Below are 55,437 nucleotides of genomic sequence, written 5' to 3'. Positions count from 1 at the left end.
ATGACAGTGGCCGACGTCTATATGTATGCAGACGAAACCGGAAACCTGGACTACGAACAGCATCCTGGTGCTTCTCGGTTCTTCGGTATCGCTACCGCAGTCATTCGGGAACACGGGAAGGTCCTCAACGAGTCACTCGAACTGCGTACTGAGCTTCAGGCGAGGGGAGTACCCCTGAAGCGGGGAGCTTTCCATGCTTGTGACGACAGTCACCCTACACGCAAAGAAGTGTTCTCGCTCATCGCCGGTCAGGGATGGCGTTTCGACGCCACCATGCTGGACAAAACCAACGCTTACGAATATGTGCGCCGAGATGGTGATGTCCGTCTTTACAAACTCGCCTGGTTCCAACATTTCAAGTTCGTGGCTCCACGGGTAGCTGATAAAGGGGACCGACTGTTTGTTATCGCGGCTACCCTGGGAACCAACGCACGGAAGAAAGCTTTTGAGGCAGCGCTGCACGATGTGTGTAAAGCGCAGGGACCTCACGGACGTGACGTGCATCTGTGCCACTGGCCTGCCCAGAGTTCATGGGGATTGCAGGTCGCTGACTATGCTGCCTGGGCCGTACAGCGTCGTTTGGAAAAGAACGAGACCCGGTACTGGGAGATGATCGCGGACTCGTTCAGCACATGTTTTACCCCTTGGAACAGGTAAAAAGCCGGCTACCCCTCACGGGGAGAGCCCCCCTGGGGCTCTTGTCACCGGCTCACCACCAGTGAACAGCATCGTCGTCTTCCAGTCAAGACAACTGGGTAAGGCCGCCGTTTGTCACTCGGATCGGGAACGGTGCCTCCGCCGTCCGGCCGGACTGGGCACGCCGGTTTTCGGCAGAATCGGCACCGCCTCAGTGGTGGACGCAGGTGTCGTAGACGAGTTCCTCGGGAGCGGGTGAGCTCTCCGACTCGGGGGCGGCGCAGCCGGTGCGCACGAACTCGCCCTCGAACTCCAGGTAGGTCTCCCAGTACTGGGGCGCCTCGGCGTAGTTCGGATCGTAGGTGCTCTGGCGCAGCGCCAGGTCGGCCCGCCCGTTGCCGTCGTAGTGGCGCAGCTCCACGCCCGGGGTCGCCGCGCGCACCTCGTCGGTCCGGACGATCCCCCGGTCGGCGAGCAGTGTCACGGACAGCGCGCCCGCACTGTGCACCCCGGTGTCGTAGGTGACCGCGCAGCGCTGGGCGTCGCCCTCCCAGCCGCAGTCCGCGTCCAGCACGCGCCTGCCGGGCAGGTCGAGGGTGTCGTGCTCCTTCCCGCCGAGACGGTAGGTGAGCACGCTGTCCCCGCCGGGGACCGTGCCGTCCCGCCAGCCGACGAGACGCGCGTCGTAGGGCAGCTCCAGGTCGAAGACCCGCTCGCAGTCGGCGGAGCACTCCGGCGGTGGGGACGTGGCCCGCTCGGTCGCCCCGGCGGCGGGAGTGGCCGTTCCGGAGAGCGTGGCCGCCAGGGCCGTGGCGCCCAGCCCCGCGAGCGCGGAGCGCAGCCGTGGAAAGCGCATCCTCATACCCTTCGTTTCCGTGTTCGGGATTCCCTTCACGGACGCACTCGTGGATCCACGGGGTTGGCCGACACCGACGGATTTCATTCGTTCGTGTTGGAGATCACCTCGGACGGGTACCGGCGCGTGAGGCGGTGTCCGGGGAGTGGCACGGAGAAAACCGTGCCCCGGGGCCGCAACGGAAGGCACCGGGGCACGGTCGTCACCGCCTCGCGGGAGGGCGGCTTCGGGTCAGCCGAAGTTCACGTCCGAGCAGGTGTAGAAGGCGTTGCTCGTGTCCGCGATCTCCCAGACGCCGAAGATCAGGTGCTTGCCGCTCTTGTCGCTGGGCAGCTGCCCGGTGTGCGTGACGGTGAAGCCCGGCTGCTCACCGTGGTAGTTCACGGTGTGGAACGGTTGCAGGTCGAGCTGGTCCCTGGTCAGCGGCTGGCTCGGGTCGTAGCTGTCCTTGGTGATGAAGTAGCGGAACGACTCGGTGGAGTGCGCCGCGGTGAGCTTCCAGCGGAACTGCAGGTCCTGACCCGGGGAGACGTCCTTGGCGGGCCAGTTGCCGCCGCGCGGGTCGTCGAGTTCGGAGAAGCGTCCGTTCCCGCCGCTGCAGAGCGTCCCGTCGGCCGGTCCTCCGGAGGGGAAGTTGCCGGGACCTTCGACGCTCTGCGGTTCCCACTTGATGGAGCCGCAGTCGCTGACCGTGCCGTCGGCGCACAGGGCCTGCCTGCTCGGTGGGTTCTGGGTGTAGCCGTGTCCGGAGGCGGCGCCCGCGGTGAGCATGGGCAGTGCCAGCGGGACGACGCCGAACGCGGCTATTCCCAGGGCCCGTTTGATGCGTTGGGTAAGCATCGGTTCTCCTTCCGGTCGTTTCGTGGTAACCGGAGAAGCTACGGACGTTCTCCCGGGCGCGGACAGCTCCGTTTCGCGTAACTCTGTGCCGTTGATCACCATCACTTTGGTCCAGACCTTATGGGAAGTTCTGGTCTAGACCTATGCTCCTTCTGGAGCAGTGCGGCGCCGCTGACGGGGGTTGTCCGGCTCCGTCTCTTGCCGGTCACCACGGCTACGCCGATCATGCGGGAACGGGTGGTCCCGCGTAGCGGGTCAGGGAACCGGCCGGTAGCGCCACGCGCGGTGCGGGAAGAACCGTTCCCCTGGAGGAGTGCGCCGCCGTCGACACGAGAAGAGCCCCGCCGGTGCCGGGCACCGACGGGGCTCTGAACAGAGCGGATGACGGGATTCGAACCCGCGACCCTCAGCTTGGCAAGCTGATGCGCTACCGCTGCGCTACATCCGCACTCGCGAAGTCGGCCTGACCGCCGCTTCGGCTCACACTCTACCGCAGGCGGAAGAATCCCCTCACAGGGGGGTGGCGACCGGACCGCGGTCGGGCTCAGGACGGCCCGGCGCGGGTGAGTTCGACACGCAACAGCACCCTGTTCTCGGCGCGCATGGCGGCGCGGTACTGCTCCCAGTCCTGGTGTTCGCCCGCCACGGAGCGGTAGTACTCCTCCAGCAGCGGCATGGCCTCGGGCAGCGGGACGATCTCGGTGGTGCCCTCCACCTGGATCCACCGCCCGAAGAACTCGTCGGGCAGCACGCACAGCCAGGCTCGGGGATCACGCCGGAGATTGGCGACCTTGGCCGTGTTCGCCGTGGTGCTCACCACGGCCCGCCCTGCTGTGTCCACTGCGGTCAGCACGGGGCTCAGCTGGGGTGTGCCGTCGCCCCGAAGGGTGGCGAGTACCGCGTGGTGCTGTTCCCGCAGGATCGAACGGGCCCGCTCCAGTTCCATATCCGCTCCCCTCGCGCGGACGTGTGGCGACCGGGGCCGCCTGCCTCCTCCGGAAGAGTAATCCGTGCGGGAAAGGGGCGCATTCGCGTCCGGTGCGCGGTACGGTGTGCGCGAGGATTGATCGACCGAGGTGGGACCCGTGACGTGTCCCGGTGCGTGGAGGCGGCTATGAACCGCGCGGTGCGTGGATCCGACGGTCGGCGATGGACCCTGCGGACCAGCATCGAATGGAGCAACCCACTGGAGATCGACGACTGGGAGCACGACGTCAGCGGCGGTCGCTCGCAGGGGATCGTCATGGGGGCGATCGTGTTGGTCATGGTCGTGACGTTTCTGGTGTGGACTCCCGCCACGGTGGTGGTCCCCGGCTGGCTGATCCTGGCGCTGCTGTTGCTGGTGTTGTTCTTCCCGGTGCGTTGGCTGGTGCGCAGGCCCTGGTCGATCATCGCCGAGACCCCGGGAGACACCGACGAGCATCCCCCGGAACGCTGGGTCGGTGTGGTGCGGGGCGCGCTGACCGCCCACCAGGAGGGGGCGCGGGTGGCCCGCAACATCGAGCTCTACGCCGAGCCGGACATGAACGGCCCGCTGCAACCGGTGGAGTGAGCACGCGACGCCGCCGCGGCCTCTTCGGGCCCCGTGACACGGAAGGAGGGATGCGGCTTCGTCCGATCCGGACCGAGTGTCCCGGCACGAGCGGCCACTGTTCGTCGCTGAGGCGTGCCTGTTCCCTCGATCGTGGTTGCGAATTCCGCACGGCGGAAGTTCCCGGAACCGCTCACCGACTCCCAGCGTGCACTGGTCGTGGTCTCCTTGATTCCACGGGTGATGTCCGGCGAACATGTGAAGCGTGCTCGAACTGTTGTCGGAGCGGACAGTGCTGACACTGGTCGCGGCGCTGGCCGTGCTCGCCATGTTCGTGATGTTGTGCCGTTCGCGCCGGGTCAGTACCTCCCGCGAGGACGCGACACTGGAGGCGTTGCACCGGGTCACGAGCGCCGCCCCGTATCTGCGTCGTGGTCTCGACCAGGAGGCCGCCGACCGGACGGCCCCGCACCTGCGGGCGCTGCTGGCCTGTGTGGCCGTCGGTATCGTCGACGCGGAGGGGACGCTGCTGAGCTGGGACGGTGGTGTCAACGAGCACTACCGCGACCTCACGGACACGATCGACCGCGCCCTGCGGACCGGTAAGAGCGAGTACGTCGACCACGCCGATCTCCCCTGCGACGAACGCCCCTGTCTGATGCGGCACGCCGTGGTCGTCCCCCTGGAGGTGGACAACAGCAACCGTGGTGCGCTGGTGCTGATCACCGCCGGGGACCGCAGACGGCTGATCCGGGCCGCCAAGGAGGTCGCCGACCACGTCTCGGCCCAGCTGGAGTTGGCCGAGTTGCAGGTGTCCCGGGAGAAACTGGCCGAGGCCGAGGTGCGCGCGCTGCGTGCCCAGATCTCGCCGCACTTCGTCTACAACGCGTTGAACACGATCTCGACGTTGATCCGCACGGACCCGGACCAGGCCACGGAGCTGATCACCGAGTTCGCGGACTTCACCAGGTACTCGTTCCGGTCCAACGAGATGTACACGACCCTGGCCGAGGAGATCCGCAACATCGACCGTTACCTGATGCTGGAAAGCGCCCGTTTCGGTCCCGAGCGACTGAAGGTGCAGCTCAAGATAGCTCCCGAGGTGCTGCCGGTGGTGCTGCCGTTCCTGGCGCTGCAACCCCTGGTGGAGAACGCGGTGCGCCACGGCCTGGCGAAGAAACCCGGAGGCGGCACGGTCTCGGTGGTCGCCGAGGACAACGGCAGCGAGGCCCTGATCAGTGTGGACGACGACGGTGTCGGCATGGACCCGCGCCAGCTGGAGGAGGAACTGGAGGGCACCCACACCGAGGGTTCGCACGTGGGACTGGGCAACGTCAACGACAGGATGCGCGCGACCTTCGGCAACGACTACGGCCTCGTGGTGGAGACCGAACAGGGGGCGGGCATGAAGGTGAGCATGCGGGTGCCCAAGTTCGCCCCGGGAGTGCGGCCGGTGACGGGGGAGTACTCCGAGTGGGGCGGGGATCCGGAGCCGCCCGCGTCGGAACCGCGGGAGGCGGAGACCGCCGAGCGGGTTCCGGAGACGTCGGAGTCCGCCGAAGTCCCGGAGTCCGCCGAAGTCCCGGAGGACGTCGAAGCCTCGGAGGACGTCGAGGAGAGCGCCCAGGACGTGCCGGTCCGCGCCTCAGGTCGGTGACGCCGGCAGGGGCGGGTGGGTTCCGCCCGGGCGGCCCAATCGTGTCACCGACAGTCCCCCCGTTGCCAGTAACGTGGGGGCATGAGTGACAAACCAGCCCAGAAACTGGCCGGGACGCTGTCGGACAAGGTCTCCAGGAAGCTGCCGGGCAAACTCGCCGAACGTGCCGAGCGCGGTCCGGTGGTTCCCGTGATCAAGCTGCACGGCCCGATCACGCCGATGCCGTCCCCGGTCAACCGCCCCTCGATCTCGTTGCAGACGGTCGAGTCGGCGCTGAACCGTGCGTTCTCCTTCGACAGGCTTTCCGCCGTGGCCCTGTCCGTCAACTCGCCGGGGGGCGCGGCCACCCAGTCGGCGCTGGTGGCCGAACGCGTCCGTGAGCTCGCCGAGGACAGGGACGTTCCGGTGCTGGCCTTCTGCGAGGACGTGGCCGCCTCCGGCGGGTACTGGCTCGCCTGCGCCGGGGACGAGATCTACGCGCACGCCAGCTCCATGGTGGGTTCCGTGGGGGTGCTCAGCGCCGGTTTCGGGCTGGACGAGCTGCTGCGGCGCGCCGGGATCGAACGGCGGGTGCACACCGCCGGGGAGCACAAGTCCAGACTGGACCCGTTCCGCCCGGAGGATCCCGAGGACGTGCAGTGGTTGCAGGGTATGCAGCGGGAGCTGCACACGCAGTTCGCCGACTGGGTGCGCAGGCGGCGCGGTGAGGCCGTCTCCGGCGCGGACGAGGACCTCTTCTCCGGCGAGGTCTGGACCGGGCGTCGGGCCGCGGAACTGGGCCTGGTGGACGGTCTGGGAACGCTGCGCGGGGTGGTCTCCCGTCGTTTCCCCGAGGCGCACGTGGTCTCGGTGGAACCGCGTAAGCCGCTGTTGGCCCGGCTGGGGGTGGCCGGTCCCACCGGTGGGGCGAGCGGACTGTTCGCCGGAGCGGTGGACGCCGTGCTCGACCGTGTGGAACACCGCGCCATGTGGTCCCGTTTCGGGCTGTGAGCCGGGTCCGTGCGGGAGGCCGCCCGCCGACACCGTGCTTGTCCCGTGTGGACTCGGTGTCACTCTCCGCGTGGTGCGGCCCGATTGCGCCGATCGTGCGAATGCATGTGCACCCACCGCGCGAAACATGAATGCGGGGGCTTAGGTTGAATGTGGTGAGTCACACGACTCGCTCGTGGCCGGGTTCGTCCGGCGGCGCCGCACGGTGCCGTGGCGGTCGGCTCGCCCGGCCGTGGACGTGAGTTCGGTGAGCGCGGGAGGATTGGGCGTTGCCGTGAATACACCACAGCGCACCGGCGGCCCGTACGGGGGACGTGACGGTAACGGCGGCTCCGGTCGGGACGGTCTCGTCGTCCTGATCGTCGACGACGAGAAGCCCGGGGTCGAGTCGACGCAGGAGATGCTGGACAGGAACCCTCGGGTCGGGAAGGTGCTTACGGCGTTCGACGCCGCCGAGGCACTGCGGATGCTGCGCAGGGACAACCCCGAGCTGCGTGGTCGCCCCGAGAACGCGCCGCTGGTGGACGCGGTGTTCATCGACGTGGCCATGCCGGGACTGACCGGTATGGACCTGGCCCGGGTGCTGTACTCCTTCGAGAACGCCCCCGCCCTGGTGTTCATCACCGCCCACGGGGAGAACGCGTTGGAGGCCTTCGACCTGGGGGCGCTCGACTACGTGATGAAACCGTTCGGTCCGGAACGGATGGAACGCGCGCTGCGCAAGGTGCAGCGCATCTCCGCGCCACAGCTGGAACGGGGCGGTGACGGCGCGCGTGCGTTGGCCTCGGGACAGGGCGAGGCCGACCGCGACGACCACTCGGTGATCCCGGTGGAGCTGGGCGGCACCACTCGCCTGGTGCAGCGTTCGCAGGTGCGCTGGGTGGAGGCCCAGGGTGACTACGCGCGGCTGCACACCGACGAGGGCTCGCACCTGGTGCGCATCCCGCTGGCCCAGTTGGAGGAGAAGTGGGCGGACGCCGGGTTCGTGCGCATCCACCGGTCCTATCTGGTCGCGTTGAACCTCATCAACGAACTGCGCATGTCCTCCTCGGGGTATTCGGTGCTCATCGCGGGTGGCTCACAGCGGGAGACGCGGGAGCTTCCGGTCAGCCGCAGACACACCCGCGAGCTCAAGGACCGACTGGTGCGTTCTCCCCCTCCACCCCGGTGAGTACCGCCGGGCGGGCGAACGTCGAGACCACTGTGGAACTCCGGAGAGGGGGTGGCGGTCGTGACCACGAACAACACACCGGAGCGGCCTCATCCACGCGCCCCGCGCCGTAAACGGGTGGTGCTGGCCAACAGGAGCGGCGCCCGCGAGGTGCAGCGCACGGTCATCGACCTCGAGGACCAGAACAGCATGAGCGAGGCCGTGGTGCACTCCCTGGTCCGCGCCCAGTTACGCGCCGCGCTGCTGCTGGCCGCGGTGGCGGCGCTGGTGCTGGGGGCGCTGCCGGTGCTGTTGCGCTTCGTGCCCGCGCTGTCCGAGGTGCGCCCGTTCGGGGTGCCGTTGCCCTGGCTGGTGCTGGGGGTGTTTCCGTTTCCGTTCATCCTGCTGATCGGATATCTCGGAACCCGGTGGGCCGAGCGCAACGAGCGCGAGTTCACGGAGCTGGTGCGGCGGTGAACCCGTGGGCGCTCGGCGGTGTGGCGCTGACGGCGGTGATGACCTTCACCCTCGCCGTGTGGGGCTCACGCGGCGCGCACACCACATCGGACTTCCTGCTCGCCCGCCGCATGGTCGGGGTGGAGCGCAACGCGGCGGCCATCGCGGGGGAGTACCTGTCGGCGGCCTCCTTCCTCGGGGTGGCGGGGCTGATGCTCAAGGACGGCATCGAGGCCCTGTGGTATCCCGTCGGCTACACGGCGGGCTATCTGGCGCTGATCCTGTTCGTGGCGGCGCCGCTGCGCCGTTCCGGGGCGTACACGCTGCCCGACTTCGCCCAGGTGCGGTTGGACTCGGCCCGGCTGCGGGCGGTGTCGACCGTGCTGGTGGTGCTGATCGGGTGGCTGTACCTGGTGCCCCAGTTGCAGGCGGCCGGGGTGACGCTGTCCACCATCACCGGTATCCCCTATTCGACGGGGATCCTGCTGGTGGCGCTGGTGGTGCTCACCGGCGTGCTCAGCGGGGGGATGCGCGCGGTCACCCTGGTGCAGGCCGTGCAGTACGGGGTGAAGCTGTTCGCCATCAGCGTTCCGGTGTTCGTGCTCTTCTTCGTCTTCCTGGGCGATGACGACCGGCACCGCCGGAGTCTGGACGAACCGCTGCCGCCGGTTTTCGAACGCGCCACCACGGTGCGGATCGAGACCGACGTGCGGTTGCGGGTCACCGAGCCCGTCTGGGTGGACGTGCTGGCGGGCCCCGGGCCGGAGGAGCTGCACGACACCGTGGGCCGGGGGGAGGAATCCCGGGAGAGCGTGTACCTGACCACCGGCATCCACCGGGTCGCCTCCGGCTCCGAACTGCGTTTTCCCGAGGGCAGCGCCGTTCCCGTGGTCGCCGACGCCGAGCCCAGCAACCGTTCCTGGCTGCTGCCGCAGGACGGGGACTCCTACGAGCTGTTCGAGACCTACTCCCTGATGCTGTCCACCTTCCTGGGCACCATGGGGCTGCCGCACGTGCTGATGCGGTTCTACACCAATCCCACGGGACAGGGGGCGCGGCGCACCACGCTCGTGGTGCTGGGACTGCTCGGCGTGTTCTACCTGTTCCCCACCATCCTCGGGGTGCTGTCCCGGTTCTACGTGCCGCAGCTGCTGGTCACGGGCAACACCGACGCCGCGGTGCTGTTGCTTCCCACGGCCGTGCTCCAGGGGTGGCCGGGGGAGCTGATCGGCGCGATCACCGCGGCCGGGGCGTTCGCGGCGTTCCTGTCCACCTCCTCCGGGCTGGTGATGAGCGTGTCCAGTGTGCTGTTCACCGACCTGCTTCCCGGCAAGCTCGGTAACTTCCGGTGGATCGCTCTCGGCTCGTGCATCCTCCCGGTGGCGTTGGCGCTGATCGCCATCGGACGGGACATCTCGCAGAGCGTCGGTCTGGCCTTCGCGATGGCCGCCTCCACGTTCTTCCCGCTGTTGGTGCTCGGGATCTGGTGGCGCCGGTTGACCGCGGCCGGGGCCATGGGCGGGCTGATCGTGGGCGGAGGACTGGTGCTGCTCGCCGTGCTCACCGGGGCCTTCCTCGGGGACGGCTACGGCTGGTGGTCGGCGGTGCTGTTGCAGCCGGCCGCGTTCACCGTCCCGGCGGCGTTCGTGGTGACGGTGGTGGTCAGCAAGATCACCAGCGGTCGTGTCCCCGCTGACACGGCTCGGGTGATGATGCGGATGCACACCCCCGACCGGCTGGGTTTCCTGCGCGACCGCTCCCTGGATGAGTCCACCGGGCAGGACGGGGACTCCGCCGAGCGTGGCCGTCGCGGCAGGCACCGGCTGGTGCGCAGCAGACGCGCCCGCTGAACGGACCCGGCCCGCGCGGTGGACCGTGGGGAGGCGGCCGGGACGGCGGCGACTGCGGTGGGCGGTCGCGCCGCCCGGCATGGCAGCATCGGGGTGTGACTACACCGATGCATGGTCGAGTTCCGGCGGTCTCTCCCGAGGAGCTGCCGGAGCAGCTTCCCGAGGGCAGTCTGCTCGACGTCCGCGAGCAGGAGGAGTGGGACGCGGGACACGCTCCCGGTGCGGTCCACATCCCGATGAGCGAGATCCCGCAGCGACTGGACGAGATCCCCGAGGTGGACCAGCTCTACGTGATCTGCCGTTCCGGCGGACGTTCCTCCAAGGTCACCGCGTATCTCAACGCCAGCGGCTGGGACGCGGTCAACGTGGAGCGCGGGATGAACGGCTGGTCGTCCATCGGTCGTCCCGTTGTGGCGGACGATCCCGAGGCGGAGCCCTACGTGCTGTGAACACTGCCCATCCGAGGTCCGGCCCCCGGACGGAGTGGACGGCCACCCCGCCGAGCGGGCCGGAACGTCCCCGGCCCCCTGCCGCGCCGCGAGCCCCCTACCAGGGTCCTCCGGCCTATGTCGCCCCGCCGCGTTGGGGTTTTCCCCCGTTGGGCTGGCGGTGGCCGCTGGCGTTGCCGACCACGAGGCGTTCCGATCCCGCTGAGCGGTTGGCGGCGCTGTCCGGGACGGTCGTTTCCACGTTGTGGATCACCGCCGGGCTCGGGGTGCTGGCGGCCGGGGCCGAGGCGTGGCGCTACGTGCTGCTGTTGTGGAGCCGTTCGGGCGCCCTCGGTGGTGTCACGGTGGCGGTCTCGGACGCGCTGGTGTCCACTCTCGGCATCGTGACCTGGTTGTTCGGCCTGCTGGCCGTGGTGCTGGGGGTGCTGTGGGTGCTGCGGGCGCGGACCTGCGCCCACGAACGTGCCGGGCTGCTGCCCGCGCGGGAGGACTGGCAGGTGGTGCTGGGCACGGCTGTTCCGGGGGTGAACCTGTTCGTGCCGGGCTCGGTGCTGGCCGAGCTGGAGGACGTCACCCTGCGCGGTGTGGGGGAGCGTTCCGGCGCGGGCAGGCCCGTCCCCTCACGGCTGGTGCGGCTGTGGTGGCTGTGCTGGGTTGGGTGTCTGCTGCTGGGCTGGACGACGATGCTGTGGGGGCTGCGGGACGGCGTTCAGGCGATGGCCGACGGCGTGGTGCTGCACGCCTGCTCCGATCTGGCGTTGAGCGTGACCGCGCTGGTCTCGGTGCGGGTGGTCGGTTGGACCGTCCGGATGCTCGTCCCGCCCGACCCGACCTCCCGGGGGAGGGGACGGGTACTGCGGGTGCGGGGCGCTCCGCCTCCGCCCCGCGCGGGCCGTCCGCCGCACGCGGTCCGCTGAGCCCCCGGTGGGGCGTCGGTCCGGCGGGGACCGGCACGATCGGGATCCCCCGCACACGTGTGTTCGGCGGGTGGTTTTCTCGGGGGACGGAGTCGAGCGGCACGGGGCTCCCCCGAGGTGCCGAGGTCTTTCGACGCAGCAGAGACACCAAGGAGAACGAACGTGAGCAAGGGAACAGCGCAGCAGAACCAGTCCGGCGGGGAGATCCCCGTGGTGGGGCGTAGACAGCCGTGCCCCTGCGGTTCGGGCAAGCGGTACAAGGCCTGCCACGGGGCCGAGGGCGGTGCGGCCAAGGTGCGGGTGAATCGCCCGTTCGAGGGGCTGGCGGCCGAGTGTGAGCTGGTGGCCATGCGGGAGTTCGTCCCCTCGGCCACGGCGCGCCTGCCGTTGGTCTCCGGGGACGAGGAGATCGAACTGGCCACGGTGCTGCCGATGGCGGCGGCCGGGTTGGTGCGTACCGACGGCACGTCCTTCGTGGGGTTGCAGGTGCAGACCAAGTCCGGGGACGTGAGTCGGGACCTGGCCCGCGCCGTGGAGTGGGTACGCCAGGCCGAGCCGGGGCAGTCCCTGCCGGTGGTCGGCCCGGAGGACGCCCCGGCGGGCACGGTTCCCACGCGGTTGCAGGACCTGGTGGACCCGGAGGCCGCCCTGGACGTGCGGGTGCACGAGGACTTCTCCTGGTGGATGCCGGAGGGCGTCGAGCCCACCGGCGAGGTGGCCATGTCGCTGGAGCGGGCGAACGCGGCGATCATGCCCACGCAGCGGTTGGAGGCCGAGGGACTGCACGCGGCCTACTGGGTGGACGCCACCGACCGCGCGCATCTGCGGTGGGTGCGTCCCGAGCCGGAGGAGCGGCTGGTTTCCGCCCTGGCGCGGCTGTCGGCGCGCGGGGAGCTGGCGTTGGACTCCGACAGCCGCTACGCGGGTTCCTTCCGGGCGCACGGGCTGCTGGTTCCGGTGTGGGACCTGGACCGGGAGAAGCACCCGACCGAGTGGGTCGAGCCGGCCGTGGCCCTGGGCCGGAGGTTGGACGAGGCGTTGGCCTCGCTGGACGAGCGGCCGCTCGACGCCGCCGAGCGTCGGGCCCGGGACGGGCTGCGGGGCAGGCAGGTCACCGTCCGGTGAGACCCGGCTAGGCAGTCTCCCGGAGCTCCGGGAGCGGTTCGTCGCCCGGGCGCCTCGGGGTGCCCGGGCTCGTTCGGGATGCGGTCCCCCGGTTGTCACCCGAACGGTGGAACGGGGAAGCGACTGTTCGGACGCTTGGGTTTGGGAGCGCTCACAGTCATGCTGCTGACGTGTCGTCAGTCATACTCCGCAAGCTGTGAGGAGCTCACATGTCTGCTGGATCGAAACAGCGCCGATTACGCGGGACCGTGCCCGCCTTGGTGGGACTCGCGGTGGTCTCCCTGCTGGCCGGCGGGCTGACCCCCGCCTCGGCCGAGAACTCGCGGACCCTCTACCGGGACGCCTCGGTGCCCGTCCCGCAGCGGGTGGACGACCTGATGTCGCGCATGTCGGTGGAGGACAAGCTCGGCCAGATGGTCCAGATCGAACGGGATGCCGCCGGGCCGGTCGAGGTGGCCGAGCACCGCATCGGCTCGGTGCTCAGCGGCGGCGGTTCCACACCCACGCCGAACACCCCGAAGGCGTGGGCCGACATGTACGACCGCTACCAGCGGGCCGCGCTGGACACCCCGCTGGGAATCCCCATCCTGTACGGCGTGGACGCGGTGCACGGGCACAACAACGTGCGGACGGCCACGATCTTTCCGCACAACATCGGACTCGGCGCCACGCGCGACCCCTGGCTGGTGCGGCGCGTCGGTGCCGCCACGGCCGAGGAGGTGGCGGCCACCGGCATCGACTGGACGTTCTCCCCGTGCCTGTGTGTGGCCCGCAACGACCGGTGGGGCCGGACCTACGAGTCCTTCGGTGAGGCCCCGTGGCTGGCCTCCACGATGAGCGAGGAGATCACCGGCTACCAGGGACGGCGACTCGGAGACGACCCGACCTCGATCATGGCCACGGCCAAGCACTACGTCGGTGACGGCGGCACCACCGGCGGGGTGGACCAGGGGGACACGCGACTCAGCGAGCGCGAGCTGCGCAGGATCCACCTCCAGCCCTTCCGCGCGGCGATCGAGCGCGACGTCGCCTCGGTGATGGTCTCCTACAGCAGCTGGAACGGCACCCCGTTGCACGCCCACCGGTACCTGATCCGGGACGTGCTCAAGCGGGAGCTGGGCTTCGACGGCGTGGTGCTGTCCGACTACGACGCGATCCACCAGCTGGACGGGGACGACTCGACGCTGACCGCCTCCGAGGTGCGCAGGTCGATCAACTCGGGGCTGGACATGATCATGCTCTCCACCGACCACGAGAGGTTCCTGCACCTGCTGCGTCAGGAGGTCTCGGCCGGCAACATCCCGATGAGCCGCATCGACGACGCCGTGCGTCGCGTGCTGACCAAGAAGTTCGAGATGGGTCTGTTCGAACGCCCCTTCGCCCAGCGCGACCTGTTGTCCACCGTGGGCAGTGACGAGCACCGCGCGTTGGCGCGGCAGGCGGTGCGGAAGTCGCAGACGCTGCTGGAGAACGACGGGGTGCTCCCGCTGTCCCCGGAGGAGGACAAGGTGTTCGTGGCCGGCTCGAACGCCGACGACATCGGGAACCAGAGCGGCGGCTGGACGATCTCCTGGCAGGGCTCCAGCGGCGACATCACCGAGGGAACGACGATCCTGGAAGGGATCCGTCAGGTCTCGGAGGGGCCGGTGACCTACGACCGCGAGGGTGACGGCATCGACAGCAGCTACGACGCGGCGATCGCGGTCGTCGGGGAGAAGCCCTACGCCGAGTACCGGGGTGACAGCCCCGACGGGGTGCGGCTGAGCCAGCGGGACCTGGACACGATCGCCAAGCTGCGGGAGTCCGGGGTGCCGGTGGCCGTGGTGCTGGTCTCCGGACGTCCGGTGGAGGTCACCGAGCACGTGGACGACTGGAACGCGCTGCTGGCCTCCTGGCTGCCCGGCACCCAGGGCGGCGGGGTGGCCGACGTGCTGTTCGGCGAGTACGACCCCACGGGCAAGCTGCCGGTGACCTGGATGCGCTCCTACGAGCAGCAGCCGATCAACGTGGGTGACCGCAAGGATCCGCTCTACCCGTTCGGTTACGGGTTGAGCTACCGGAACTGATCACCACCGTCGGGCTCCGGTCGCGCCGGAGCCCGCGGGGAGGGGTGGAACCGGTCCGCCTCTCCCCGCCCTTCCGGGGCGGGTGGTCGGTGCGCGGTTCGCGGCGGGTGGTCAGAGCGCACCACCGGCCGCCGGGGGAGCGGAGGGATCGTTGCCCTCGTCGCCGACCTGTTCGCGGGCCAGGAAGTTCTCCACCTCGAACAGGTTGCCTCCGGCGCGGTCCACCACGTTCAGCAGGGTGGACATCTGGGCGACCTCCTCGACCTGCTCCTTGAGGAACCACTGCATGAACTGCTCGCCGATGTAGTCGTCCTCGGCGCGGGCGGTCTTGGCGAGGTTCTCGATCTCGGCGGTGACCTCGCGTTCCTGGGCCAACGCCAGCGCCACGAGTTCACGGGCCTCGTCGAACTCGTTGCGCACCTCGTCGGTCGACGGAATGCTCACGGGAATGTCGTTGTCCATCAGGAACTGGACGATCATCATTCCGTGGTTGCGTTCCTCGATCGCCTGCCGGTAGAAATGCGCGGCCAGTCGGGGAAGGTCGTGGCTGTCGAACCAGACGGCCAGCGCGATGTACTGCTGTGACGCGTTGAACTCGCTGCGCACCTGCTGTTGCAGCAGCAGGTGGAACTTGGATTCCTGTTTCTCCGTAGTGGTCATGCCACGAATATACCCTCCTTTTCGGAGGGGTTTTCAAACCAGGTTCGCCTCAAAAAGTTTTGGCTGACCTCAAAAAGGTGAGGCTCGTTTAACGAAGGTAAGCTTTACTTTTCCCGGTTCGGGAGCGGGAATTGTGTTCCGCGACCACGATTGTGACACGGGTTACTTTTCTCGGTCGGACGCTGGGGAAATTCCTTCCCGGACGAGGAGGATGCAGTTTCCCAGTCCCACGGGAAGATGACGGCGCAGGTGACGGACGGCGGCGTAGTGCCCGCGCTGGTTGTGGATCCGCTCGGTCTCGGCGACGAGCTCCGGGCGTAGGGTGCGGAGCAGCCCCCAGGACTCGGCGTAGTTGGCGGGTGGAACGACACCGTTGGCCATGTTCTTGAGCATGGCGCGTGCCCAGGACAGGGAGAGAGCGGTGGCCCTCCTGAGCTCGGAGAACGCCCGATCGTGTTTGCCCTGGCGGAGCTGTTCGGTGATCCTCTGGCTGGTGTCGGGATCCAGGGGGAGCAGACGTATCGCCAGCTCGTGCTCGGTGGAGTTCCGCTTACGCGAGATCGCCTCCCTCGCCACACTCGTCGCCCACAGAACCACACAGAGCGACACTATCCCGGTCGCCACGGACAAGAAGGCTTCCATTCCGCATCTCCCGAACTCTCGACGTCGGTTTCCGGGGTTCCCTCCGTCGGTGGTGGACGGAATCTCCCGCACGACAGCCTCTCATCGCTTCGGCCGGTCGCGGGACTGTTCGGTGACGTTCGGTCGTCGCCCGTCGAGTGGCCCGCCGTGTTCACGGGCTTCTGTCCCCGGAGTCCTTCCGCGGTACGGCGGAAGGTCCCCGCGACGCGGACGGCACTCCGGTCGCGGGTGGGACCGACACGCCACACGTGTCTCACCAGGCGGTGAAACCCCCGTCGATGACCACGTTGCTGCCGGTCATGAAGCTGCTGGCGTTCGAGGCGAGATACACCGCCAGCGGTCCCAGCTCGGAGGGATCGGCGACCCTGCCCATGGGTGTCTGTTCCAGCCACGCCGAGTACCACTCCGGTCGGGTCTCGCGCACTCCCCGCAGCAGATCCGTTCCGACGTAGCCGGGTGAGATCGCGTTGACCCGCACTCCCCGGTCGGCCCACTCCCCGGCCAGCGACCTGGTCATGGTGATGACCCCGGCCTTGGAGGTGTTGTAGGCGACCTGGGCCTGCGGGTGGTTGGAGACCATTCCGGACACGGAGGCGATGTTGATGATCGAGCCCCTGCCCCGTTCGAGCATGGCCCGCCCGACCTCGCGGCAGCAGTAGAACACCCCGTCGAGGTTGAGCCGCAGCACCTGTCGCCAGGACTCGTCGCTGGTGTCCTCGGCGTTCTCGTTGCGCACCATGCCCGCGTTGTGCACCGAGACGTCCAGCGAGCCGTGGGCGGCGACGATCTCGCCCACCACCTCGGCCACCCGCGCGGAGTCGGTCACGTCGAGCGGGACGAACTCGCCGCCGACCCGTTCGGCGGCGGACTCGCCGGTGTTCCGGTCGATCTCGCCGATCACCACGTGGGCGCCGTGCTCGGCCAGGGCGTGTGCCAGGCTCAGCCCGATGCCCCGGCCACCGCCGGTGACCAGGGCGGTGTTGCCGTGCAGTGCGAAGTCCTCGTTGCTCATCGCGTTCTCCCGTGGAAATCCCGCCGTGTGGTGGACGTCGTCCGTGGATTCTCCTCGGTCGACGGATGGGCTATCAGCCGTTTCCGACGGTGTGCCGTCAACCGAGGTGGTCACCGAGTACGCCGGGACCCCCGGGGCTCGCCGCGATGGTCGCGGCTCGGGAGAGGCCGCTCGACTCCGGGGCGTCCGGGGCGGAGCCGCGGGTTCATCGGCACCGCCCGGAACCGACCGCGGCGGGGGCTGTCAGGTATCGGCGTTCGTCGACTCGGAGCGGGAGCCGCTCAGCAGTCGGTCGAGCGAGTAGGTGCCGCCGTTGAAACCGAGGGCCAGGGCCGCCGCGGCGAGCACCAGCACGTACTCGTAGCCGCCTTCTCCGGCGAGGAAGAAGCCCTGCTCCAGGTGGACGATGAACAGCGCGCCGAGCATGTCCAGCGTCAGCAGCACTCCGGCCACCGGCAGGGCGAGGCCGAGCAGCAGCGCGGCTCCGCCGAGGGTTTCCACGAGCGCGGCGAACCAGGCCGACAGGCCGGGAACCGGTACACCCATCTGGTCGAAGGACTCGACGGTACTGCCGATACCCCACTGGAGGAACTTCTGTAGGCCGTGGGCCAGGAACACGATTCCGACGACCACTCTGGCCAGCAGCAGGACCAGGTCGCGTACCTGTGCGGGCGGTTGAGGCACGGTGTTCTCCTTTCGGGTTGTGCGGGGAGCTCGGGACTCGCTCCGTGGCTGGCTGTGCGCTCCGACCCCGCCGGGACGGGGAGGGAGCGTCGACGAGTCCGGTTGGTCCGAATTCTGACGGGTTCCAGGCTACCTTACTTGTTCAAATTCGAACAAATTACTAGAATGATTGCATGGAACAACCACGATGGCTCGACTCCGGGGAGATGGCAGCGTGGAACGCGTTCCTGGAGGCCAGCCATCGGGTTTCCCGGCGGGTGGAACGCCAGCTCCGGGACCAACAGGGGCTGTCCCACCCCCAGTACGAGATCCTGGTGCGGCTGGCCGAGGCGCCGGAACGTGAGATCCGGATGACCGAGCTGGCCGAGCTGTTGGTGACCTCCAAGAGTGGGATCACCTACCAGGTCGGGAAACTGGAGAGCGCCGGTCTGGTGCGGCGCAGGAGCTGTTCCGGCGACGAGCGCGGAGTCTTCGCCGTGCTCACCGACGAGGGGATGGACAAGCTGCGCGGCGCCGCGCCGGGGCACGTGGAGATCGTGCGCTCCTCGTTGATCGACCTGCTCAGCCCCGAACAGCTCGACGCGCTCGGCGACGCCCTCGGCACGGTCGCCCGACGGCTGGATCCGCGGGACTGAGCCCGTCCGGTTCGCTTCCGCGAACCGTTGACCCTCCCCCGCGCCGGTGGTAGACACCACGTGATCGCTTTGCGCAATCTTCGTTGCAGAATGCGCAATACCACGGAACAGGTGGAGAGGTGCCCGGAATGGACATCGCCCTGCGCGCCGCCCGGGTCGTGGACGGCACCGGAGCCGCCGAGTACCGTGCCGACGTCGGTGTCGCCGAGGGGCGCGTCGTGGCCGTGACCGATCCGGCGACGCTGTCCGCTCGCCGCACCGTCGACGCCGCCGACCTGGTGCTGGCCCCCGGCTTCGTCGACATGCACGCCCACTCCGACCTGCGGCTGCTCACCGAACCCGACCACCTGGCCAAGGTCTCCCAGGGCGTGACCCTGGAGGTGCTGGGCCAGGACGGGCTGTCCTACGCCCCGGTGGACGAGCGCACCCTGGCCGAGCTGCGCACCAGGATCGCGGGTTGGAACGACGACCCGCCCGACTTCGACTGGACCTGGCGCGACGTGGCCGGTTACCTGGACCGGCTCGACGAGGGCGTCGCGGTCAACGCGGCCTACCTGGTTCCGCACGGCACCCTGCGCATGTTGTGCATGGGCGACGAGAACCGGGCGCCGAGCCGGGACGAGCTGGAGGAGATGCGTCGGATCCTGGACCGCTGCCTGCGCCAGGGCGCCTTCGGCATGTCCTCGGGGCTGACCTACACCCCCGGCATGTTCGCCGACCGGGACGAGCTCGCCGCGCTGTGCGCGGTGGTCGCCGCCCACGGCGGTTTCCACAGCCCGCACCACCGCAGCTACGGGGCGGGGGCGCTGGAGGCCTACGCCGAGATGGTCGAGATCTCCCGCCGGACGGGCTGCCCGCTGCACCTGGCGCACGCGACGATGAACTTCGGGGTCAACGCGGGACGGGCGGGCGAGCTGCTGTCCCTGTTGGACGAAGCCCTGGAGACCGGGGTCGACCTCACCCTGGACTCCTACCCCTACCTGCCCGGCTGCACCGCGCTGCACGCGCTGCTGCCGAGCTGGGCCGCAGAGGGCGGTGTGGAGGCCACACTGGAGCGGCTGCGCGACCCGGAGCAGCGGGCCCGGATCCGCCGGGTCATGGAGGTGGAGGGGTCCGACGGGTGCCACGGGGTTCCGGTGGACTGGGACCTCATCGAGATCAACGGGGTGCGCGACGGTGAGCGCAACGGTCACCTGCTGGGCCGTACCGTGGCCGAGGCGGCCCGGCAGGCCGGGCGCCGACCCACCGAGCTGTACTTCGACGTGCTGCTGTCCGAACGGCTCGGCAGTTCCTGCCTGATGCACGTGGGCCACGAGGACAACGTCCGGGCGATCATGCGCCACCGCGCGCACACGGCGGGCAGCGACGGGCTGCTGGTCGGCGACCGGCCACATCCTCGGGCGTGGGGGACGTTCCCGCGTTACCTGGCGCGCTACGTCCGGGAGCTCGGCGTGCTCGGACTGGAGGAGTGCGTGCACCACATGACCGCCCGCGCCGCCGACCGGCTCGGGCTGGGGGACCGGGGCAGGATCCGCGAGGGCGCCGTGGCCGATCTGGTGCTGTTCGACCCGGAGGAGGTCGCGGACACGGCCACCTTCGACGAGCCGCGACGGCAGGCGGCGGGGATCCCGTACGTGCTGGTCAACGGGGTTCCCGTGATCGACGAGGGGGAACGCACCGACGCGCTTCCCGGCCACGCGCTGCGCCACCGAGCGCGTTGAGGAGCCGGTTCACGGTCGCAGCCCCGACGCGGCGTGGTCGGAGCCGACCACGGCCGTTCGGCTCCGGTCGTAGGGGCCGGTGGAGTTCGTGCGCGCCCACGCCTGGCTCGGTCAGCCTGCCGCGTCGGTGGGGTCCGGGCAGTTACTCGAACCGCCGAACGGTTTTCCGTAGCTGGTTGGTGATCCGTTCCGCGATGTCCGCGCGGTTGTCGGGTTGGTCCTCGTAGTCGACGCGCGGGGTGCGCATCATGTCGAGCAGCTCCCGCTCCTCGGCCGGTTCGTAGTGGCCCAGACTGGTAATGAGCGGACAGGCGCGGTAGTGGGAGAGGACACCGTCCAGACAGGAACCGGCGGCGTTGAAGCAGGCCATGGGAAAGTAGGCGTCGGGGGTGTCTCGGCCCATCAGCGTTCTCGGCGGAATCCGCAGCAGGATCGGTTCGGCGATTTCGTCGTCACGCCCTGCTTTGCGCTGTGGATCGGCGGCGACTTCGGCGAAGGCGTCGCAGTACCCCAACGCGGCGCACCCGTGGATGAACCGGGTCAAGCCACGGCGCGACGCCAGCTGTGGATGGGCTCGGTCCTGTTGCTCGGCGTGTTCACGCAGCCGCTGAATCCGCTGCCGTACTCCCCTCGGTCTCACTCGGGGCAGGACAGGTCATTCTCCGCGATGGGGGATGTTCTTCTTCGCCGAGGCGCGGCGGGATTCGACGATGCGTGTGCCGCCGTCGGTGGTTCTTCCTCGCTTCGGTGTCTTCCGCCCGACCTGCCGGCTTTCCGAGGTGTCACTGTTCGGAGAGGTTTTCCCACACCATCGGCGCGGCCTTCTTCGCCAGAGCGCAGGACGAGGGGATGTCGTCGACCGTGCCTCCTATGTTCACGGAGGAGCTTTCGCTGAAGGGTATGGTCACAGTGCAGTTGTCGCCGACGTTGCCGCGGACGATCTTACCTTCCTGGCCACTTACTACGTACGGCTCCTGCTCGCCGTCCGAGAAGTTCAACTCCTCGATTCCTTTGTCCGGGTGAAAAGCCAGCAGGAGTGATCCGTTCGAGGTCTGCCAACTACATGTTGGAGCTCCCGCGATCTCGTCCTTCTCGCCTTGTTCCTCGATGTCGAGCTTTTTCTTGTTCTCGGTGGTGAGTTGGTCGCAGGGGTTGATTTGTGCGAGTGCTGGTTTGGTGTCGGTGTGTGTCGTGGTGGTGCTGGGGGTTGTTTCGGTGTCGTTGTTGCCGCCGCAGGCGGACAGGAGTAGGAGGCTGCCTGTGGCGAGTGTCGCCAGCAGGGTGGTGCGGGGCGTGTTGGGGTGTCGGGGCACGGGGTTCAGGCCTGCTTTCCGAGGTTGGTGGCGTTGCCGTCGTCGGTTTCCTGGTACAGCCGGATGCCGTCGCGGAGGGCTTGGACGACCTTGGGGGCGTTGTCCCGGATACGGAGGATCATTTCCTCGAAGGACTCTTCGTCTCCGGCGGCGACCTGCTGGTTGAAGTCCGCGATGGCCTCACCGGCGGGACTGTTGCCCAAAGGAGTGCGCTGTTTGATGACTCCCATTTCGTTCTGGACTTGCTGAGTCCAGTCCTCGATTTCCTGGAAGATCCGGATGAGTTCCTCGCCCGCCTCGGGGGTGATGGTGAACTCACCCTTGTTGGCGGCGGTGATGATGCCGCGCATCGCGTCGTTGGTGTCGGACAGGCTCTTGGTGACCTGCTGTGGATCGTTCATCGGCGCGGGCTCCCCAGTGGCACGCTGTCGTGTGATCTCGGGTGAGGCTACTGATCACGCGGTGACGGGGTCAACGACGCTGCGTGGATGCCCGCGTGCGATCTGGTGCATCGTTCCGGGCCGGGGCGTCCGTGGAGGTCGTGTGGGATCGGTGCCCCGGTCCCGGCATAGCGGTGTTCGGTCGAGGTCAGCCCTGGTCGTAGTCGCCGGTTTTGAGGCGTTCCACGAACCCGGCCCAGGCGGTGGGGGTGATGGTGAGGATGCCGCCCTGCCGGTCCTTGGTGTCGCGGACGCCGACTGCTTCGCTGGTTAAGGCGACCTCGACGCAGTGGGCGTTGTTGGCACTGCGACTGGACTTGCGCCATGTGGGCGGTGCGAGGTTTCCGGCCATGTGTGGGACTGTAGTTAACCTCGCAAGTTTCGGGAAGCAGAAGCGATCTTGTCCAACGAGTCCTTGCGGTCCAGGGCGGCCTTGCTGGCTTCGGTGTGCGCGAGACTGTGCTCGCGGATGGTCAGCGAATCGGTGATCAACTGTGTGGATGTCACTGTTTCGTGCCACAGCAGTGTCGGTAGTTTCCCGGTGGGAAACGTCATGAGCAGGAACGGAGATCCTCCGATCGCGTCGTGTCCGGTTGATTCGAAGGGGACGACGCGAATGTCGAGGGTGTCCGGATGAGCGTTGATGAGTTCGACGAGATGTTCGAGCTGTTCGGCCAGCACGCCAGCGCCCCCGATCCGTTGGTGCAGAACGGCCTCGCTCATCACCGAGCTGAGATGGAGTGGTTCGGATCCGGTGACGCGGTGTTGCCTCCGTAGACGACATTCGAGCCTGCGTTCCACCTCGGCCAGTCGAATATTGGGCGCACCCGCCTCGATGACGGCCCGTGCGTAGTTCTCGGTTTGTAGCAGTCCGTTGACGATGGCGCTGTCGTAGGAGCGCACGCTCTCAGCGCCGTGTTCGTAACCGAAGAAGCGCAGCAGCTCGTCGCTGAACAGCGCCGAGTACTCGCTCCACCAGCCACGGTTACCCGCTTCGTTCCGAAGGCCGAACAGCTCGGCGGCTTCCTGCTCGTCGAGTTCGTACGCCTCGATCAACCTCGCGAGGCGTTCCTCCCCGATGTTCTTCTTGCCGTTCTCGAACTCCGAGAGGTAGGCAGCGGTGATCCCGAACTTCCTGGCAGCCGCTGTGGCACTCAGCCCTGCTTCGTCGCGCTTCTCACGAAGACGACGCCCCAGCTCCCATGCGGCAACGGTCGGTGAACTCGGTGCCATCGCACCCTCCTCTGAGCCGTCACACTTTTAGGTGAGTTAGCTATCTAATTAGATAGACGAGATCTACTCTCGATAGTGCAAGTGATCATACACACACGATCAGTGTTTGGAGTGTTCGTCATGCTTGAGGTTCCGTTGCTGGGGTGGGGTTGGTCTGGCCCGGTGGTGTGGTGGAATCCGGTGGCGGGGTTTCGGCACGCGTTCTCGCGGGAGCTGCGCCCTCGGCCGGGGCAGCAGCGCGAGACCCTGTGTGGGCAGCATGTCACCCTGATCGACCCGTCCGAGTTGGACTGGCTGTTGCCGACCTGCGATATCTGCATGAGTGTGGCCGTCGAGCACGGTCGGGAGCACGAACGGCGGGAACGCGAGATCCGTCGCCAACTGCGGGAACGTTTCGGCGAGGGGTACTGATGTCTTCGCTCGCCCTGCTGCACGGGCCTTTCGGTCTACTGGGAACCCTCGGCACCGTGCTGGCTCTGGCCCTGGTCGGCGCCCTGGCCCCGTTGCGTGGTGGACACGGTCAACACGCCGACGCCGGCCCGGGCGCGCTCACGGTCGCCGGTCTGCTCGCCCGTGCCGAGAACTCCGCGCGTGAGGAGGGAGCCCCCGGCGGGGAACATCTTCCGGGCGACCGTCCCGGAAACTCGGAGGCGTCGCTGGGTGCGGCCACGGTCGTTCTCCACGGCCCCGACCGTTCACCGGACTCGGACTGGTGGGACGCCCTGGGCTACTGGCCCAGCCCCAACCCCACTCCGGCGCAACAGCGTGCCATGCTCGACCATCCCGAGTACCAGCCCCCGAGCACCGCCCGGCAGCGTCCCCGGTACCCCGTCAGCCTCGCCGAAGAGGACCTCGCCGCGTTGCTGGGCCTGCCCGAACGACCGCACGGCCACCCACCCGAACCCGGCTACGTCGGCAGACACCGGCTCGTGACGAACCGTCCTCGTCCGACAGCCGAGGCTCCGGAGTGGACCGTCTTCCCGAAGGACGGAACCGGTCGGCTGGCCCACACCGGCCCGAGACCGCACCGACAACCGGCCGCAGCCGCCTGACCTCGGTCCTTCCGAACGCGGCGGAACACCGCGTTCGGAGTCACCGACACGGGGACGGGACGAAAAGGGATCGGATCGGTCTCTTGCCCTGACATCCACCTCAGAGCAGACCGATGAGAAACACGCTGCGCGGTTCGCTCTTCCCAAGTCGGTAGGGCACACTCGATCATGGAGGAGGACGACTCGACGGGAGGCCGTGATGACCCGTATATCCTCCGGACTGCTGGCATTCGAACTCGTGTTACTGGCACTCGTGAGTCTGTCGCTGGTCTCGGCAGCCCTCTCGGCGGGCGACTCCCTGCTGCCCGCGCCGGTCGCCTGGGGATGCGCGGTACTCGCTCTCAGCCTGTTCGCGGCCGGTGCGTTCGAACTGGCACGGCGTGGTTTCCGTCGCCGTGTCCGCGGCGACGCTCGGTGAGCCCGCCTGCCGTCCACGGGAGAACCTTGCGACGACGCCCCGGCCGAACCGAACGGTTCACTGAGGACACACGTCTTCGCCCGGCACTCACGGAGAGGGAAATCCCGGAAAGAATCCCACTCTTTCGGGGGTTTCGAGGGCGGAGCTCCGTGTCCCGTGCGTGATTCGGAACGGTTCTCGGAGTTCCCCCGAAAGATATGTTGATTTTGTCCTACGGGGTACTGATGATCCTTTCGGAAATGTCCAGATGACGGAAGGACCGTATTCCGGTGACAGTGCGCAAGCGGATCGCCCTGGTACTCGCGGCCACGCTCTCCCTGGCCGCCGCCCTCGGAACCGGGGTCGGCGCCGCCGAACAGCACACCCCACACCAGCGGGAGAGTCGGGCACAGAGCTCGATCGTCCTGCGCGAGCCCTACCACCTCTACAACAACAGCGCCAACCTGTTCATGCTCACCAAGGGGTGGAACTCCGTGGAGAACGGCTTCGTGGACCTGTGGTACCAGCACAACACCGGTGAGCTGGCACTGCGGGAACAGTGGAAGTTCCTGCCCACCGGGGTGAGCGGTGTGGCCCGCATCAAGAACGTCGGATCGGGGCTGTGCCTGCAACCCAACCCCAACAGCCTCGATCCCTTCCGGCACGTGGTGCAGAAGCGCTGCGACAAGGGCGAACGCGAGCAGTGGTGGAACCTGCGGCAGGACAACGGCCTGCGCATCTCCAGCTTCACCAACGACAACCGGGTGCTGGCCCCCTACAACGGAGCCCAGGCCTCGCACGACATCGTGCTGAACCAGGACGCCGGTAGCTCCGACCAGCGGTGGCGTCCCGTGCTCGTGGACTGATCCCGCACACAGGCGGCCCGGTCTCTCCGGAACGAGCGGGCAGGGCCGTCGGAGATCCTGCTCGCCGCCGACCACGAACCCACCGCCGTGCCGAGAGGTCTCACCCCGCTCAGTGCCGACGAACAGATCACTGTGCCCAGGGATTGGAAACCTCTCGGGTCGGGCGGGTGGAGTGCTGGCACGAGGTCCGAGGTCGTCTCCTGACGCTGGTGTCCGGAACGCGTCGTGGTTCGGGGGTCCGGAGGGAGTCAGCGCTCCGGATCCGCGTCGGCGGCGGCACCCACGCCTGACCGGGGCAGGGCGCTACCGGTTCCCGACGGAACCGGCACCCCGCCCCGGCCGCGTTCGGCTCAGTCCAGCTCGTCCCGCCGGATCGGGGAGGACATGCAGCGCGGCCCGCCCCGGCCGGAACCGAGCTCGGAACCGCTGATGCGCAGCACCTCGATACCGGCCTCCTCCAGCCGGGCGTTGGTCTCCACGTTGCGTTCGTAGGCCACCACCGTGCCCGGGGCCACCGCGAGGGTGTTGTTGCCGTCCTCCCACTGCTCCCGCTCGGCGGTCACCGGATCCAGTCCCGTGTCGATGACCCGGAGTCGTTCCAGCTCCATGGCCTCGGCGGCGGCCCGCAGGAACGGCTCCGGGCCCGTGACCTTGAGCCCGTCCCCGGAGGGCCGCAGCACATAGGCGGTGAGCGTGTCCTGGATCGCCGGATACATCACCACCGCGTCCCGGTCGACCATCGTGCACACCGTGTCCAGGTGCATCGAGGCCCGCGTCTGGGTGATCGGCACGGCCAGCACCGTGTGCGCCAGCCCGTCGGCGAACATCGAGCGGGCCAGGGACTCCGCACCGGCGGGGGTGGTGCGCTCCCCGACCCCCACGGCCACCACACCCGGGGCCAGCAGCAGCACGTCGCCCCCCTCCACCGGGGCCGAGTGCGCCCCGTAGGCGCGGGCGGACTGCGCGAACCTCGGGTGGTAGGCGTAGACCAGATCGGTCAGCGCCGACTCGCGGTCGCGCGCGGGCAGGGCCAGCGAGGTGACCGCCACGCGGTCGCCGATCCACACCGAGGAGTCCCGGGTGAACAGCAGGTTCGGCAGCGGGTCGATCGCGAAGTCGTGCGGGTGGTGCATCCGCCGCACCAGCGACTGCCCCTCGGCGGCGGGAAGTTCCTCGAAGGTCATCCCGGCCACCAGGGTCCGGGTCAGCGTGCGGTTGTCGACACTGGACAGATGGGAGCGCAGGGTGTCGGCCACCTCGGCGCCCAGACGCCGTTCGTCCACTCCGCTGTGCAGCGCCGCCGTCCGGGCACGGGGGTCGCCGAGCGCCTCGGTGATCAGCTCGTCCAGCAGCAGCACCTCGACCCCCCGGCCGCGCAGCACCTCGGCGAAGGCGTCGTGCTCCTGCTCGGCACGGTCCACCCAGGGGATGGCGTCGAACAGCAGCTGGTCGTTGTTGCGTGGCGTGAGCCGCTTGAGTTCCCCACCGGGGCGGTGCAGCAGCACGGTACGCAGCGGCCCGACTTCGCTCGTCACGTGTGGAGTGGTCACGGTCCCGCAGCCTAGCTGCGTTGAGCGAAAATAACCGCATCCGGCGCGAAATTCGAAGCATCGTTAAACAGAAAAGCGGATACGACCGTGATTCGTTGCGTGATGGCCCGCGCTCAGGGCAGCCAGCCCACCCGATCGCGCAACAGGGCGTAGCCGAGGAAGGCGACCACGTCGATCAGCGCGTGTCCGACGACCAGCGCCCACAGCCGGTTGGTGCGTTGCCACACCCGCCCGTAGACCAGCCCCATGACCACATTGCCCACGAAACCACCGAAGCCCTGGTACAGGTGGTAGGAACCACGCAGCACCGCCGAGATCCACAGGGCCCGGTTCTCCCCCAGCCCGAGCGCGCGCAGCCGGGTGAGCAGATACCCCACCACCAGCGTCTCCTCGGCGAAGGAGTTGCCCAGCGCGGACAGCACCAACACCGGGGCACGCCACCACGCCTCGTCCAGCGTGCTCGGCTGCACCGCCAGGTTGAGTCCCGCCGCGTGCGCGGCCAGGTACAGCCCCAGCCCGGGAACGCCGATCAGCGCGGCCAGCCCGGCACCCCTGGCGAGGTCGCCGGTGAACCCCTTCCGACGCAGGCCGATGCGGGCCGGGGAGATCCCGCTCAGCCACAGCAGGTACACCCCCAGGGCTCCCCAGGCGAACAGTCGCAGGATCCCGGTCAGCTGCCGCGCCAGGTCGACCAGACCGACCGTGGCCGCCGGGGCGTTGATCGACACGGCCTGTTGGTCCAGCGAGCTGGTGCGCAGCAGGGCGTCCACCAGGGTGAGCAGGCTCTGCAACCCGGCCACACCGAGGGTGACCGCGAACACGATCGACAGCTCGACGCCGATCGCGCCGCGCGACTGCCCGGCGGTGCCCGGCTCCGGTTCGGGGCGGCGGGGTGACAGCCAGGACCGCAGGGTCCTCCGCAGCCGCGAGGTCGACCCGGGCTGGTCGCGGTCCGAGGTCGGGATGCTCACCCGGGGCACCCTATCCGGCGCGGTGGGCGGGGCGCGGGCGGCCGAGTCGCGGTGACCCGCGCCGACGACGCCGCCGGGTCACCGACCGGGTCGCTGTGCGAGGAAGGGGCAGCCCATCAGGCGCCGCAGCTCGGTGCTCAGTTCCTCCGAGTCGTTGACCGGGCGGGAGAAGCCCAGGCGGACGTCGTGGTCGCCGTCGGAGGCCTCCACCCGCAGCCGCACCCCGTAGCGGTCCAGCCCCAGCGGGCGCAGGTGTCCTCCCCGCAGGTGTTCCGGCAGGTAGCGGTTGAGTGGGCCCACCACGTCGCGGTGGGACAGTTCCAGGTGGCGCAGCCAGCCGTCCTCGTACAGGCAGAACGGGTCGGGTTCGGCGGCGGCGAAGCTCGTGGGGTCCAGCGAGTCGGTGTGCTCGGCGTCCGCCAGCGCCAGGGAGGCCGTCTCCATCCGCAGCACCGTCGCGCCGTGTCCGGCGTCCAGCAGTCTGGGGTCCGGGCGCTGCTCGGCCACGCGCAGCACCTCCTCGCGGGCCCGTTCCGGCGGCAGCAGGCGCATGCCGCCGGTGAGCCAGAGCAGCCCGCGCACCGGCTCGCGCAGCCGTACGGGGGCGGAGTCGGTCACTTCGAGCACGGCGGCGAACTCGCCGTGCGGGTTCTGCCAGGCGGCGGCCACCAGGGGGTGCCGGTCGGGGTAGAGCACCGTCGCGCTGCCGTCCGGGTGCACGTGGTGCAGCAGCGGGCGGCTGCGGGACTCGTCGCCGGAGGGGAGCACGGCGGCCTGTCCGCCTCGTTTCGCGATGCTGCGGGCCCGTTCGGCCGGGGAGGGGGTGGCGGGCCGGCGGACGGTCTCGTGCATGGCTCACCTCGCAGGGAGTGTGTGGGCCGGTGTCGGGGCGTGGTCCGGCGGCGACGCCGCCGGAACCAGCTTACTTAGGTAACCCTAACCCGTGAACGGCTCTCACCGAAATGGCCCGTTCGGGTGCGCCCGCCAGAGGTGGGCCCGCCCGACTCCCGGATCCACCACACCGCCCCGTCCGGCGAGGCGCCGACGGTCGCCTCAGGACTCCAGCGGGCCCCTGCCGGCCCAGCTGCGGGCGTAGGAGGGGTCCTCACAGGCCGTCGCCGCCTCGCCCAGCCGCAGCGGACGGAAGGTGTCGATCATCACGGCCGTCTCGTCGAACCGCTCGGCCCCCAGGGCCGCCTCCACGGCCCCGGGCTGGGGGCCGTGGGTGCACCCGGAGGGGTGCAGCGAGAGGGAGCCGATACCGATCCCGGAGCCCTTGCGGGCCTCGTAGTCGCCCCCCACGTAGAACATGAGCTCGTCCGAGTCCACATTGGCGTGGTTGTAGGGCACGGGGACCGCCTCGGGGTGGTAGTCGACCTTGCGGGGGCAGAACGAGCACACCACGAAGTTGGGTCCCTCGAAGGTCTGGTGCACCGGCGGCGGCTGGTGGATGCGGCCGGTGATGGGTTCGAAGTCGGCGATGTTGAACACCCACGGGTACAGGCACCCGTCCCAGCCGACCACGTCGAAGGGGTGGTGGGCGTAGGTCATCCTGGTGAGACCGTCGTGGTGGCGGACCAGCACGTCCACGTCGGTTCCCTCCATCAGCAGTGGCTCGGTGGGCCCGCGCAGGTCGCGTTCGCAGTACGGCGCGTGCTCCAGGAACTGACCCCGGGCGCTGAGGTAGCGCTTGGGCGGTCCGATGTGGCCGGTGGCCTCCACCAGGTACAGCCGTGGCGGTTCGTCGCCGTGCGGCACCACCCGGTGGGTCGTGGAGGCGGGCAGCACCACGTAGTCGCCCGCGGAGACCTCCAGGGCGCCGTAGACCGTCTCCACGCGGGCCGAGCCGGTCTGTACGTAGCAGAGTTCGTCGCCGGTGGCGTTGCGGTACAGCGGGCTGGTGGTCTCCGGTACCGCGAAGCAGATCGCGACGTCGGCGTTCGAGAACAGCAGCCTGCGCCCGGTGACCGCGTCCGTGGCGCCTTCCCCGCCGAACCCGAGGTCGCCGGTGCGGAAGTGCCGTGGCCGCAGCGGCAGGTTGGGCGAGGTGGAGCGTCCGTGTTCGACAACCGCCTCGGCGGCGACCACGGCGGTGGGCAGGTTGCGGTGGTAGAGCAGCGCCGACTCCGCGGAGAAGCCCTCGATGCCCATCAGTTCCTCGGCGTACAGGCTGCCGTCCGGCTGACGGAACTGGGTGTGCCTCTTGCGGGGGATATCGCCCACTCGGCGGTAGTACGGCATACCGGCCTCCGATCGTGCGGTGTCGAGTTGTCCGGTGCCGGGCTCGTGCGTCCTCTCGGCGGTGAGCCCTCCGACACGCCGGTCACAGGGTGCGACGTCGCCGCCCTGGGGTCCGCCACGTGCGGAGGGGACACCCGGAAAATCAGTGTTCGATTTCCGGACGTTTTTGTTCACTACCCGGCACGGCATTAGCGTGGCAGTCGTGTCAAGCGCTGTTGAACTCCACGCTCCCGGCCCGCGGGGCATTCCGCCCCTGTTCGCGCGTCTGGCTGATGACGCGTCGTTGTTCCCACCGGCCAACGCGTCCGTCGCTCAGGCGGTGGAGGACCACCTGCGTGCACGGGACGGTGAGTACGCGGGGCTGCTGGGGCCTGTGCTGTGCCAGGTTTCCCGACTGCCGGAGCTGATCACCGAGCTCGCCAAGGCCAAACCGGCCGAACCCGTGCCGATGTCGCTGGTCTGCGACACCGGGCTCGGCGAGGTTCCCAAAGCGCTCTCGATCATCGAGGGACGGCAGGAACTGCTCTCGTTGCGGATGGTGGAGATGCCCGGACCGTCCGAGGTAGACGACGTCTGGCTGGAACGCGTCTCGGAGTTCGTCCCCGAGGACGTGGTCCGCGTGGTCGAACCGCGCCGCGGCGAGGGCTGGCTCGACGGGGTGCGTCGGGTCGCCGAGTTCGGATGCTGGCCGAAACTGCGTTCCGGCGGGCAGACCGTGGAATCCTTCCCCAGCGTCGACGTGGTGGCCGAGTTCCTCGCCGTGGCCACCACCCTCGACGTCCCCTTCAAGGTGACCGCGGGAATGCCCCGGGCGGTCCGCCGCACCGACTCCGAAACCGGATTCCCCCACCACGGTTTCCTCAACCTGCTGGTGGCGGTCGGGCGTGCGCTCTCGGGGCAGGACGTGCGCGCCGCGCTCGCCAGCACCGACGAGCGGGAACTCGCGGCGGAGGCCGCGTCGTTCTCCACCGAGGCCGCCAAGGCGGTACGTGGGGTGTTCGCCTCCTTCGGGGCGAACGCGCCCACCGATCCCGTGTCCGATCTTGTCGAGTTGGGACTGTTGTGAGCTGGATCGAAGACCCGGAATTCACCCCCGAGCACCCGTTCGGGCCGCAGACACTGCCCTACGGGGTGCTGGGTACGGCCTCCGGGCCCACGGTGGCGGTGCGGGTGGGCAGACACGCCATCCCGCTGCGCGGCATCGCCGACGAGTTCGGACCACGCCTGTCCGAGCTCGTCGGCGCCCCGAACCTGGACCCGCTGCTCGCCGCCGGGCGCGTGGCCTGGGACGAGCTGCGGGAGCGGCTGCTCGGCCTCGTGCACGCCGACCGGGCCCCCGCCGGGGCCGAGCTGCTGCGCACCGACTGGCACACCCAGCTGCTGCCGTTCACCGTGTCCGACTTCGTGGACTTCTACTCCTCCCGGCACCACGCCGAGAACGTGGGAAGGATATTCCGCAGGGAGGCCGAGCCGCTGCTGCCCAACTGGACACACCTGCCGGTCGCCTACCACGGCCGGTCCGGCACCGTGGCCGTCTCCGGCACCGACGTCCCCCGCCCCAGTGGGCAGCGGCGGGTCTCCGGGGACCCCACCCCGGTCTTCGGTCCCACCCGCAGGCTGGACTTCGAGGCCGAGGTCGGCTTCGTCTGCGGGGGAGAACCCGCCGACCAGGTGAGTCCGGAGGAGTTCACCGAACACGTCTTCGGCGTGGTGCTGGTCAACGACTGGTCCGCCCGGGACATCCAGGCGTGGGAGTACCAGCCCCTCGGGCCGTTCCTGGCCAAGTCCTTCGCCACCTCGATCTCCGGGTGGATCACCCCGGTGGAGGCGCTCGAACACGCCCGGGTGCCCACCACCGGCTACGACCACGAGCTCCAGGACTACCTCGTCGAGAAACAGCCGTGGGGCCTGGACCTGCGCATGGAGGTCCGCTGCAACGACACGCTGCTGTCCGCGCCCCCCTTCCGGGAGATGTACTGGTCACCGGCGCAGCAGCTGGCCCACATGACCGTGAACGGCAGTCCGGTGCGGGCCGGGGACCTGTTCGCCTCCGGCACCGTCTCCGGCCCCGAGGTCGGACAGCGGGGCTGCCTGCTCGAACTGACCTGGGGAGGGGCCGATCCGGTCACCCTCGCCGACGGGGAGCAGCGGACCTTCCTCCAGGACGGGGACCGGGTGCTGCTCAGCGCCACCGCCCCCGGGGAGGACGGCTCGGTGGTCGGTTTCGGGGACGTGGCGGGTACGATCCTGCCGGCCGTGCGGAGGTGATTCCATGAACACCGGATCCGGGCCTCGTGACCCGACCCCCGAGCCGGAACGGGAACCGGCGGGGGCGACGTCCACCAAGGAGAGCTCGCTGACCCTGGAACGGGGGCTGAACCTGCTCCAGGCGGTGGCCGAGGCCGACAACGAGGCTCCCACCATCAGCGATCTCGCCACCGGGATCGGGGTCAGCCGCGCGGCGGTCTACCGGCTGCTCGGCCCGTTGCAGGCGCGGGGCCTGGTGCGCCGCGAGGGATCCAAGGTGCGGCTGGGGCTCGGCGTGCTGTGGCTGGCCGGGAAGGTGGTGCCGCAGCTGCGGTTCGCCGCGCTGCCCGCGCTGCGCGCCCTGGCCGAACGCGTGGGGGCCACCGTGCACCTCACCGTGGCCGACGGCAACGAGGCCCAGGCGATCGCGGTCGTGGAACCCTCCTGGACGAGCTACCACATCTCCTACCGCGTGGGCACCCGACACTCGGTGCGGCGCGGTGCCGCCGGACGGGCCGTGGACCTGCCCGCCGACGGTCCGAGGTGGGTGACCAGCACCGGCGAACTGCAACCGGGAGCCTACGGCGTGGCCGCCCCGATCCGGGGGGTTCCCGGGCTGCGGGCCAGCGTCGGTGTGGTGGCCATGGAGCCGCTGTCGCCCGAGGAGGTCGGCCCGCTGGTGGTGCAGACCTGCACCGCCGTCGCCGAGGCGCTGGGGTGACCCCTCAAACGAACGTCACACCGACTGTGGGGGCTCAGGTCTCGTCGGTGGTGGTGTCCGGGGCAGTGGGACCACTCACGACCCGTGCTTGATATCCGCGGGAGGTCATCTCGTCGAAGGCTTCCTTGGACTGCACCTCACCTCGGGCTGTCTTTTCCCGGTACCAGTCACGGTATTGTTGTCGTCTAGCGCGTTGTTCCGGAGTCATCTCCTCCTCCGGGGTGCTGTACTTGCGGACCAGTTCGTCGTGGTCGCTGGTCATGAGGGGTCTCCCTTCTCACTCAGATGTATTCGCCACTTGCCGAGCTCGCCGGTGAGGACCCGCCCGTCGGCGGTGGTCGATGGCGTTGGGTTCGGAAACCCTCACTGCCGCCTGTTCCGCTCGTTGGCGATGATCTCCCGCAGGTGCGGGGTCTTCTCGTTGATCAGCCCGTACAGTGCGGATATCGACATGCGGAGGGGTAGCCTGCTTCCCGGGTTGATGTCGACCACCACGTCGGTGTTGCCCATCATCCCGAAGATCGCGTGTCCCTCCACGGCGCGGGTGTACTGCCACGGGTTGAACTGCTGGGACGTACACACCGGCAACAGGGACAGCGCGGGATTCTCCGGATCGGCGACGACGAGTATCCTGTCGTCGTTGGGATATTCCGCGTACGCGTACAATTCGGCGTGATAGAAACTGTCGGCCAACGTGCCCAGTGGATTGAATCCGTTCAACACGCGCCACAGCGTCAGTTCGAGACCGTTGGCGAATTTCATCCCCGCGCGTTGTTCGGTCGGGTGGTAACGCGGGTTGATGTGGTAACGCCCGGACAGGACGCCGTTCGCGTCGACGTGGTACCCGCCCTGGACCGCGAATTCCGGGGGATCGGTGACATCGGGACGCAACATGGGGTCGACGAAGGCGATCCACTCGTCGGACTTGGTACGAGCCTGGGCCCGCAGTTGGTCGTCGACCGGTGGTAACGGGAAGGGGCCGATCATCGTGCTTCGCTTCAACTGGGATGACGGTACGCTCATGAGCCGCTTCCTTTCATCAGACTGGCGTCGAACCTGGGATTGGCGAACCAGCGTGGTTGTCCGTCGACTATTTTCCACGCTCCTCGGATCTGCTCGGGAGGTAGTTGTCTGAGAATGAGCTTTTCACGTTCGCCGTGCGAGATGCTCCGATCGCCTTCGAGGTCGCGGAAGGTCGCGTCAGTGTCGACCACGGAGTCCGGTTTGCGGATGTCGAGGATCACGTCTCCCTCGTCGAATCCGCGACTGATCGCGTGACCGAGGCTGTCCGTGGTGGAGATGAACGGTGTGGGCGTTCCCGCACCGCCCACATGGGCGTTGAGCGTGTCGAGGTTCGCCTCGGCGTCAGGATGCCGTGCGTGGAGTCCCCGCTCGAAGAGTTCCTCCAGATTTCCTCCCGGAATGGTGCGGTACAGTGGCGTCTCCGCGGGGTCCAACTTGTTGAACACGAACCGGCGGTCGGCTTCGGGGAAGTCGTCCGGATTTCTGTCCAGACCTTCGGGCAGCTTCTCGGTGCCCGGTTCGAAGTCCCATTGCTTCTCGTTGAACCTGATCGGGTCGCCGTGTTCGGTGACCTCCCGTAGCGCCTCCTCGAAGTCACGCCCGGGATGCTCTCCCGACAGATCCCGGGAACCGGGTTTGTCCGGAGTGGAAGGGATATCCGGTCGTTGCTGGTGGGGTTCGGGCGGTTCCTTGACTGCCGGGCCGAGCGGATCGCGGGGCTGTTCGACCGTGGAATCCCGGGGGCCGGGAGGGGCGGAATCTCCGAGTTCGGGTGGGCGACTCGGCTGCGAGCCAGGACCGAAGGGTTGTTGGGGCTGCGAGCCGGGACCGAAGGGCGTATCCGGCTGCGAACCCGGTCCGAAGGGTTGCTGTGGCTGTGAACCGGGGCCGAAGGGCTGGTTCGGTTCCGGAGTGGGATGCGGGGTCCGCGGCGTGGGGTTCGGTGGGGCGAGTTCCCCTTCCGCTCTGGCCCAGGGCGGTGGGGCGGGTTCGGGCGTGTGCCGGGGCGGCTGGGACTGGGTTCCCGACGGTGTGGTCGGCCCCTGGGAGGGTCGGGACGGTGCCTGACCGGGCCCGTTCGACCCGTGTGGGGCGCTGCCGGGCACGCGGGCGCCCCCGGTGGGTACGTTGTCGAGTCCGCGTGCCGTTTTGGCGATCCTGCTCGCCGCCGAGGCGGCTTTGGCGGCGACACCGCCACCACCGACCGCGCTGGAGACCAGCCCCGGGATCATCTCCCCGGTGGCTTTGCCCGGGTCGTTCTTCCACGTGTCGATGCCGATGCCGGTTTTGATGGTCTGGTACGGGCGGGTGACGATCGCCTCGGCGGTGTTGTACATCCGGGCGGCGTAGGCGGCCGGATGGGTCTGGTTCCACGGGTGGGTGGGACTGAACGTCCACAGTCCTTTGGCCATGTCGGACAGGCCGCTGCCGATGCCCTCGGCGACGCTGCCGAGCACCCGCCCGGCCTGTTGGACGCCGTCGACCATGGACTGGCGAGTGCGGGCGAGCCATCCGGGTTTGTCCGGAGCGGCCTGACAGGCCCTGGTGATCGTGTCGGCGGCGTCGTGGGCCGCCTCGTTGACCTCGGCGCGGGCCCGTTCGATGGTGTCGCGGGCTGCCTCGCGTTGCTCGGCCGTGGGGTCCTCGAAGGGCGGGGGCGGCGGTCCGCCCTCCTGCCGGGCCTGCTCCACTCGCCGGTTGTGTTCCTCGGCGGCGTGCTGCGCGCGCTGGGTGGCCTCGGCCAGCTCCCGTTGTGCGGCCTCGGCCCGCTGCTGGGCTCGGCGCAGTACCCGCTCGTACCGCGACACGGCGTCACCGGCCTCGGTGAACGCGTCGGCGGCGGCGAAGAACTTCTTCGGGGACTGTTCCAGGTAGGCGCGTGCCGCCTCGGCGGCCTCACCCTGCCACCCGCCAGTGTCGATCGCCCGGAACCCCCGCCCGGACCGTTCGAAGGCCTGCCCCAGGGCGCGGAAGTGTTCGGCCATCTCGGCCAAGGTGTCGGGATCTCCGGGGATGGGGCCCTGACGGGCCCGCCGCGCCGCGACGGAGGTGGGAAGACCGAGGCTCGCTCCCCAGTCGACGGCGGTGCCGACGAACTCGTTCCAGTCCGAACGCAGCGAGGAGGTGTTGCTTACCACGGTGTCTTCTCCCGCAGCCATGTACCGACACGGACGCTACTTTCAGTTCTCCGGAGTCGACGCGGGCGTGGGGCCGTCCTGCTGGGCCTGTTCATAGCTCTTGGTGGGATCGCCGGTGACGAAGTGTTCCAGTCGGTCGAGGAACCCTCCCGCCTGCCGTTCGGCCTCACGGTAGTTCTCGTTGGTCTCGGCCAGCGCGTCGGCGGTTTCCAACCCGTCCTCGACGAGGTACTTCACGCCCCATTCCCACTTCTCGCCGAAGGTCCGCAGCGCCGTTTCGAGCCTGTCGTGTCCGGCCGCGTCGGCGTTGTTGTCCACATAGCCGCGCACCCCCTTCCCGTCCGGGGCGCCGACGTCCCAGGGAACGATCTCGCGTAGTTCGGCCACCGCGTCCCGCACCCCGGTCTCGGCCCGTTCCAACTGCTCCAGGTCCACGGCGAAACTCTGGTTGTCACCCATCGTCGTCCCCTTCGGCTCGCTCCAGGCTCACGGCGATCTCCGCCGGAACCACCCCCGGCAGTGGAGGCAGCACCACGGTGTGCTCGGCGGTCGGGTCCAGCAGCACACAGGTGCCCGGTGGCAGCTGCGGTAGCATCTCGTCGAGCAGTTCCGCCCCGGACAGCGTCCCATAGTGGGCCGGACCCGTGTGGCCGCGTCGCAGCAGGTACTCGGCCAACCACCGCTGACTGGAGAACACCGGCAGGCACCGCACCCCGTCGGGACCGTCGGCCATCGTGGTCACCACGGGCGAACCGTGCTCGTCGTGTTCGGTCTCGACGAACACCTCGCTGCCACGCAGCACCTCCACCAGCCCCTGGTGGCCCCGGCCCTGTCGCAGCTCCAGGGCGGCTCGGGCCAGTTCCTCGGCGGGGGTGGGTGTTTTCTGCCCCGACGGTATGGGCAGCGTGCCGCTCCAGCCCGCTCCGCGCATGACCGGAATTTTACGGTGTTCCCCCTTTTCGGACGGAGCGTACGTTTTCACTCCCCGCTGTGACGTGCCTCAATCCCCCCTCGGAACTCCACGGCACTTCCGGAGACGGCCCACCCACTGTGGAACACCCGGCCCGAGCGCGGAGGAGCCACCGGACACACGTTGACCAAGGGTGTTGACTGAACCACGTTCAGTGAGTTGACTTCTCCGCTGTCGACACCGACGTCCGACCGGGATGGACGAGATGGACCTGGCACCGAGACGAACGGGCGGAACGCTGCTGGGGGCGCTGCTGGTGCTCAGCACCGCCGTGATCCCCGCCCCGGCCACGGCCACCCCACCCGACCCGTCCGAGGGGCACGGCCCGGACTGCCGCACGGGCGATCCGGGGTGGGAGTTCTCCACCGAGGAGTTCGACACCACCTACACCAGACACGCCTACGTGGGCAACGGATACCTCTCCCAACGGGTGCCGCCCACCGGAACCGGCTACGTCGCCACCGGCGGAGAAACCGGGTTCCCCCTGGAAACCCCGCGTTTCGACGGGGCCTTCGTCAGCGGGCTCTACGGCAGCGGCCCCAGCGCCCAGACCGACGAGGACAAGCACGCCATCGCGGCGATCCCCACCTGGTCCACCCTGACCGTCGACAACGGAACCGCGCGCTACGGGGCCGAGACGCCGGAGGAGCGGATCTCCGATTTCCGCCAGACCCTCAACGTGCGCTGCGGGATACTGCGCACCTCCCTGACGTGGACCACGCCCGACGGGCGGGCGACCGAGCTGGACTACGAGATCGTGGCCGACCGCGCCCACCCGCACGCCGGGGCCGTACGGCTGCGCATGACCCCGCACTGGAACGGCCGGGCCACCGTCACCGCCGCGCTCGACGGGGACGGGGCCCGCCGCATGGAACCCACCGGAGCGGGCACCGACGGCAGGACCGTGCACGTCGGGTTCCGCACCGACGAGGTCGCCACCACCGGCACCCTCGCCTCGACGCTGCGCGCCGGGGGTGACCTGGCCCGTGCGGAGTCGGAACGCTCAACCCGGGTCTCCGGGCTGGACGCCGAGCAGAGCCTGAGTTTTTCCGCCCGGGCCGGGCACACCTACGAGTTCGGCAAGTACGTCGGTGTGGACACCGCGCTCACCGCCCAGAACCACCGGGACTCCGCCGTGGACACCGCGCGGCGGGCCGCCGCCCGCGGCTGGGACCGGCTGTTCGCCGAACACGCCGAGCGGTGGCGGTCGCTGTGGAGCGGCGACATCCGCACCCCGGGCCGCCCGCGGATGCAGCGGTGGCTGCGGGCCAGCAAGTACGCCCTGCTGTCCAGCATCAGGCGCGGCCAGGACAACAGCATCGCCCCCGCCGGGCTGAGCAGCGACAACTACGCGGGGTTGATCTTCTGGGACGCCGAGCTGTGGATGTATCCGGCGCTGCTGGCCCAACACCCCGCTCTCGCCCGCTCGGTGGTGGCCTACCGGGAACGCACCCTCGACCAGGCCCGGGCCAACGCCGAGGTTGTCGGCCAGCGGGGCGCGTTCTACCCGTGGACCAGCGCCGACAGCGGCGACCTCGACGACGACTGCCACAGCTGGGACCCGCCGCACTGTCTCACCCAGAACCACCTGCAGGGCGACATCGCGCTGGCCACCTGGCAGTACTACCAGGCCAGCGGGGACCGGCGGTGGCTGCGCGAGCACGGCTGGCCGGTGCTGCGCGCCCTCGCCCGGTACTGGGAGGGGCGGGTCACCCGCAACGACGACGGCAGCTACTCGATCCACAACGTCGCCGGTCCCGACGAGTACAGCAACGGAGTGGACGACGGGGTGTTCACCAACGCGGGGGCGGCGACCGCGCTGCGCAACGCCACCAGGGCCGCCGACGTGCTCGGCGAGCCCGCCCCGGCGCGTTGGACCGAGATCGCCGACGGGCTGCGGATCCCCTTCGACGAGGAGCGGGGAGTGTTCCTGCAGTACGCGGGCTACGACGGCGGCGAGATCAAACAGGCCGACACCGTGCTGTTGCAGTACCCGCTGGAATGGCCGATGTCCGAGGAGGTCGCCACCGACACCCTGGAGTACTACGCGCCGCGTACCGACCCGGACGGGCCGGCCATGACCGACGCGGTGCACGCGGTCGACGCGGCGGCCAACGGGCAGCCGGGGTGCGTGACCAACACCTACGTCAACCGGGCCATCCGCCCCTTCGTACGCGCCCCCTTCGCCCAGTTCTCCGAGGCACGCGGCGAGCGGGCCGGTGACGACGGGGGTTCCCCCGCGCTGAACTTCCTCACCGGCAACGGCGGTTTCCTGCAGACCTTCACCCACGGGCTGACCGGCCTGCGCTGGAGGACCGACGCGGTGCGGATGGACCCCACGCTGCCGCCGCAGTTCCCGCGCGGGGTGGAGCTGACCGGGCTGCACTGGCAGGGCAGGACCTTCGACGTGCGGATCGGACCGGAGCACACCCGGGTGGCGCTGCGCCACGGGGATCCGTTCACCGTGCGCACCCCGGACGGGGAGCACACGGTCGGGCGGGGTGCTCCCGCCACGATCGAGACGCGGCGTCCCGATCTGGCCCCCACCGACAACCTCGCCCGCTGCCGACCGGCCACCGCCGCCGACGCCGAACCCGGCAAGTACGCCGAGGCCGCCGTGGACGGCAGCACGGCGACCACCTGGACCCCGGCGAGCCGTCGCTCCGAGCTCACCGTGGAACTGGAGAAACCCTCCTGGGTCGGCGAGGTGCGCGCCGAGTGGACCGACACCGCCCCGAAGGAGCACCGGGTGCTGGTCTCGGTGGACGGCAGGCACTTCACCGAGTTCCACCCGTGGGGGCCGCCGCGGCTCGCCCGCTACGTGCGGGTGGAGGTGACCAGCCCGCCGCAGGCTCAGGCGGGGATCCGGGAGCTGCGGGTCACCGCCCGCTGAGAGCGGGGTCCGGCCCCGCCGACAACCGGCGGCCCGGGGACGGCTGCGCCCGGAACCGTCCTCGGGCGGAGCCTGGCGCGCGGTCGTGAAGCGTGATACAACGAGTGGTCGCGTCGTGGGTCACACCGGGACCTAGGTCCCGGTGACCTCGGGACCTTCCTCCTCACACCGAAGGACCAACGAACCTGGGAACCCGCCTTCCCCACGGGGAACCTGGACGGCGTGGATCTTCTCGATATCGCCAGGTGGCAGTTCGGGATCACGACGGTCTACCACTTCCTGATGGTCCCGTTGACGATCGGACTCGCGATCACCGTCGCGGGGATGCAGACCGCGTGGTACCGCACGGGCAACGAGCGGTATCTGAGGATGACCAAGTTCTGGGGCAAACTCATGATGGTCAACTTCGCCATGGGCGTGGTGACCGGCATCGTGCAGGAGTTCCAGTTCGGCATGGCCTGGAGCCAGTACTCCCGGTTCGTGGGCGACGTCTTCGGCGCCCCGCTGGCGATGGAGGGCATCGTCGCCTTCTTCGTGGAGTCCGTGTTCCTCGGGCTGTGGATCTTCGGTTGGGACCGGCTGTCCAAACGGGCACACCTGGCCTGTGCCTGGGCGTTCTCCCTGGCCACGGTGGCCTCGGCCTTCTTCATCCTGGCCGCCAACTCCTGGATGCAGCACCCCGTGGGGGTGGAGCTCGTCGACGGGCGACCCCGGTTGACCTCCATCTGGGCCGTGCTCACCAACAGCACGCTGCTCGCCGCCTTCCCGCACACGATCTTCGGCTGCTTCGCCGTGTCCGGAACGTTCGTGCTCGGCATCGCCGCCTGGAAGGTGTGGAAACGCGACCGCGCCGGTGTGCCGCACGACGAGGACCGCCGGGTCTGGCACACCTCGATGCGGGCCGGGGCCTGGATCGCCCTGGTCGCCTTCGTCGGGCTGGCCGTCTCCGGCGACATCCAGGGCAAGCTGATGTTCTCGCAGCAGCCGATGAAGATGGCCTCGGCCGAGGCGCTGTGCCACACCGAGCAGCCCGCCAGCTTCTCGGTGTTCGCCTACGGCGACGTCAGCCGCCCCAACTGCGAGAACGTCAAGAGCCTCACCGTGCCCTACCTGCTGTCCTATCTGGCCCACGGCGACTTCGACACCGAGGTCAAGGGGGTTCAGCAGCTGCAACGGGAGTACGAGCGGCAGTACGGCACCCACTACCCCGACGACCCCCGGCTGGGTGAGCTGGCGGGCAAGCCGATCGACTACCAGCCGAACCTTCCGGTGACCTACTGGGGATTCCGCTTCATGATCGGGTTCGGTGCGGTCTCGGCGCTGGCCGCGGTGGCCGTGCTCTGGTTCACCCGGAAGGGGCGTTTCCCCACGGGACGTTGGTGGGGGCCGCTGGCCCTGGCCTCGATCTCGGCGCCCTTCCTGGCCAACGTCTTCGGCTGGGTGTTCACCGAGATGGGCAGACAGCCCTTCGTGGTGGTCCCCAACCCCAACCCGTCCGGAGTGGACGGGGTGTGGATGTACACCGCCCAGGCGGTCTCCTCCGGGGTGGAACCCGGGGAGATGGTCACCTCGCTGGTCGCGCTGACCTCCGTGTACGCGGTGCTGCTCGTGGTCGAGGTCTTTTTGATGGTGCGCTACGCGCGCGGCGGGTTCGAGGCGGTGATGCCGCCGAAGGACCACGACGACTCGGACGAGGACGGGGAGGTGCTGTCCTTCGCCTACTGAGCCGCCCCGTGCCCCCTTCCGAGGCGCGTCCCGTGCCGGACCACCCGAGACCGACCCCTTGAGCTCCACCGACGCCGGAGGACCCCGATGGACCTGCCTACCCTGTGGTTCTGCGTCATCGCCCTGCTCTGGCTGGGCTACCTGTTCCTCGAAGGATTCGACTTCGGGGTGGGGATGCTGCTGCCGGTTCTCGGGCGTGGGGAGCGGGAACGCCGCGTGCTGATCAACACCATCGGTCCGGTGTGGGACGGCAACGAGGTGTGGCTGATCGTGGCCGGCGGCTCCATGTTCGCCGCCTTCCCCGGGTGGTACGCCTCCCTGTTCAGCACCGTCTACCTGCCGCTCACGGTGCTGCTGATCGTGCTCATCGGACGGGGGGTGGCCTTCGAGTACCGCGGCAAGGTGGACAGCCCGACCTGGCGGCGCTGCTGGGACGTGGTCATCGTGCTCGCCTCCTGGACGGCCCCGCTGATGGTGGGGCTGATGCTGGCGGCCACCGTGTTCGGGTTGCCGCTGGACGCCAACGGCGACCGGATCGGAAGCCCGCTGGTGGTGCTCTCCTGGCCGAACCTCCTCGGCGCCCTCGCGGTGCTGGCCTTCTCCCTGCTGCACGGGGCCGCCTTCCTCGCGCTGAAGACCGAGGGGGTGGTGCGTCAGCGCGCCCAGCGCTTCGCCCGCACGCTCGGTGCTCCGCTGCTCCTGCCGCTCGTGGCGCTGCTGCTGCTCGCGCAGCTGCGGGAGGGCGCGGGATGGACCTGGATCCCGCTGCTGGCCGCCGTCGCGGCCGGGCTGGCGGCGCTGCTGCGCCACACGGCCTCCGCCGACGGGCAGGCCTTCGCCCTGCAGGGGGTGGCGCTGGCCGCCGCGGTGTTCACCCTGTTCGGGGCGCTGTGGCCGAACGTGCTTCCGTCCACGATGGATCCGGCGTGGTCGTTGTCCGTGGCCGAGACCGCGGCCAGCCCCTACACCCTGACCGTGGTGACCTGGGTGGCCGCCTTCGGCACCCCCGCCGTGCTGGTCTACCAGGGCTGGACCTACTGGGTGTTCCGCAAGCGGATCGGCACCCGGCACATCCCCCCGGTGCACGCGCCCTAGCGCGTCACCGCGCGGTGTCGGCGGCACCCGGGACCGGGGAGGGACCGGTCCCGCTCGAACGGAAAGGAGCGGTGGTTGCCAGCTTCCGCACCGGCGCGTGCGCGCCGCGCCGTGGACACCGTGCTCTCGAACGGCCCGCTCGGGGCGCTGCCGCGGCTGTCGCCGTCCACCCGGAGGGTGCTGCTGCTGGCGGGCCTGCTGGCCGTCGGCAACGCCCTGGCCCTCGTGGCCCAGGCCTGGGCGCTGGCCTCGGTACTGGCCGACGTCGTGCTGCGTGGCCTCGACCTGCCGGAGGTCTCCGGCAGGCTCGTGGTGCTCTGCGGGGCAGTGGCGGCTCGGGCGGTGCTGGGCTGGGCCACCGAGAGCGTCTCGGCGCGGGCCGCGGCCGGGGCCAAGGAGGAACTGCGGGCCCTGCTGTTGGACTCGGCGCTGCGGCGCGGTCCGGAGTGGATCGACCGCCACGGACCGTCCGAACTGACCACGCTGGCCACCAGGGAGCTGGACGCCCTCGACGCCTACTTCACCGTCTACCTGCCCGCGCTGGTCACCGCCGCCGTCGTCCCACCGCTGGTGGGACTGGGCATCCTGCTGGCCGATCCGACCTCGGCGGTGCTCGTGCTGCTGACGGTGCCGCTGATCCCGCTGTTCGCCTGGCTGGTGGGGCGCTACACGCAGGGACGAACCGAACGTGCCGCCGAGGCGCTGCAACGCATGTCCGGGCACCTGGCCGAGCTGGTGCGGGCGCTGCCGGTGCTCACCGCGTTCGGCCGGGCCCGTGCCCAGGGGGAGGCGGTGCGCCGGGTCAGCGAGCGTCACCGCCGCAGCAGCGTGGCCACCCTGCGGATCGCCTTCCTGTCGGCGCTGGTGCTGGAACTGTGCTCCTCGCTGTCGGTGGCGCTGGTCGCCGTCGGTATCGGAATGCGCCTGGTCTCCGGGGACATGGCCCTGGAGACCGGTCTGCTGGTGCTGGTGCTGGCTCCCGAGTGCTATCTGCCGCTGCGGGCGGCCGGGGCTGCCCACCACGCCAGTGAGGACGGGGTGGAGGCGGTGCGCCGGGTCGAACGGGTCCGCCTCGACCCGCCGGACACGGCGTCCGGTGAGGGCGAACCGCCCGAGTTCCCCCCGGAGGGCGCGGAGCTGAGCGTGACCGGGCTCGGCGTGGCCCGGCGCGGACGACGCGTCCCCGACGGGCTGAGTTTCACCGCCCGGCCCGGCGAACTCCTGCGGTTGGACGGCTTCGGCGGGATCGGGCCCAGCGGCAGCGGCAAGTCCACCACCTTCGCCGTGCTGCTCGGGTTCGTCACCCCGGAGACCGGCACGGTGCGCTACGGCGGCACCGAGATCACCGAGCTGAGTTCGCCCCGGTGGCGTGCTCTGCTCTCCTGGATACCGCAGCATCCGGTGTTCTCCGGGGGCACCGTCGAGCGGGAGCTGCGGCTGGCGGTGTCCGACCAGCCCGCGGGAACCGCCGAGTGGCTGCACCGGGCGCTGTCGGAGGCCGAGGCCGAGCACCTGCGTGGCCGTCCGGTCGACACGCTGTCGGCGGGGGAGCGTCAGCGGGTGGCGGTGGCCCGGGGACTGTTGCGGCTGCACGGCGGCGCCCGGGTCCTGTTGGCGGACGAACCCACGGCACATCTGGACGCCGCCACCGCCTCCCGAGTGGACAGTGCCCTTCGGCGGGCCGCCGAGGCCGGGGCGGTGGTCGTGGTGGCCAGCCACCGGCCGGGGAGCTCCCCGCCCGGGGAGGAGGGACCGCGAGCCACCACGAACACCACCCCCCGCCTGCGGGAACCGACCGGCCGTGCCCGACTGGGTGAGCTGGTCACCGCGCGGGGGCTGGCCGGTGGCGGGCTGGCGGTGCTCTCCCTGGCCTGCGGGGTGGCGTTGACCGCCACCTCCGCGTGGCTGATAGCCCGCGCCGCCCAGCAGCCCCCGGTGCTGACGCTGAGCGTCGCCGCCGTGGGGGTGCGTACCTTCGCGCTGTCCCGGTCCGTGCTGCGCTATCTGGAACGGCTGCTCACCCACGACGCGGCCTTCCGGCTGGCCGGGCGGCTGCGTCGAGGGCTGTGGGCCGGGCTGGTGCGGCTGGGCCCGGCCCGGGCGGCCGGGCTGTCCCGGGGAGAGGGGGCCACCCGGCTGGTGGAGGACACCGACACGGTGCGCGACCTGGCCCCGCGCGTGTTCGTCCCTCCGGTGACGGCCGTGGGGGTCGGTGGGGCCGCCGTGGCGTTGCAGACCGCCCTGCTTCCTCCGGCCGGTCTGTTGTTGGCGGTGGCGTTGCTGCTCGCCGGAACCCTCGGCCCGGCCGTGGCGCTGGCCGTGCAGCGGCGTGCGGCAGCCGCGCTCACCGAGGGCAGGCGGGAGGTGGCCACTCGGACGCGGGGACTGTTCGAGGCCGCCGCCGAGCTGCTGGCCTGCGGAGCCGCCGCCGGAGTGCGCGCCGAACTCGCCGAACGGGACGCGGAGCTGGCCGCCCGCTCTCGAAGGGTGGCCTTCGGGCAGGGCGCGGCCGGTGCGGTGGTCACCCTGTTCATGGGAGGGGCCGTGGTCGGGTGTGCCGCCCTGGCGGCGCGGGCCGTGGCCCGGGGGGAGCTGGCGGCCGAACTCGCCGCCGTGCTGGCGCTGGTCCCGCTGGCGGCGGCCGAGACCGTGGTGGGACTGCCCGCCGCGGCCCAGTACTGGCGACCGCTGCGGCGGGCCCACCGGCGGTTGTCCCCGCTGTCGCACACCGGGCCGGACCCGGTGCCCGCAGCGGAGGCGCGGCCCACTCCGAGCGAGCCACCGGCCTCGGACGGGGCTGAGGTGGTGCTCGACGGGGTGGAGGCGCGTTGGCCCGGGGCCGCCGAACCCGCGTTGCGGGAGGTCTCGCTGCGGGTGCCGGTGGGCACCCACGTCGCCGTGCTCGGCGAGTCCGGTCAGGGGAAGTCCACGCTGCTCGCCCTGTTGGCCGGACTGTTGCCCCCCGAACAGGGGGAGGTCACCGCGCCGGGGCGGGTCACCTGGTGCCCGCAGGATCCGCAGCTGGTGTCGACCACGGTGCGGGAGAACCTGCGCATGGCCGACCCGCGGGCCGACGACACCCGCTTGGCCGAGGCGCTGCGCTGCGCGGGACTGGCCCACTGGGCCGGGCGGCTGGACGAGCTGCTCGGTGCCGGGGGCACGGCGGTCTCCGGAGGGGAGGCGCGGCGGCTCGCCCTGGCCCGCGCGCTGGTGCCCGCCGAACCGGGACTGGTGCTGCTGGACGAACCCACCGCCCACCTGGATCCGCCCACGGCCGAGGAGCTGTCGGCACGGCTGCGGGAGCGGCTGCGTGGGCGCACGGTCGTGCGGGTCACCCACCGGGAGTCCGAGACCGCCGACGCCGACGTGGTGTGGCGGGTGGCCGACGGCCGGATCGTGGCCGAACCGGGTGGGCAGCCGCCCGGGCACGCGGCGCGGGACGGGAACCCGTCGCCGGTGCGGGAAGGGGGCCGGCTGTGATTGTGCTCGCCATCGGCGCTGGTGACCCGGACACCGGAGCACGTGGGGCCTAGTCTCGTGGTTGTCATGGACTCGATGCTGGCCAGGCGGATGCTCGCCGCGTCCACCGAGATCACCAAGGCGGCCTTGGCCTCGGAGGACCCGGACTCGGTGCTGCCGCTCGTCGTGCGACGCGCCGCCACCCTCACCGAGGCGGACCTGGGGCTGGTCATGGTCCGGGACGAGCAGGACAACCTCACCGTCGAGGCCGCGCACACGGGTCCGCACGCCTCCGATCCCCCCAGCGACCCGGTCGGCTCGGTGCTGTCCCCGCGTTCGGCGGCCGCCCAGGTCGCCCGGGACGGGGTCCCCGTGGTGGTGGACGACCTCATCGACGACCCGCTGACCGCGCCCTATGTTCCCCGCGCGCTGCGGGTGTACGGCCCCTTCGCCGTGGCTCCCTTCGGCACCCGCGAGCGGAGGCTGGGGGCGCTGGCCGTCTACCGCAGGAGGAACACCGAGCCCTTCACCAGGGTGACGGTCGACGTGCTCACCTCCTTCGCCGCGCAGGCCGGGCTGGCGCTGGTGCTGGCCGAGGGCTCCACCGCGCGTCAGCGCATCGCGGTCTACCAGGAGCGGGAGCGGATAGCCCGCGACCTGCACGACGTGATCGTGCAGCGGCTCTACGGGGCCGGGGTCCAGCTGAACGTGCTGGGACGCAGGCTGTCCGACCGGCTCGACGCCGACGACGCCGAACGGCTCACCGAGGTGACCGACCAGATCGACCAGACGATCGCGGAGGTGCGGGCCACGGTGCGCACCCTCACCTCGACCGACCCGCAGTGCTCCGAGCAGGCCCCGGACCTGGCGGACTCGCTGCGTTCGGAGGTGCGCATCGCCGGGGAGCTGCTCGGATGGTCGCCCGAGCTGGAGATCGACGGCGATCTCGACAGCGTGCCCGTGGCCGTGGCCGACCACGCGCGGGCCGCACTGCGCGAGGCGCTGTCCAACGTGGTGCGCCACTCGGGGGCGCGGGCGGTGCTGGTGCGGGTGCGGCGCACCGGGACGGGGCTGCTGTTGCAGGTCACCGACGACGGCTGCGGGATCCCGCACGACGTGAGCAAACGCGGACTGCGCAACATGGAGGAACGCGCGGTGGCCGCCGGGGGCCACTGCGAGATCAGCTCCTCCCCGGACAGCGGCAGCACGGTCACCTGGGAGGTACCGCTCTCGGCCGGGTGAGCCCGGCAGGGGTTCTCAGCGCCGCCGCGCGTACCAGGCGGCCGCCTGGGTGCGGCGTTCCATGCCGAGTTTGGCCAGCACCGAGGTCACGTAGTTCTTGACGGTCTTCTCCGCGAGGAACAGCCGCTCGGCGATCTCCCGGTTGCTCAGGCCCTCGCCGATCAGTTCCAGCACCCGGCGTTCCTGCTCGGTGAGCTCGGACAGCTCGTCCCGTTCCCGCGCGGAACCCTCCCGCAGCCGGTCCAGCACCCTCCTGGTGGTGACCGGGTCGAGCAGGGAACGCCCCGCCGCGACCTCCCGCACCGCGTTGACCAGGTCCTGGCCGCGCACCTGTTTGAGCAGGTATCCGGAGGCTCCCGCGTTGATGGCCCCCACCAGCGCCTGCTCGTCGTCGAAGGCGGTCAGCACCAGGCAGTGCGGGGGGTGCTCGGACTCCCGGAGCCTGCGACACAGGTCGAGCCCGTCTCCGTCCGGCAGCCGCATGTCCACCACGGCCACGTCGGGACGTTCGGCACCGGCGCGGACGAGCGCCTCGTCCACCCCGCCGGCCTCCCCGACGACCCGGACGTCCTCCTCGGTGTCCAGCAGGTCGCGCAGACCCCTGCGGACCACCTCGTGGTCGTCGACGAGCAGCACACGTACCGACACGTCCCCAACGCTACTGGCAGGGAAACCACCGCTGTCCGGGCAGGGGGCGCTCACCCGCCGGAAGCGCGGAACCCGCACTTCCTCCGGCGGCCGCCCACGGCGTGCTGGGTCTGTTCGGCCACGCGGTGGGCGCCGTGGCGCGCCCGGTAGCCCACCGAGGGCTTGCCCTTGGTGTCCACGACGGTGGTGAGCAGACCCCCCAGCAGCCCCAGGTTCTTGATGAAGTGGACCTGCTGGGCCGAGCGCTGTTCCGGGTCGGAGTGTTCCCAGAACGCGTGTCCGACCAAGGTGGTCGGTACCAGGCTCGCGCTGAGCAGCAGCGCGGAGAACCTGGGGAACCTGCCCAGGGCCAGCAGCAGCCCGGCGCCGATCTTGACGCCCCCGTCGATCTTGACCAGGGTCTCGGCGTCGGTGGGCATCCGCTGGGGAAGGGTGTCCCGGACGGGCTCGGTGGCGCGTTCCACCAGCGGGGCCGCGGCCTCGGCGTGGCCCTGGGGATCCCGGAACACCCCGATCCCCCCGTAGACGAAGATCGCGGCCAACAACGGACGCGCGAGCCTGCGAACCAGCATCGGCGAACCTCCCGGGAACTGTTCACGAAACGGTTGGGCGCGGCGAGGTCGCTGGGGCGGCACCTCCCGCCGGTGTCGACCGTGGACACTCCCGGGCGGCGGTCGCTCCGGGGGCGTGACGGGACGAGGCCGTTCCCGCGCGGAAGGCGTTCCCGCCGCCCGGCCCGCCGGGACGCTGCCCGACAACGGACGACGAACCGAGGCTACGCCCTCGGGGCGCGGTGTGCGCGGGAGCGAAACCCGCCGCGGGGCCGTCGCCCCGGTACTCACCCGGCCGGGCGAGGGGTCAGCGGCTGTGCACCCGGGTGAACACCTCGTCCCAGGCGGCGGCGACCTGTTTCGCGCACAGCTCCGGCGTGGCCCCACCCACCCCGGTCCCCAGCCCGGGCAGCGCGATGGAACGGACGACCCGCCGAACCGGGATCCCGTTGTCGAGCACCGCCCCGGACCACAGCCGCAGCACCGCCCGTGCCGCCAGGTAGGGGCTCACCGTGTCCGTGGGCAGCCGCTCGCCCGGCTCGCGGACGGTCGGTGCGCTGATCAGCCAGGCCGGTACCCGCGAGCCGGTGGGCACCAGCAGTGCCTCGCCCACGGGCAGCTCTCCCCCGTGGTAGGCGAGCACGGCGCTGCGCACCTGCTGCTCCACCTCGGGGAAGGCGGTCGCGTAGACGGCGTCCACACCGCCCCGCATCCACCCGTAGGAGTTCGCCGGGCTCACCACGGCGTCCACCCGGTTGTCGAGCACCGAACCGTGGTAGACGCTGACGCCCGCACGACCGTCGGCGATGTCCCTCCACGCTGCGGCCAGCGACTCGTCCAGTGCGCACAGGACCAGCCTCAGCTCCGGCGCCGCCCCGTTCCTCGAGCGCTCCGAATCCGCGGTCACGTGCACAGCATCGCAGGAAACACCCGCCGCGCGTAATCGGGTAGATCACACTTCGGGGGAAGATCTTCAAGTCCGTCCGGGTGAACACCCCGCACCGGCGGCCGGGCCGGGCGACGAGGCGACGCCGATCCGCTCGTAGCCTGAACACGTGCCCCGAATCGCCTACCTCGGTCCGCGGGGAACGTTCGCCGAACAGGCGACCCGCGCGTTGACCTCCGACATCACCCCCGAGCTGGTCCCCTACGAGTCCATCCGCGCGTCCCTGGACGCGGTGCGCGCCGAGGAGGTCTTCGCCGCCGGGGTCCCGGTGGAGAACTCGGTGGAGGGCTCGGTCTCGGCGACCCTGGACGGGCTCACCTCCGGAGGCCCGCTGGTCGCCGTGGCCGAGACCGTGCTGCCGATCCGGTTCGACGTGCTGACCCGACCGGGCACCACCGAGCGGGAGATCACCTCGGTGGCCAGCCACCCGCACGCCCTGGCCCAGGTGCGGCGGTGGCGGGCCGAGCACCTGCCCGGGGCGGAGAGCGTGCCCACCTCCTCCACCGCCGCGGCCGCCGAGGAGGTGGCAGCGGGTCGTGCCGACGCGGCGGTGGTGGCCCCCGTGGCGGGGCAGCACCACCCCGAGCTGGCCCACCTGGCGCACGGGATCGCCGACGTGGACGAGGCGATGACCCGTTTCCTGCTGATCCGCCCACCCGGGCCGCTGCCCCAGCCGACCGGCTCCGACCGGACCTCGATCGCCGTGGTGGCCCACGACGAGGTGGGCACCCTGGCCGAGATGCTGACCGAGCTGTCCCTGCGCGGGATCAACCTGAGCCGCATCGAGTCCCGCCCCACGGCCGACCGGCTGGGGGCCTACCGCTTCTTCCTCGACCTGGAGGGGCACGTGGCCGACGCCCGGGTGGGGGACGCGTTGGCCGGGCTGCACCGGCGCTGCTCCGAGATCCGCTTCCTGGGCTCCTTCCCGAAGGCCGAGCGGGCCCCGGTCAACGTGCGCCCCTCCGCCTCGGAGCAGGCCTTCCAGGAGTCGGCCTCCTGGCTGGCCCGGGTGCGCGCCGGAAGGCTGGGCTAGCCCCGCGTCTCAGCCCCAGCCGAGCTCGTGCAGCCGGGCCTCCTCGATGCCGAAGTGGTGGGCGAGTTCGTGCACCACGGTCACCGCGACCTCGTCGACCACCTCCTGCTCGTCGGCGCAGCTCTCCAGCAGCGGTTCGCGGTAGATGGTGATCCGGTCGGGCAGCACCCCGCCGTAGGTGCTGTCCCGCTCGGTCAACGCCACCCCCTCGTACAGCCCGAGCAGCGTCGCGTCCTCGGGGTGGCGGTCCTGCACCAGCACCACGACGTTGTCCAGCTCGACCATCAGCTCGTGGGGAACCAGGTCCAGGGCGTCGGAGACGAGTTCCTCGAAGCGTTGGCGGGTCATCTCGACCGGCACGGCGACATCACCTCGTTCGTGTGGCCGGAACCCCCGGGCTCGGGGGGGTGGTGGGCGCGGGCTCCTCGGAGATCGACACCTCACCCTGGACGCTACCGGTCACCGGGGCGAAGCCCTCGTCCTCGCCGAGCGTGGCCGCGACCTTGCAGTTGACCTTGCGGGAACCGGCCTGCCAGCTCGGCTGGCCGATGTTGTCCCAGTACAGCGTCAGGTCCTTGTCCTCGGCGGCGTTCGCGCTGCCCGCGAAGTCCTCCAGCCGCTGTCGGCAGGCGTCGATGAGGTACTCGTCCTGCTGCTCGGTGCCGGGGTGCTGCCCGGAGAACTCCTGGCCCAGGTCGACGACCCCGGTGATCTCCACCGAGTGCGGCCGGGAGCAGTCCACCAGCGAGGACACCGCGGAGCCGCTGATACCGAAGCAGGTGCCCACCTCGTAGACGTCCGACTGGTCGAGCTCGGCCACCTTGCCGGTGAACCGGTACAGCTTGCCCGCCGGGCCGGGCTGCTGCAACGCGCAGTGCAGGGTGCGGTCCCCCCGCTCCCAGCTCTCCTTGCTCGGCAGGAAGGCGCTGGCCTCGAAGCGTCCCTTCGGGTCGAGGCGGCCGTCGAGGTACTCCCGGGCGACGTCGGTGCACCGTTGCGTCTTGAGCTTGTTGAAGACCTCGGTGTCGGGGAAGGGGGCGTCCGGGCCGAACCGCGCCCAGACCTCGCTCTTGCCGGTCATCTCGAACAGGTGCGGCTCGGAGCAGTTCACCTCGCGGATGTCGGTGGCGTCCGGCTCGGTCCAGTTCAGGCAGGTCCCGGGGGGAGCCTCGAACTCCGGCGGGGGGCTCGTGGTGGTCGGCTGCTCGCCCAGACCGGGCTGGGCCGACTCCTCGGAGGGCCAGTTCAGGGCGGCGGCGACGGTGAAGACCAGCAACGCGCCGAGCACGGCCGAGATCATCACCAGTCGGGTGCTCGTGGGGTCGTGCCGGGAGCGTTTCGGGGAACGACTCGGCTCGGACCGCCGGTCCGGTTCGGGGGGCTCGGCCATCACGCCTTCCATACTGCCTGGAGTCCCCGGTCACTGCCGAGGCGCGGTGCCCCACACCGGACGTGCGTGTGACACGCGGCCGGTACCCGGGCTCGGCGCGCCGTGGGCGCACAAGCTAGGCTGACCTGCCGTGATCGACCTGAAGACGCTGCGCGAGGATCCGGAGGCCGTGCGCGCCTCGCAGCGCGCCCGCGGAGAGGATCCCGCTCTGGTGGACGCACTGCTCGCCGCCGACGAGCGGCGCAGGTCGGCGGTCGCCAACGCCGACGACCTGCGTGCCGAACAGAAGCGGATGGGCAAGGAAGTCGGCAGGGCCTCGGGGGAACAGCGGGAACAGCTGCTGTCCCGGGCCAAGGAGCTCGCGGCGCGGGTCAAGGAGGCCGAGGCGGAGCAGAGCGCGGCCGAGCAGGAGCTGGAACGCGCCCAGCGCGCCGTGTCCAACATCGTCGAGCCCGAGACCCCACCGGGCGGCGAGCAGGACTACGTGGTGCTCAAACACGTGGGCACCCCGCCGGAGTTCGACTTCGAGGTGGCCGACCATCTCGACCTGGGGACCGCGCTGGGGGCGCTGGACATGGAGCGCGGGGCCAAGGTCTCCGGCGCGCGGTTCTACTTCCTCACCGGGGTGGGGGCGCAGCTGGAGCTGGCCCTGCTGAACATGGCCGCCGACAGCGCGGTCTCCTCCGGGTTCACCCTGACGGTGCCGCCGGTGCTCGTCCGCCCGGAGGTCATGGACGGCACCGGGTTCCTCGGCGCGCACTCCTCCGAGGTCTACCACCTGGAGGAGGACGACCTGTACCTGGTCGGCACCTCCGAGGTGCCGTTGGCCGGTTACCACCAGGGCGAGATCCTCGACTTCGCCGAGGGGCCGCTGCGCTACGCGGGCTGGTCCACCTGTTTCCGGCGGGAGGCGGGCTCCTACGGCAAGGACACCCGGGGGATCATCCGGGTGCACCAGTTCAACAAGCTGGAGATGTTCGTCTACTGCGCCCCCGAGGACGCCCGGCGCGAGCACGAGCGGCTGCTCGCAGCCGAGGAGGAGATGCTGGGCAAGCTGGAGTTGCCCTACCGGGTGATCGACACCGCCGCCGGGGACTTGGGCGACAGCGCGGCCCGTAAGTTCGACTGCGAGGCGTGGATCCCCAGCCAGGGGGACTACCGCGAGCTCACCTCCACTTCGAACTGCACCACCTTCCAGGCGCGGCGGCTGAACATCCGCCACCGGGACGAGGAGGGCACCAACCGCGTCGCGGCCACTCTCAACGGGACGTTGGCCACCACCCGGTGGATCGTCGCCCTGCTGGAGAACCACCAGCGTCCGGACGGATCGGTGCGGGTTCCGGAGGCCCTGCGGCCCTACATGGGAGGACGCGAGCTGCTCACGCCCCGGTGACGTCGCCGGGGCGCGGTGTGGGGCACCGAGTCGGTTTCCGTGGGTTTGGGGGCTCGCGGGAACCCGCGAGCCCCACGGTCGGGAACACAGCTGGGAGCGCCCACCACGAGCGGCCGCTGCGGCGGGCGGGACAGCCACGTCCCGTCCGCTGGTGGCCGGGCGGGGCGTCGTCGGTGGGGGTCAGTCTCCGAGGCGACCCTGTTTGATCCTGCGAAGGAACGCCGCCCAGGCGGTGTGGTCCACGGCGAGGGTGCCGCCGTGGCGGTTCTTGGTGTCCCGGATGCCCACGGTCTCGGAGGCGTAGCCGACCTCGACGCAGTTGCCGCTGTCCGTACTGCGACTTGACTTGCGCCACCGGGCCTCGGTCAGGCGGGGTGGGGCCATGTGGGTGCTCCTCGCGGCAGGGGTCCGTGTTCCTCGTCCGGGAATATCCCGTGCGGCAGGCAGCACGCGAGGTCCGACCGGGTGAAGATGCAGACGGTCCCGCCCGGTGATACCGAGCGGGACGTCACAACGCGGGCTCAGCCGTCGAGACGATCGCTTTTGATCGCGTCGAGGAAGGTAGTGAAGCGCTCAGGAGAGACCGCGAGGACAGGACTGTCCGCACCGAGTTTGCTGTCCCGGACAAGCGCGGTTCCCGGCAGGTTCCGGGCGACCTCCACGCAGTTGCCGGAGGCACTGCTGCGGCTGGACTTCCGCCAGTTGACGAACTCGATCATATTATGCCCTCGTGATGTTGAACGTATTCGCTTAATAGCTTCGTGGAGTCAGCAGCAGACAGCGCTGACTCATCGAGCCTGCTGAGCATGCGTTCGTAGGGTCGCACATCGTCGGGGTCAGACAGCAGCACACCTGCGTTAGGTGCCTCGATGTGAACGGTGGAACTGCCGTTCGGCATGGTGATGACAGAGAACATGCCGTCGAGGCCTACATGTACACCAACACTCAGCGGGAGAACCCGGACAGAGATGTTGTTGCGTTCACTGACTTTGGCGAGGTAGCGAAGTTGCTCGGCAGCGGTGTCCCGACTTCCCGCTGGGCGTTGCAGAACGGACTCATCCAGGTAGGCAACCAGCTCGGTGGGAGACGATCGTTCGATGATGCCTTGGCGGTGCTGCCGTACGGCGACGGCATCGTCGATTTCCTCGTCAGTGAGACCTGCCGCTTCGTAGATCGCCCTGCTGTAGGCACGCGTCTGTAGCAACCCTGGTACCAGCGTGGGAGTTACGTAAGTGATGCGGTGTGCGCGTTGCTCAGCATCAATCAATGAAGCGAGTTGTGAGTTCACTCCTCGGTGGACTTCCCACCAGGCAGGTTCATGCAACTCTCGAGTCATCTTGATCAGACGGTCTCGGTCATCGGAAGCCACCCGTAGGTAACCGAGCAGGGTGCTGACGTCTTCGACTGTGATCCCCTGCCTGGCGTTTTCGATTCTGCTCACGCGCGCATGGCTCCAGCCCAGCATGTCTGCCAAGGCACGGACAGTCAGCCCGCGTTCATTCCTGGCTTGCTTGAGTTCCTTCGAGAGAGCTTGGGCGCGTGGGGACGTAGGCATAGATCTCAGGATATGAGCTGAGACATCTCGCGTGACTCCCTCGATCGGGGTATTGGAACATCTCACTTGATTATGAGATGGTACAAATCATGACGTTCAATAGTCATTCCGATGTGTACTGTAACAAAGTTAGGTGGATCTAGTGAGTGTGCTCGACTGCCACAACAACGTCGCGAAGAGACTGCGAGTGTGTAGCAACACACTCGTGGTGAAGCGCATACGGGTGGTGTGACATGCGGCCGTTGTATCCGCGGAGTCCGGTGTTTCTGGTGTGGGCCCCCATCGAGGCCGACCACCGGTGGGGGCAGACACCCCGGTTGCACGCGCTCGAACACCATCCGGCCCGCTGTGCGGGCTCGTGGGTGTTGACGTTGTGTCTGGTGCGGCTTGAGTTGGCCACCATCACCGGCCTTGTTGAGTGTGAGGCCGAGCCCGAGGTGTGTGCCCCGTGTTGTTACACGATCGCGG

Annotated in this window: 57 protein-coding genes and 1 tRNA gene; 28 read left to right on the top strand and 30 right to left on the bottom strand. The window is 69.8% G+C overall.

What is annotated here, in order from left to right; genetic code table 11:
- Positions 1–657: a DUF3800 domain-containing protein gene (locus ACTMO_RS22595; protein ID WP_084792220.1), complete on the top strand. Its 657-nt coding sequence runs from the start codon at positions 1–3 to the stop codon at positions 655–657.
- Between the two features lie 190 nt (positions 658–847).
- Here ACTMO_RS22595 and ACTMO_RS0117915 read toward each other — a convergent pair whose 3' ends face one another.
- The 4 genes from ACTMO_RS0117915 to ACTMO_RS0117900 all read right to left on the bottom strand — a co-directional run bounded on the left by ACTMO_RS0117915 (position 848) and on the right by ACTMO_RS0117900 (position 3,278).
- Positions 848–1,492 carry a hypothetical protein gene (locus ACTMO_RS0117915; RefSeq protein ID WP_157062946.1) on the bottom strand — a complete coding sequence of 215 codons (645 nt, stop codon included), beginning with the start codon at positions 1,490–1,492 and terminating at the stop codon, positions 848–850.
- 231 nt (positions 1,493–1,723) lie between these two features.
- The gene (locus tag ACTMO_RS0117910; protein ID WP_019856056.1) at positions 1,724–2,332 is read right to left on the bottom strand and encodes a lytic polysaccharide monooxygenase auxiliary activity family 9 protein; all 609 of its coding nucleotides are present in this window, start codon (positions 2,330–2,332) and stop codon (positions 1,724–1,726) included.
- Positions 2,333–2,708: 376 nt separating this feature from the next.
- A tRNA-Gly gene (locus tag ACTMO_RS0117905) sits at positions 2,709–2,780 on the bottom strand.
- A 96-nt stretch (positions 2,781–2,876) separates the two neighbouring features.
- Positions 2,877–3,278: a PPOX class F420-dependent oxidoreductase gene (locus tag ACTMO_RS0117900; RefSeq protein WP_019856055.1), complete on the bottom strand. Its 402-nt coding sequence runs from the start codon at positions 3,276–3,278 to the stop codon at positions 2,877–2,879.
- A gap of 180 nt (positions 3,279–3,458) precedes the next feature.
- On the opposite strand from ACTMO_RS0117900, the gene ACTMO_RS0117895 reads away from it, so the two are divergent.
- The 10 genes from ACTMO_RS0117895 (at position 3,459) to ACTMO_RS0117850 (ending at position 14,523) form a co-directional block, all read left to right on the top strand.
- Complete coding sequence (locus ACTMO_RS0117895) at positions 3,459–3,884, top strand: DUF983 domain-containing protein (protein WP_211212988.1); 426 nt, start codon at positions 3,459–3,461, stop codon at positions 3,882–3,884.
- Between the two features lie 244 nt (positions 3,885–4,128).
- Complete coding sequence (locus ACTMO_RS0117890) at positions 4,129–5,520, top strand: sensor histidine kinase (protein ID WP_019856053.1); 1,392 nt, start codon at positions 4,129–4,131, stop codon at positions 5,518–5,520.
- 81 nt (positions 5,521–5,601) lie between these two features.
- Entirely contained in the window at positions 5,602–6,510 is a 909-nt protein-coding gene (locus ACTMO_RS0117885; RefSeq protein ID WP_019856052.1) for a S49 family peptidase, read from the top strand.
- A 274-nt stretch (positions 6,511–6,784) separates the two neighbouring features.
- Positions 6,785–7,681, top strand: coding sequence for a LytR/AlgR family response regulator transcription factor (locus ACTMO_RS0117880; protein WP_019856051.1), 897 nt, complete (start codon positions 6,785–6,787; stop codon positions 7,679–7,681).
- A 60-nt stretch (positions 7,682–7,741) separates the two neighbouring features.
- Positions 7,742–8,137: a hypothetical protein gene (locus ACTMO_RS0117875; RefSeq protein WP_157062945.1), complete on the top strand. Its 396-nt coding sequence runs from the start codon at positions 7,742–7,744 to the stop codon at positions 8,135–8,137.
- A gap of 38 nt (positions 8,138–8,175) precedes the next feature.
- Positions 8,176–9,966 (top strand): sodium/solute symporter, encoded by a 1,791-nt coding sequence (locus ACTMO_RS0117870; protein ID WP_051099361.1) that lies wholly within the window; start codon positions 8,176–8,178, stop codon positions 9,964–9,966.
- A gap of 107 nt (positions 9,967–10,073) precedes the next feature.
- On the top strand, positions 10,074–10,415 hold the full coding sequence (locus ACTMO_RS0117865) for a rhodanese-like domain-containing protein (protein ID WP_019856048.1): 342 nt from the start codon (positions 10,074–10,076) through the stop codon (positions 10,413–10,415).
- Positions 10,412–11,332: a DUF4328 domain-containing protein gene (locus ACTMO_RS21425; RefSeq protein WP_026449367.1), complete on the top strand. Its 921-nt coding sequence runs from the start codon at positions 10,412–10,414 to the stop codon at positions 11,330–11,332. The genes ACTMO_RS0117865 and ACTMO_RS21425 overlap by 4 nt, the downstream gene beginning before the upstream one ends.
- A 162-nt stretch (positions 11,333–11,494) precedes the next feature.
- On the top strand, positions 11,495–12,457 hold the full coding sequence (locus ACTMO_RS0117855) for a DUF5926 family protein (RefSeq protein WP_019856046.1): 963 nt from the start codon (positions 11,495–11,497) through the stop codon (positions 12,455–12,457).
- A 209-nt stretch (positions 12,458–12,666) separates the two neighbouring features.
- Entirely contained in the window at positions 12,667–14,523 is a 1,857-nt protein-coding gene (locus ACTMO_RS0117850) for a glycoside hydrolase family 3 protein (protein ID WP_033401577.1), read from the top strand.
- Between the two features lie 111 nt (positions 14,524–14,634).
- On the opposite strand, the gene ACTMO_RS0117845 is transcribed toward ACTMO_RS0117850, so the two are convergent.
- The 4 genes from ACTMO_RS0117845 to ACTMO_RS0117830 all read right to left on the bottom strand — a co-directional run bounded on the left by ACTMO_RS0117845 (position 14,635) and on the right by ACTMO_RS0117830 (position 17,521).
- On the bottom strand, positions 14,635–15,183 hold the full coding sequence (locus ACTMO_RS0117845) for a ferritin (RefSeq protein ID WP_019856044.1): 549 nt from the start codon (positions 15,181–15,183) through the stop codon (positions 14,635–14,637).
- A gap of 162 nt (positions 15,184–15,345) precedes the next feature.
- Positions 15,346–15,780 carry a hypothetical protein gene (locus tag ACTMO_RS0117840; protein ID WP_157062944.1) on the bottom strand — a complete coding sequence of 145 codons (435 nt, stop codon included), beginning with the start codon at positions 15,778–15,780 and terminating at the stop codon, positions 15,346–15,348.
- 298 nt (positions 15,781–16,078) lie between these two features.
- Complete coding sequence (locus ACTMO_RS0117835) at positions 16,079–16,837, bottom strand: SDR family NAD(P)-dependent oxidoreductase (RefSeq protein WP_019856042.1); 759 nt, start codon at positions 16,835–16,837, stop codon at positions 16,079–16,081.
- Positions 16,838–17,080: 243 nt separating this feature from the next.
- The gene (locus tag ACTMO_RS0117830; protein WP_019856041.1) at positions 17,081–17,521 is read right to left on the bottom strand and encodes a DoxX family protein; all 441 of its coding nucleotides are present in this window, start codon (positions 17,519–17,521) and stop codon (positions 17,081–17,083) included.
- A 173-nt stretch (positions 17,522–17,694) separates the two neighbouring features.
- Between ACTMO_RS0117830 and ACTMO_RS0117825 the strand changes: the two genes are divergently transcribed.
- Positions 17,695–18,156 carry a MarR family winged helix-turn-helix transcriptional regulator gene (locus tag ACTMO_RS0117825; protein WP_019856040.1) on the top strand — a complete coding sequence of 154 codons (462 nt, stop codon included), beginning with the start codon at positions 17,695–17,697 and terminating at the stop codon, positions 18,154–18,156.
- 128 nt (positions 18,157–18,284) lie between these two features.
- Complete coding sequence (locus tag ACTMO_RS0117820; protein ID WP_019856039.1) at positions 18,285–19,877, top strand: N-acyl-D-amino-acid deacylase family protein; 1,593 nt, start codon at positions 18,285–18,287, stop codon at positions 19,875–19,877.
- Between the two features lie 142 nt (positions 19,878–20,019).
- On the opposite strand, the gene ACTMO_RS0117815 is transcribed toward ACTMO_RS0117820, so the two are convergent.
- From ACTMO_RS0117815 to ACTMO_RS0117795, 5 genes are all read right to left on the bottom strand, one after another.
- Positions 20,020–20,517: a hypothetical protein gene (locus ACTMO_RS0117815; RefSeq protein WP_019856038.1), complete on the bottom strand. Its 498-nt coding sequence runs from the start codon at positions 20,515–20,517 to the stop codon at positions 20,020–20,022.
- Between the two features lie 142 nt (positions 20,518–20,659).
- Complete coding sequence (locus ACTMO_RS0117810; protein ID WP_019856037.1) at positions 20,660–21,190, bottom strand: DUF3558 family protein; 531 nt, start codon at positions 21,188–21,190, stop codon at positions 20,660–20,662.
- A gap of 5 nt (positions 21,191–21,195) precedes the next feature.
- A complete protein-coding gene (locus ACTMO_RS0117805) occupies positions 21,196–21,591 on the bottom strand; it encodes a hypothetical protein (RefSeq protein ID WP_019856036.1) in 396 nt (131 codons plus the stop codon).
- Positions 21,592–21,778: 187 nt separating this feature from the next.
- Complete coding sequence (locus ACTMO_RS0117800) at positions 21,779–21,982, bottom strand: DUF397 domain-containing protein (RefSeq protein WP_019856035.1); 204 nt, start codon at positions 21,980–21,982, stop codon at positions 21,779–21,781.
- A gap of 14 nt (positions 21,983–21,996) precedes the next feature.
- Positions 21,997–22,863 (bottom strand): helix-turn-helix domain-containing protein, encoded by an 867-nt coding sequence (locus ACTMO_RS0117795; RefSeq protein ID WP_019856034.1) that lies wholly within the window; start codon positions 22,861–22,863, stop codon positions 21,997–21,999.
- Between the two features lie 120 nt (positions 22,864–22,983).
- Between ACTMO_RS0117795 and ACTMO_RS0117790 the strand changes: the two genes are divergently transcribed.
- The 4 genes from ACTMO_RS0117790 to ACTMO_RS0117775 all read left to right on the top strand — a co-directional run bounded on the left by ACTMO_RS0117790 (position 22,984) and on the right by ACTMO_RS0117775 (position 25,178).
- Positions 22,984–23,274, top strand: a complete 291-nt coding sequence (locus tag ACTMO_RS0117790; protein ID WP_026449366.1) for an HC3 family zinc finger protein — start codon at positions 22,984–22,986, stop codon at positions 23,272–23,274.
- A complete protein-coding gene (locus tag ACTMO_RS0117785; protein ID WP_019856032.1) occupies positions 23,274–23,915 on the top strand; it encodes a hypothetical protein in 642 nt (213 codons plus the stop codon). The genes ACTMO_RS0117790 and ACTMO_RS0117785 overlap by 1 nt, the downstream gene beginning before the upstream one ends.
- Positions 23,916–24,114: 199 nt before the next feature.
- Positions 24,115–24,333, top strand: coding sequence for a hypothetical protein (locus tag ACTMO_RS0117780; protein ID WP_019856031.1), 219 nt, complete (start codon positions 24,115–24,117; stop codon positions 24,331–24,333).
- Between the two features lie 269 nt (positions 24,334–24,602).
- Positions 24,603–25,178: an RICIN domain-containing protein gene (locus ACTMO_RS0117775; protein WP_245556233.1), complete on the top strand. Its 576-nt coding sequence runs from the start codon at positions 24,603–24,605 to the stop codon at positions 25,176–25,178.
- Positions 25,179–25,528: 350 nt separating this feature from the next.
- Here ACTMO_RS0117775 and ACTMO_RS0117770 read toward each other — a convergent pair whose 3' ends face one another.
- The 4 genes from ACTMO_RS0117770 to ACTMO_RS0117755 all read right to left on the bottom strand — a co-directional run bounded on the left by ACTMO_RS0117770 (position 25,529) and on the right by ACTMO_RS0117755 (position 29,940).
- Positions 25,529–26,713, bottom strand: a complete 1,185-nt coding sequence (locus ACTMO_RS0117770) for an arginine deiminase (RefSeq protein ID WP_019856029.1) — start codon at positions 26,711–26,713, stop codon at positions 25,529–25,531.
- Between the two features lie 128 nt (positions 26,714–26,841).
- On the bottom strand, positions 26,842–27,699 hold the full coding sequence (locus ACTMO_RS0117765; protein ID WP_019856028.1) for a CPBP family intramembrane glutamic endopeptidase: 858 nt from the start codon (positions 27,697–27,699) through the stop codon (positions 26,842–26,844).
- 78 nt (positions 27,700–27,777) lie between these two features.
- Entirely contained in the window at positions 27,778–28,551 is a 774-nt protein-coding gene (locus ACTMO_RS0117760) for a DUF2470 domain-containing protein (RefSeq protein ID WP_019856027.1), read from the bottom strand.
- A 201-nt stretch (positions 28,552–28,752) separates the two neighbouring features.
- A complete protein-coding gene (locus ACTMO_RS0117755; RefSeq protein WP_019856026.1) occupies positions 28,753–29,940 on the bottom strand; it encodes a homogentisate 1,2-dioxygenase in 1,188 nt (395 codons plus the stop codon).
- Between the two features lie 202 nt (positions 29,941–30,142).
- Here ACTMO_RS0117755 and ACTMO_RS0117750 point away from each other — a divergent pair, with 202 nt between their 5' ends.
- From ACTMO_RS0117750 to ACTMO_RS0117740, 3 genes are read left to right on the top strand one after another with little or no spacing between them, the layout of a single operon-like run.
- Positions 30,143–31,006 carry a hypothetical protein gene (locus tag ACTMO_RS0117750; RefSeq protein ID WP_181188335.1) on the top strand — a complete coding sequence of 288 codons (864 nt, stop codon included), beginning with the start codon at positions 30,143–30,145 and terminating at the stop codon, positions 31,004–31,006.
- On the top strand, positions 31,003–32,208 hold the full coding sequence (fahA, locus tag ACTMO_RS0117745) for a fumarylacetoacetase (protein ID WP_019856024.1): 1,206 nt from the start codon (positions 31,003–31,005) through the stop codon (positions 32,206–32,208). Before ACTMO_RS0117750 ends, fahA begins: the two co-directional genes overlap by 4 nt.
- A gap of 4 nt (positions 32,209–32,212) precedes the next feature.
- Entirely contained in the window at positions 32,213–32,908 is a 696-nt protein-coding gene (locus tag ACTMO_RS0117740) for an IclR family transcriptional regulator (protein WP_019856023.1), read from the top strand.
- Positions 32,909–32,942: 34 nt separating this feature from the next.
- Here the strand turns inward: ACTMO_RS0117740 and ACTMO_RS0117735 are convergent, their stop codons facing one another.
- From ACTMO_RS0117735 to ACTMO_RS22055, 5 genes are all read right to left on the bottom strand, one after another.
- On the bottom strand, positions 32,943–33,170 hold the full coding sequence (locus ACTMO_RS0117735) for a hypothetical protein (protein WP_019856022.1): 228 nt from the start codon (positions 33,168–33,170) through the stop codon (positions 32,943–32,945).
- A gap of 101 nt (positions 33,171–33,271) precedes the next feature.
- Positions 33,272–33,931 carry a hypothetical protein gene (locus ACTMO_RS0117730; RefSeq protein WP_157062942.1) on the bottom strand — a complete coding sequence of 220 codons (660 nt, stop codon included), beginning with the start codon at positions 33,929–33,931 and terminating at the stop codon, positions 33,272–33,274.
- Positions 33,928–36,090, bottom strand: a complete 2,163-nt coding sequence (locus ACTMO_RS22060) for a putative T7SS-secreted protein (RefSeq protein ID WP_157062941.1) — start codon at positions 36,088–36,090, stop codon at positions 33,928–33,930. The genes ACTMO_RS0117730 and ACTMO_RS22060 overlap by 4 nt, the downstream gene beginning before the upstream one ends.
- A gap of 21 nt (positions 36,091–36,111) precedes the next feature.
- Positions 36,112–36,528: a hypothetical protein gene (locus ACTMO_RS21415; RefSeq protein ID WP_019856020.1), complete on the bottom strand. Its 417-nt coding sequence runs from the start codon at positions 36,526–36,528 to the stop codon at positions 36,112–36,114.
- A complete protein-coding gene (locus ACTMO_RS22055) occupies positions 36,521–37,000 on the bottom strand; it encodes an SseB family protein (RefSeq protein ID WP_019856019.1) in 480 nt (159 codons plus the stop codon). The genes ACTMO_RS21415 and ACTMO_RS22055 overlap by 8 nt, the downstream gene beginning before the upstream one ends.
- 235 nt (positions 37,001–37,235) lie before the next feature.
- Here ACTMO_RS22055 and ACTMO_RS0117710 point away from each other — a divergent pair, with 235 nt between their 5' ends.
- The 5 genes from ACTMO_RS0117710 (at position 37,236) to ACTMO_RS0117690 (ending at position 47,453) form a co-directional block, all read left to right on the top strand.
- Complete coding sequence (locus ACTMO_RS0117710) at positions 37,236–39,932, top strand: glycosyl hydrolase family 65 domain-containing protein (RefSeq protein WP_019856018.1); 2,697 nt, start codon at positions 37,236–37,238, stop codon at positions 39,930–39,932.
- 222 nt (positions 39,933–40,154) lie between these two features.
- The gene (locus ACTMO_RS0117705) at positions 40,155–41,657 is read left to right on the top strand and encodes a cytochrome ubiquinol oxidase subunit I (protein WP_019856017.1); all 1,503 of its coding nucleotides are present in this window, start codon (positions 40,155–40,157) and stop codon (positions 41,655–41,657) included.
- A gap of 87 nt (positions 41,658–41,744) precedes the next feature.
- Positions 41,745–42,752, top strand: coding sequence for a cytochrome d ubiquinol oxidase subunit II (cydB, locus tag ACTMO_RS0117700; protein WP_019856016.1), 1,008 nt, complete (start codon positions 41,745–41,747; stop codon positions 42,750–42,752).
- Positions 42,753–42,827: 75 nt separating this feature from the next.
- On the top strand, positions 42,828–46,232 hold the full coding sequence (gene cydD / locus ACTMO_RS0117695) for a thiol reductant ABC exporter subunit CydD (RefSeq protein WP_245556228.1): 3,405 nt from the start codon (positions 42,828–42,830) through the stop codon (positions 46,230–46,232).
- A gap of 66 nt (positions 46,233–46,298) precedes the next feature.
- Positions 46,299–47,453, top strand: coding sequence for a GAF domain-containing sensor histidine kinase (locus ACTMO_RS0117690; RefSeq protein WP_019856014.1), 1,155 nt, complete (start codon positions 46,299–46,301; stop codon positions 47,451–47,453).
- A 15-nt stretch (positions 47,454–47,468) separates the two neighbouring features.
- Here ACTMO_RS0117690 and ACTMO_RS0117685 read toward each other — a convergent pair whose 3' ends face one another.
- From ACTMO_RS0117685 to ACTMO_RS0117675, 3 genes are all read right to left on the bottom strand, one after another.
- Positions 47,469–48,101, bottom strand: coding sequence for a response regulator (locus ACTMO_RS0117685; protein ID WP_019856013.1), 633 nt, complete (start codon positions 48,099–48,101; stop codon positions 47,469–47,471).
- A 50-nt stretch (positions 48,102–48,151) separates the two neighbouring features.
- Positions 48,152–48,673 (bottom strand): DoxX family protein, encoded by a 522-nt coding sequence (locus ACTMO_RS0117680; RefSeq protein WP_019856012.1) that lies wholly within the window; start codon positions 48,671–48,673, stop codon positions 48,152–48,154.
- Positions 48,674–48,959: 286 nt separating this feature from the next.
- A complete protein-coding gene (locus ACTMO_RS0117675) occupies positions 48,960–49,565 on the bottom strand; it encodes a macro domain-containing protein (RefSeq protein WP_019856011.1) in 606 nt (201 codons plus the stop codon).
- Between the two features lie 142 nt (positions 49,566–49,707).
- Here ACTMO_RS0117675 and pheA point away from each other — a divergent pair, with 142 nt between their 5' ends.
- Positions 49,708–50,631 carry a prephenate dehydratase gene (pheA, locus tag ACTMO_RS0117670; protein WP_019856010.1) on the top strand — a complete coding sequence of 308 codons (924 nt, stop codon included), beginning with the start codon at positions 49,708–49,710 and terminating at the stop codon, positions 50,629–50,631.
- 9 nt (positions 50,632–50,640) lie between these two features.
- Here the strand turns inward: pheA and ACTMO_RS0117665 are convergent, their stop codons facing one another.
- Both ACTMO_RS0117665 and ACTMO_RS0117660 read right to left on the bottom strand, forming a co-directional pair.
- Positions 50,641–50,991: a metallopeptidase family protein gene (locus ACTMO_RS0117665; RefSeq protein WP_019856009.1), complete on the bottom strand. Its 351-nt coding sequence runs from the start codon at positions 50,989–50,991 to the stop codon at positions 50,641–50,643.
- A gap of 7 nt (positions 50,992–50,998) precedes the next feature.
- A complete protein-coding gene (locus ACTMO_RS0117660; RefSeq protein WP_019856008.1) occupies positions 50,999–52,021 on the bottom strand; it encodes a septum formation family protein in 1,023 nt (340 codons plus the stop codon).
- A gap of 130 nt (positions 52,022–52,151) precedes the next feature.
- On the opposite strand from ACTMO_RS0117660, the gene serS reads away from it, so the two are divergent.
- Positions 52,152–53,414: a serine--tRNA ligase gene (gene serS / locus ACTMO_RS0117655; protein ID WP_019856007.1), complete on the top strand. Its 1,263-nt coding sequence runs from the start codon at positions 52,152–52,154 to the stop codon at positions 53,412–53,414.
- A 180-nt stretch (positions 53,415–53,594) separates the two neighbouring features.
- Here the strand turns inward: serS and ACTMO_RS0117650 are convergent, their stop codons facing one another.
- The 3 genes from ACTMO_RS0117650 to ACTMO_RS22590 form a co-directional block, all read right to left on the bottom strand.
- Entirely contained in the window at positions 53,595–53,798 is a 204-nt protein-coding gene (locus tag ACTMO_RS0117650) for a DUF397 domain-containing protein (protein ID WP_019856006.1), read from the bottom strand.
- Positions 53,799–53,935: 137 nt separating this feature from the next.
- Positions 53,936–54,133, bottom strand: a complete 198-nt coding sequence (locus ACTMO_RS0117645; protein ID WP_019856005.1) for a DUF397 domain-containing protein — start codon at positions 54,131–54,133, stop codon at positions 53,936–53,938.
- Entirely contained in the window at positions 54,130–54,969 is an 840-nt protein-coding gene (locus ACTMO_RS22590) for a helix-turn-helix domain-containing protein (protein WP_084792216.1), read from the bottom strand. Before ACTMO_RS22590 ends, ACTMO_RS0117645 begins: the two co-directional genes overlap by 4 nt.
- Before the next feature lie 260 nt (positions 54,970–55,229).
- Here ACTMO_RS22590 and ACTMO_RS23545 point away from each other — a divergent pair.
- Positions 55,230–55,437 (top strand): hypothetical protein (locus tag ACTMO_RS23545; protein WP_245556226.1); only part of this gene is annotated, 208 nt, incomplete at its 3' end.

The organism is Actinopolyspora mortivallis DSM 44261 (assembly GCF_000384035.1).
Taxonomy (GTDB): Bacteria; Actinomycetota; Actinomycetes; order Mycobacteriales; family Pseudonocardiaceae; genus Actinopolyspora; species Actinopolyspora mortivallis.
This window is presented reverse-complemented; position numbering and strand designations above follow the sequence as displayed.

What these genes read in the sequence shown, in the direction of transcription:
- ACTMO_RS0117730 (WP_157062942.1), bottom strand. Translation starts at nt 33,931, where the DNA reads ATGAGCGTACCGTCATCCCAGTTGAAGCGAAGCACGATGATCGGCCCC.
- ACTMO_RS0117820 (WP_019856039.1), top strand. Translation starts at nt 18,285, where the DNA reads ATGGACATCGCCCTGCGCGCCGCCCGGGTCGTGGACGGCACCGGAGCC.
- ACTMO_RS0117865 (WP_019856048.1), top strand. Translation starts at nt 10,074, where the DNA reads ATGCATGGTCGAGTTCCGGCGGTCTCTCCCGAGGAGCTGCCGGAGCAG.
- ACTMO_RS0117735 (WP_019856022.1), bottom strand. Translation starts at nt 33,170, where the DNA reads ATGACCAGCGACCACGACGAACTGGTCCGCAAGTACAGCACCCCGGAG.
- ACTMO_RS0117755 (WP_019856026.1), bottom strand. Translation starts at nt 29,940, where the DNA reads ATGCCGTACTACCGCCGAGTGGGCGATATCCCCCGCAAGAGGCACACC.
- ACTMO_RS0117915 (WP_157062946.1), bottom strand. Translation starts at nt 1,492, where the DNA reads ATGCGCTTTCCACGGCTGCGCTCCGCGCTCGCGGGGCTGGGCGCCACG.
- ACTMO_RS0117900 (WP_019856055.1), bottom strand. Translation starts at nt 3,278, where the DNA reads ATGGAACTGGAGCGGGCCCGTTCGATCCTGCGGGAACAGCACCACGCG.
- ACTMO_RS0117870 (WP_051099361.1), top strand. Translation starts at nt 8,176, where the DNA reads ATGACCTTCACCCTCGCCGTGTGGGGCTCACGCGGCGCGCACACCACA.
- ACTMO_RS0117760 (WP_019856027.1), bottom strand. Translation starts at nt 28,551, where the DNA reads ATGCACGAGACCGTCCGCCGGCCCGCCACCCCCTCCCCGGCCGAACGG.
- ACTMO_RS0117740 (WP_019856023.1), top strand. Translation starts at nt 32,213, where the DNA reads ATGAACACCGGATCCGGGCCTCGTGACCCGACCCCCGAGCCGGAACGG.
- ACTMO_RS22060 (WP_157062941.1), bottom strand. Translation starts at nt 36,090, where the DNA reads ATGGCTGCGGGAGAAGACACCGTGGTAAGCAACACCTCCTCGCTGCGT.
- ACTMO_RS0117805 (WP_019856036.1), bottom strand. Translation starts at nt 21,591, where the DNA reads ATGAACGATCCACAGCAGGTCACCAAGAGCCTGTCCGACACCAACGAC.
- ACTMO_RS0117835 (WP_019856042.1), bottom strand. Translation starts at nt 16,837, where the DNA reads ATGAGCAACGAGGACTTCGCACTGCACGGCAACACCGCCCTGGTCACC.
- ACTMO_RS21415 (WP_019856020.1), bottom strand. Translation starts at nt 36,528, where the DNA reads ATGGGTGACAACCAGAGTTTCGCCGTGGACCTGGAGCAGTTGGAACGG.
- ACTMO_RS0117710 (WP_019856018.1), top strand. Translation starts at nt 37,236, where the DNA reads ATGGACGAGATGGACCTGGCACCGAGACGAACGGGCGGAACGCTGCTG.
- ACTMO_RS0117680 (WP_019856012.1), bottom strand. Translation starts at nt 48,673, where the DNA reads ATGCTGGTTCGCAGGCTCGCGCGTCCGTTGTTGGCCGCGATCTTCGTC.
- ACTMO_RS0117660 (WP_019856008.1), bottom strand. Translation starts at nt 52,021, where the DNA reads ATGGCCGAGCCCCCCGAACCGGACCGGCGGTCCGAGCCGAGTCGTTCC.
- ACTMO_RS0117800 (WP_019856035.1), bottom strand. Translation starts at nt 21,982, where the DNA reads ATGGCCGGAAACCTCGCACCGCCCACATGGCGCAAGTCCAGTCGCAGT.
- ACTMO_RS0117780 (WP_019856031.1), top strand. Translation starts at nt 24,115, where the DNA reads ATGACCCGTATATCCTCCGGACTGCTGGCATTCGAACTCGTGTTACTG.
- ACTMO_RS0117795 (WP_019856034.1), bottom strand. Translation starts at nt 22,863, where the DNA reads ATGGCACCGAGTTCACCGACCGTTGCCGCATGGGAGCTGGGGCGTCGT.
- ACTMO_RS0117650 (WP_019856006.1), bottom strand. Translation starts at nt 53,798, where the DNA reads ATGGCCCCACCCCGCCTGACCGAGGCCCGGTGGCGCAAGTCAAGTCGC.
- ACTMO_RS0117850 (WP_033401577.1), top strand. Translation starts at nt 12,667, where the DNA reads ATGTCTGCTGGATCGAAACAGCGCCGATTACGCGGGACCGTGCCCGCC.
- ACTMO_RS0117825 (WP_019856040.1), top strand. Translation starts at nt 17,695, where the DNA reads ATGGAACAACCACGATGGCTCGACTCCGGGGAGATGGCAGCGTGGAAC.
- ACTMO_RS0117785 (WP_019856032.1), top strand. Translation starts at nt 23,274, where the DNA reads ATGTCTTCGCTCGCCCTGCTGCACGGGCCTTTCGGTCTACTGGGAACC.
- ACTMO_RS22590 (WP_084792216.1), bottom strand. Translation starts at nt 54,969, where the DNA reads ATGCCTACGTCCCCACGCGCCCAAGCTCTCTCGAAGGAACTCAAGCAA.
- ACTMO_RS0117690 (WP_019856014.1), top strand. Translation starts at nt 46,299, where the DNA reads ATGGACTCGATGCTGGCCAGGCGGATGCTCGCCGCGTCCACCGAGATC.
- ACTMO_RS22595 (WP_084792220.1), top strand. Translation starts at nt 1, where the DNA reads ATGACAGTGGCCGACGTCTATATGTATGCAGACGAAACCGGAAACCTG.
- ACTMO_RS0117645 (WP_019856005.1), bottom strand. Translation starts at nt 54,133, where the DNA reads ATGATCGAGTTCGTCAACTGGCGGAAGTCCAGCCGCAGCAGTGCCTCC.
- ACTMO_RS0117910 (WP_019856056.1), bottom strand. Translation starts at nt 2,332, where the DNA reads ATGCTTACCCAACGCATCAAACGGGCCCTGGGAATAGCCGCGTTCGGC.
- ACTMO_RS22055 (WP_019856019.1), bottom strand. Translation starts at nt 37,000, where the DNA reads ATGCGCGGAGCGGGCTGGAGCGGCACGCTGCCCATACCGTCGGGGCAG.
- cydB (WP_019856016.1), top strand. Translation starts at nt 41,745, where the DNA reads ATGGACCTGCCTACCCTGTGGTTCTGCGTCATCGCCCTGCTCTGGCTG.
- ACTMO_RS0117790 (WP_026449366.1), top strand. Translation starts at nt 22,984, where the DNA reads ATGCTTGAGGTTCCGTTGCTGGGGTGGGGTTGGTCTGGCCCGGTGGTG.
- ACTMO_RS0117845 (WP_019856044.1), bottom strand. Translation starts at nt 15,183, where the DNA reads ATGACCACTACGGAGAAACAGGAATCCAAGTTCCACCTGCTGCTGCAA.
- ACTMO_RS0117885 (WP_019856052.1), top strand. Translation starts at nt 5,602, where the DNA reads ATGAGTGACAAACCAGCCCAGAAACTGGCCGGGACGCTGTCGGACAAG.